We start from the raw sequence: 57,671 nt of genomic DNA, 5'->3' as shown, positions 1-57,671 counted from the left end.
GCTCTGAAGTCCGTTCGCAATCTGAACCGCCGTAAAGACCGGATCGCGTCCGTTATGCGGCAAGGCTGCGTGTGAACCAGTTCCGCGAACCGTGATGCGAAACTCGTTGCTCGAAGCCATGATCGGACCTTCGACCACGCCGAAACTGCCGGCGGGCATGCCGGGCCAGTTGTGAATGCCGAACACGGCGTCGACTGGAAATCGCTTGAAGAGACCATCCTCGATCATTGCCCTCGCGCCCGCACCGCCTTCTTCGGCCGGCTGAAAAATGAAAACGACGGTCCCGTCGAACTTGCCGTGCTCGGCGAGATGTTTCGCGGCGCCAAGCAGCATTGCGGTGTGACCATCGTGACCGCAGGCATGCATGCGGCCGTCGTTCGTCGATCGATGTCCGAATGTATTGAGTTCCTGAATGGGCAACGCATCCATGTCCGCGCGCAGCCCGATCGATGCGCCGCCAGTGCCGCGCTTCAGCACTCCGACGACGCCCGTCTTACCCAATCCCCGATGCACCTCAATTCCCCAGCGTTCGAGGCTGTCGGCTACCAGTTTCGCGGTGCCGACCTCTTCATAACGCAATTCGGGATGGGCATGGATCGTTCGTCGGAGTGTTTTGATTTCGTCGTGTGATGCTTCGATTTCTGGGATCAGATTCATTTGAACCGCTCTCACGTTTGAATTCGGATCGCGCATATTGAACGCGCGTTAGTCGCTCCATTTTACGCCGCCACTATTTGCGGCATCGGACGGTCGATCGCATAGCGGCCGTAATAGAATCCCGTCATCTGCCGCCTTTTGTTCTGATTTACCGGACTTCCAATGAACGCTCCAGCCGAGTTCGCCCGAGCCGTATGCCCACACGATTGCCCCGATACCTGCGCGATGCGCGTAACGGTCAGAGACGGCAAAGCAGTCAAAATTAGCGGCGATCCGGATCATCCTCCGACGCAGGGCGTTCTTTGCACGAAGGTCGCCCGATACGCCGAGCGTACACATCACAAAGATCGGCTTCTGACGCCACTGCGTCGCATCGGTAAGAAGGGCGAGGGCCGCTTTGAGCCGATCACGTGGGATGAGGCCCTGCAATTCGCTGCCGAACGCCTAAAGCCGATCGCGCAGCGTGCGCCCGAAGCCATCGTTCCCTACAGTTACGCTGGAACGATGGGTCTGGTGCAGGGAGAAAGCATCGCCGCTCGATTTTTCAACGTGCTAGGGGCCTCGCGACTCGAGCGCACCATTTGCGCCGCCGCGGGTGCGGCCGGCCTGCGCTACACATACGGCGCCAGCCTCGGCATGCACGCAGAGTTCTACGGAGAGAGCGAACTCATCCTGATCTGGGGAGCGAATCCGATCGCGTCGAGCCTGCATTTCTGGACGCGCGCTCAGGAAGCGAAGCGTCGCGGCGCAAAGCTGATCGCGATCGATCCCTACAAGTCGCTCACGGCGGAAAAGTGCCATCAGCATGTCGCGCTGCGCCCGGGCACCGATGCCGCGCTCGCTCTCGGCATGATCGACGTGCTGATCCGCGAGAATTTCATCGACGATGAATATGTAAGCGCGCATACGGTCGGCTTCGAAGAACTTGCGGCGCGCGCGGCGCAGTATCCGCCTTCGCGGGTTGCGCAGATCTGCGGCATCGAAGAGAACGTCGTCATAGAACTCGCTCGCGCTTTCGGATCGACGAAAAAGGCTGCGATTCGGCTCAATTACGGTATGCAGCGCGTGCGCGGTGGCGGCAACGCGGTCCGCGCAATCGCCTGCTTGCCCTCACTGACAGGCGCGTGGCGCGAGCGCGCAGGAGGCTTGCTGCTTTCTTCGTCAGGTTGGACGCCGGTCAACGGCAGTGCGCTGGAGCGTCCGGACTTGCTGCCCGGTTGGCCTTCGAAATTGCCGCGTGCGGTCAACATGAATGCGATCGGCGATGCGCTGCTGCATCCTGGCGACGAGAATTTCGGCCCCAAGATCGAAGCGCTGATCGTGTACAACTCGAATCCTGTCGCGGTGGCGCCCGATTCGGCGAAGGTCGAGGCGGGCTTCGCGCGCGAGGATTTGTTCACGATCGTGCTCGAACACTTTCAGACCGATACCGCCGATTACGCCGACCTGATCTTCCCCGCGACGACGCAACTCGAACATCTGGACGTCCACAAGTCGTACGGCCACACCCACGTGATGGCCAATCTTCCGGCGATTCAACCCGTCGGCGAAGCGCGTCCGAACACTGAAATTTTCCGCGGCCTCGCGCGCGCGATGGGTCTCATCGAACCCGCGCTTTTCGAAACCGATGAGCAAATCGCGTCGAAGGCTTTCCGCTGGGACGACAGGACGCTCGAAGGCCAGAGCTGGGACAAGCTGAAGGCGTCCGGCTGGCTGAAACTCGACATCGCCGAGGCTCCGCTGGCCGAGGGCGCGTTCCGGACGCCGTCCGGAAAGTGCGAGTTCTACAGCGAACGCCTGAAACTCGAAGGCCTCGATCCTCTGCCGGACTACCTGCCTCCGTACGAATCCGCGGACGGCTCGCCGGAACTGGCCGCGCGTTATCCGCTCGCGATGATCTCTCCGCCCGCCCGCAATTTCCTGAACAGCAGTTTCGTGAACATCGAGAGCCTGCGCGCGGCGGAACGCGAACCTCACTTGGATATTCATCCTGTCGATGCCGAAGCGCGAGGCGTCGCCGATGGCTCCCCGGTGCGCATTTTCAACGATCGCGGCTCGATGCAGGCCCGCGCGCGCGTGACAGACCGCGCGCGCGAAGGCGTAGTCGTCGGGCTGTCGATCTGGTGGAAGAAGTTGTCGCCGGATGGCTGCAACGCCAATCAGGTGACAAGTCAGGCATTGACCGATCTTGGAGGCTCCGCGACCTTTTACGATTGTCTCGTCGAAGTCGAGCAGTTGGATTGACGTGCATCGGACGAGCAAACTCGAACGGGTCTGGTGTATGGCGTCTAACCCAGTTGTCGGAGGCTTGGCGAAAAGTTACGATCTCGCTTCCGCACGACCATTCTAAAATCATATAAAGGAGACGCCGTATGGAGAAACCCTGGTTGCAGTCTTACCCGGCCGGCGTGCCTGCGTCCATCGATGCCTCCGCGTATCGGTCGGTTTCCGAGTTGCTCGAGGATAGTTTTCGCAAGAATCGCGATCGCCGCGCGTTCGTGTGCATGGGTCAGGCGATCACATACGCCGAGCTCGACGCAATGTCGAGAAAGCTGGCTGCCTGGTTCCAGCAGCGGGGAATGAAGCCCGGCGCACGCGTCGCGCTGATGATGCCGAACGTCCTGCAATATCCCGTCGCGATTGCGGCCGTGCTGCGCGCCGGCTACATCGTCGTCAACGTGAATCCGCTTTACACGCCGCGAGAGCTCGAACATCAACTCAAGGATAGCGGCGCGGAAGCGATCGTCATTCTGGAGAACTTCGCCGGCACGCTTCAGGCCGTCGTCAAGAACACGGCGATCAAACATGTTGTCGTCGCGTCGATGGGCGATCTCATGGGCTTGAAGGGGCTGCTGGTCAACTTCGTCGTGCGTCGCGTAAAGAAGATGGTGCCCGAGTGGAGCCTGCCCGGAAGCATTCGCTTCAACGATGCGATCGACCAGGGCGGCCGCATCGCGCTCCAGCCTGTCAGCCAGAGCCCTGATGACGTCGCGTTCCTGCAGTACACAGGCGGCACGACCGGCGTCGCGAAGGGCGCGACACTTACGCATCGCAATATCATCGCGAACACGCTGCAGTCCGAAGTCTGGCTCGATCCGGCCCGCAAGCGCCGCCCCGATATCGACCAGTTTGTTTGCGTGGTCGCGCTGCCGCTGTATCACATCTTCGCGCTGACGGTGTGCGGGATGCTGACGATCCGGACGGGCGGCTTGGGCGTGCTGATTCCGAATCCGCGCGATATCGCCGGGACCATCAAGGAATTGAAGGGCATTCCCATCAACACGTTCCCGGCGGTGAACACGCTTTACAACGCGCTGCTGAATCATCCCGATTTCGGCAAGCTCGATTTCTCCAAACTCATCGCGGCGAACGGCGGAGGCATGGCGGTTCAGGAGGCCGTCGCAAAGCGCTGGTTTGCCGCGACCGGTGTGCCGATCATCGAGGGTTACGGCTTGTCCGAGACTTCGCCGTGCGTGACCTGCAACCCGGTGACCGCGACCGAATATACGGGCACGATCGGCTTGCCGCTTCCATCGACCGAAGTCTCCATCCGCGACGATGACAACCGCGAAGTGCCGCTCGGCCAACCCGGCGAAATTTGCATTCGCGGGCCGCAGGTGATGGCGGGCTACTGGAACCGTCCCGACGAAACGGCCAAGGTGATGACGCACGACGGCTTTTTCCGCTCGGGCGACGTGGGCGTGCTGGACGAGCGCGGCTACGTGAAGATCGTCGATCGCAAGAAGGACATGATCCTCGTGTCGGGCTTCAACGTGTATCCGAACGAAGTCGAGGATGTCGTCGCGATGTTGCCGGGTGTGTTCGAAGTCGCAGCGGTCGGCGTAAAGGATCAGGCGTCCGGCGAGGCGGTGAAGCTATTCATCGTGCGCAAGGATCTCAGCCTGACGGAAGCCGATGTCATCGCCTTCTGCAAGGAGCGACTCACCGGCTACAAACGCCCGCGCATGATCGAATTCCGCGACGAGTTGCCGAAGAGCAATGTCGGCAAGATTCTGCGACGCGAATTGCGCGACGGCCGCGCGTAGCGTTCGAATCATCTGAAGCGAAGAAGCCATCGTGTCGTGAGACGCGATGGCTTTTTTGTTGGGGACGCGCTACGTAATGCCCCGATCGCGAACGAAAAAAAGGCGCCCGAAGGCGCCTTTCAGAGGATACCGCTTTGTTACGACTTATTAGAACTTGTGACGGATACCGACAACAGCGGCAACCTGGTTCGACGTCGACGACGGCGACAGGCCGTTGATGTTCGCAACCGCGGTGCGGTTCGTCGAGTCCGTGCCGCTCGCGTGCTGGTAGATACCGTCGATGTACACGTCCGTACGCTTCGACAGGAAGTAGTCGGCGCCGAGCATGCCTTGATGGTACTTGGCATCGGTCAGGCCGTAACCCTTCGTGTAGTCGTATGCGACGCCGAGCAGCAGGGCCGGGGTCAACTGATACTTGAAGTTGATTTCGGCGTTGTGGAACTTGCCCGAACCGCCCGTGTAGCCAGCCGGGTTCAGGCCAGCGCCTGCTTCGTTGCTGACGTCCTTGAACTGCGTGTTGCTATACGTTGCGCCGATGGTCGCTGCGCCGAACGTGTAAGCACCGCCAGCCGTGATGACTTGCTGCGTCTTGGCCGATGCGAAGCCCGAGTACACGCGGCTCGTCATGTTCGAAGCCGTAGGCGTCGTGGTCGCCGTGCGGCTCGTCGCGTTGTTGCCGAAGAACGAGTAGTTCGGATCCTTGACGTTCAAGTAGCCCGCGCCCAACTGCAGGGGACCTTGCGAGTAGCCGAGACCAACCGACCAGATCTGGTTGCGGTTGAACTGGCCAGCCTGGCCGCCGAGGCTATACAGGCCGCCGAACGTGAAGCCAGCGTAGTTTGCGCTCGTGTACTTGACCGCGTTGTTCACGCGATTCGAGTTGTTCATGTTGTCCAGGTCGCCCGGGTGCGCGCCGAAGTACGACGCCCACTGGCTACCGACTTCGAATGCGCCGGTGTAGTCAACCACGGAGTCGTACTGGCGACCCAGGGTGACCGTGCCGAATTGCGCCGTCGACAGACCGACATAAGCCTGACGGCCGAACATGTCGCCGCCTTGGCCCAGCTGACCGTTGAACACGTTGAAGCCGTTTTCCAACACGAAGATGGCCTTCAGACCGCCACCGAGGTCTTCCGTGCCGCGCAGGCCCCAACGGCTACCTTGCAGGTTGCCGCTGTTCATTGCATACAGCTTTTGACCGTTGCTGTTGTTGTTGTAGGCGAAGCCTGCGTCGATGATGCCGTACAGCGTCACGCTGCTCTGCGCATGTGCGGCGCCAGCGAATGCGCCCAATGCGGCGAGAGCGAGAAGCGACTTTTTCATTGAATAGATCTCCAGGGAGTGTTTGCGACTTTGTGGCAAGGTCACTGTTCTAGCGCCAGTGTGTTGACGGTCCCTGCCGGGCTTCTAAATTGAAGTTGAGACGTAATGTAACAAAGAGACTTTGGCGGACAAAGGAAAAGGGGGTGATCCGCCGGACTAATGTGACGTTTACGCAACAGGCGCTAAAATGTTGGTTTTGCAGGAGTTTTGCGACTCGTGTTTGCCCTAATTACCAAAACTTGTGCGCGCGAAGGGGCGATTTGGGTGCAGTTGCGCGGGCGGAAAGTACTTCGTCAAGATTTGTGGGCACGCTAAACCGCGATGCATTCGCAACGGTTTCCATGGACGAACCTGCACGCTCTCCAGACTGCCGCAAGCCTGTTCTGGCAAGCCTGCGCGGCGTCGCGGCCTGTCGATGTGCGCTAGAATCCGCGTTTTCCCTCGCATGCTCGCTCAGCCATTGGTCGCAGTACCAGATCAGTTCCGACGAGCCTGCGAATACGGTTTGCCGCAACGTGCAAACGCCGTGACCACGGACTATGAAGAGAGGTGACAACATGACGCTCGATGAAGTCATCAGCGAGTTCGATCGAGGCTTGCGCTCCATGACCGGTGTAAGTCGCATGTCGCGGCCGATTCCCGAATCGACGATGTCCGGCTCGGACCTGCAAGGCGAAGATCTTTCCGAGGAATCGCAACTCACCGAGAAAGAGCGCGCTCACTCGGCCGGCTTGATGCGTGTGAATCACGTGGGCGAAGTCTGCGCACAGGCGCTTTATCAGGCGCAAAAGCTCGCGACGAATTCGCCGGAGCTCAAGGCGAGCTTCGAGCGAGCGGCTCGCGAGGAAGAAGATCATCTCGCGTGGACGTCGACGCGGCTGAAAGATCTGGAGTCGCGGCCAAGCTTGCTGAACCCGTTGTGGTACGCGGGCGCGCTCGCGATCGGTTTCGTCGCGGGCCGCTTCGGCGATCGCGCGAGTCTCGGTTTCATGGCTGAAACCGAGCGTCAGGTCGAGCAACATCTCGACGGCCACATGAAGACGCTGCCGGCGAACGATCACGCGTCGCGCGCGATCGTCGAGCAGATGCGTCTCGATGAAAGCGCGCACGCCGCCGCGGCGATCGGCGCGGGTGGAAGCGAAGTACCGTTTCCGGTTCGCGCGCTGATGCGTGCGGCTTCCAAAGTGATGACCGGCACGGCCTATTACATATAGAGCATTGAACGCCTCGACCGATCGCGCAGCCGGTCGGCCCGAGGCGCATCCCGCCGGAACCCAAGAGCAGACCATGAAACGGCCCGAAGAACCGTTACATTTCCCTCATTTCGCCTGCTCATTTCACGTACTACCTTCACATCCCGCACTAGCTCTCTAATTCATAACGGTTTTCTCTTTCATCGCCACTTCAAGCTCCCGCGCTAAGTCCTTGTTCTAGCGAATAAAAAGCACTCGAAAAAAAGTTACGCGTCTTGACCGAGGAAATGCGTTCCTCTAAAGTGGGAGACAGTGTGAGAAAGTGGTCTTTTGTGTGATTCAGAAGCCATTTTCGAGCAAAACTGGGTGGGACGGGCGTCAGGGTGGGCGTCCGAAACGGGGAGAGGGTGAGTGTTCCAAGGGGCGTCGGCGCTGACGCTCGATGCGAAAGGACGGATGTCGGTTCCGTCTCGCTATCGGGAAGCGCTGCAAGGGCAGGCAGAAGGCCGGGTGACGCTCACGAAGAGCCCGGATGGATGCCTGTTGCTCTTTCCTCGCCCGGAGTGGGAAGTCTTTCGCGCCAAGGTCGCCGCGCTTCCAATGGAAGCCATGTGGTGGCGGCGCATCTTTCTCGGTAATGCAATGGATGTCGAACTCGACAGCGCCGGGCGCGTGCTGGTCTCGCCCGAGCTGCGCGCTGCCGCGTCGCTGGAAAAAGAAGTGACCCTGCTCGGCATGGGCGCGCACTTCGAGTTGTGGGATTCGCAGACATACGCGGCGAAGGAAGCAGCGGCGATGGCGCAGGGCATGCCCGACGCGCTGAAGAATTTCACTTTCTGACGCGGCGCTGAAGACCATGGCGAAGTCGGGAAATGAGTTGCAGCACCGGACGGTGTTGCTGAACGAAGCGGTGGATGGGCTGATCAAGCGCACGGACGGCATCTATATAGATGGCACGTTCGGGCGCGGCGGTCATAGTCGGGCGATCTTGCAGCGGTTGGGGGAAGCGGGGCAGCTCATCGCCTTCGACAAGGATCCTCTTGCAATCGCCACGGCGCAACAGATTCAAGACTCGCGTTTTTCGATCGTGCACGACAGCTTCGCGGCGTTGCGCGATGCGGCGAGCGAGCGTGGGATCGGGCGGGTGTCGGGCGTGTTGCTGGATCTTGGCGTGTCGTCGCCGCAGGTGGACGACCCGGAGCGCGGCTTCAGCTTCCGCGCAGAAGGTCCGCTCGACATGAGGATGGATCCGACTCGCGGCGAGTCGGCGGCTGAGTGGCTCGCACGAGCCACGGTGCAGGAAATCACGGAGGTCATCAGAGATTATGGGGAAGAACGGTTTGCTTTTCAGATTGCAAAGGCGCTTGTTGCTCGCCGGGCAGAGTCCGACCGTCTTGGGCCTCTCGACAGCACGAGCGAGCTTGCCGAAATCGTGGGTCACGTCGTCAAAACCCGTGAAAAGGGCAAGGACCCGGCAACTCGCACCTTTCAGGCTATACGGATTCACGTCAATCAAGAGCTTGCGGAGCTGCAGGTAGTACTTGAGTCGGCACTGGCATTGTTGGAGCAAGGGGGGCGGCTGGTCGTGATCAGCTTTCATTCACTCGAAGACCGGATCGTCAAGCGGTTCCTGCAGGCGCACGCGAACGCGCCGGCGGTGGATCGTCGCTTGCCGATCCGCGCGGTCGATCTTCCCAGCCCGCCGCTGCGCGTGGTGGGACGCGTGTTTCCGAGTGATGCCGAAGTCGCCGACAATCCGCGCGCGCGGTCCGCTGTGATGCGTATCGCTGAGCGGATCGCGCCATGAACCGACTCAATATCTTCCTGCTGATCATCGTGCTCGGGTGCGCGCTGTCGGTCGTCAGCTCCACCAATCAGCAGCGGGAAATCTTCATCGACCTGCAGCGCGCGCAGTCGCAGGAGCGTCAGCTTCAGCAGGACTACGCGCAGTTGCAGTATCAGCAGAGCGCGCTTTCGAAGACGTCGCGCATCGAGCAGTTGGCCACTAACTCACTGAAAATGCAGCCCGTGACGACCGGCCGAACGCAATATCTCACCTACGACACGGCGACCGGCAAGGCCGCCGACGCACCCATGCCGCCGCCGCTGCCGGCGTCGGCGCCGCCTGCCCGCGGAGCCAAGCGATGAAAAAATCCGCGAAGCAGAAAGACATCGCTCATACGCCAAACCCGCTTCTCGCCGTGCGCCTGCCGATGTGGCGCTCGAAGTTCGTCGTGTTCCTGCTCTTCATGGCGTTCGTCGCGCTCGCCGCGCGCGCGTTCTGGATTCAGGGTCCGGGCAACGCATTCTTCAAGAAACAGGGCGAGAGCCGCTATCAGCGCACGCTCGAAATGCCGGCGACGCGCGGCCAGATCCGCGACCGCAACGGCCTCGTGCTCGCGACGAGCCTGCCGGTGAAGGCCATCTGGGCGATTCCCGAAGCCGTGCCGAACGATCTCGGCGCGGACAAATTCGCGCAATTGTCCAAGCTGCTCGAAATGCCGGAAAAAGAGCTGCGCGCGAAACTCTCGATGGACAAGACCTTCGTCTACGTGAAGCGACAGGTGTCGCTCGAAGTCGCGCAGAAAGTCGCCGCGCTCGACATTCCCGGCATTTATTCGCGCGGCGAATACAAGCGCTTCTATCCGGAAGGCGAAATCACCGCGCACCTGATCGGCTTTACTAATATTGAAGACAAGGGCCAGGAAGGCGTCGAACTCGGCGACCAGAACGTTCTCGCCGGCACGCCGGGCATGCGTCGCGTCATCAAGGACCGCATGGGCCATATCGTCGAGGACGTCGACGAGCAGGTCGTGCCGCACAACGGCGCGGATGTCGAACTCTCGATCGACAGCAAGATTCAGTACATCGCGTACACGAACCTGAAGGCGGCCGTCGAGAAGTCGAAGGCGAAGGCAGGCGCGGCGATCGTGATCGACGTGAAAACGGGCGAGGTGCTCGCGCTCGTCAACTATCCCACTTACAACCCGAACGACCGCGCGCGCATGACGGGCGAGCAGTTGCGCAACCGCATTCTCACGGACACATTCGAGCCGGGCTCGATCATGAAGCCGTTCACCGTTTCGCTCGCGCTCGATCTGCATCGGGTGACGCCGAATACGCTCGTGGAAACGGGCGGCGGTGTCTTCGTGCTCGACGGCGCGCGCATCACGGACGATTCCGGGTTCGGCACGCTCACCGTTGGCGGCGTGATTCAGAAGTCGAGCAATATCGGCGCGACCAAAATTGCGATGCAATTGCGCCCCGAAGAAATGTGGAACATGTACACGAGCATCGGGCTCGGTCAGGCGCCGAAGGTCGGTTTCCCGGGCGCGGTGACGGGGCGTTTGCGGCCGTGGAAAAGCTGGCGGCGCATCGAGCAGGCGACGATGTCCTACGGCTACGGTTTGTCGGCGTCGTTGTTCCAGCTCGCGCGCGCGTACACGGCGATCGCCAACGACGGCACCATCCTGCCGGTTTCGATTTTCCGCACGCCCGGCGATCAGCCGCCGATCGGTCAGCAGGTTTTCGCGCCCACGACCGCGCGTCAAGTGCGCGCGATGCTCGAAACCGTAACGGCGAAGGGCGGCACGTCGCCGGATGCGGCGGTGCCGGGCTATCGCGTCGGCGGCAAGTCGGGCACGGCGTACAAGCACGGCGGTCACGGCTACGACCATTCGAAGTACCGCGCATCGTTTGTCGGCATGGGGCCGATGCCGAATCCGCGCATCGTCGTGGCGGTGTCGGTCGATGAACCGACGGTCGGTAGCCACTTCGGCGGTCAGGTGTCGGGTCCGGTGTTCTCGGGCATCGTCGGCGATACCTTGCGCGCGCTCAACGTGCCGCCCGACATGCCGGTCAAGCAGATGGTCGTGACGGACGACTCGAACTCCGCCGCACAACCGCTCGCCCAGCAGCCGGCGAACAGAAACAACGCGAACACCGCGAAGAAAGTCGCGGTGTCGAGCAACACGAAGACGCACCCGGGAGTCGTGCGATGAGCGCGCAGGCCCGACAAAGCAAGATGCAAAAGGACGTATCACATGCCGTTCAATGGCTGCGCGCGCACGCGCAGCCCGAGGCGCAACTGCACGCCGACACGCGCTCGCTCAAAAGCGGCGACGTGTTCCTCGCCTATGCGGTCGACGGTGCGGACAGCCGCCCGTATCTCGACGCCGCGCTCGCCGCGGGCGCAGCTGCGGCGCTGTATCAGCCGGAGAAGTTCACCGGCAAGCCCGATGCATCGAAGACGCTCGCCGTGAAGGCGCTGAACGAGCTCGCGGGCCCGATCGCTTCCGCGTGGTACGGCGAGCCGACGGCATCGATGCTGACTGTCGGTGTGACGGGCACGAACGGAAAGACCTCGTGCAGCCAGTGGATCGCCACGGCGTTGACGGCGCTCGGCCGTCCGTGTGCGATCGTCGGAACGCTCGGCATCGGCATGCCGGGCAAGCTCGTGCATAGCGGCTTCACCACGCCCGACGCGCCGCAGTTGCAGCGCAATCTCGCGCAACTGAAGCTTCAAGGCGCGGAAGGCGTCGCGATGGAAGTGTCGTCGCATGCGCTGCATCAGGGCCGCGTGAATGGCGTCGATTTCGACATCGCCATTTTCACGAACCTCACGCAGGATCATCTCGACTATCACGTCACCTTCGACGCCTATGAAGCAGCGAAGGCGCGTCTGTTTTCTTGGCCGTCGCTTAAGACCGCGATCGTCAATCGCGACGATGCTGCGGGCCGGCGTCTGATCGAATCGTTGCGCGGCAACGTGCGCACGATTGCCTACGGCGTCGAAATGCCCGCCGATGCCGTGCCGAGCGCCGACGCGATGCTGCTCGCGACGCAAGTCCGCGCGACCGCGACGGGCACCGCGTTTCATCTGTCGTCCGACTGGGGCGAAGCCGATGTCGAAGTGGGCACGCTCGGCACGTTCAACGTGAGCAATCTGCTTTCCGTGCTCGGGGTGCTGCTCGAAGTCGGTGTGCCGTTCGCCGCCGCCGTCGCGCGCATCGAGAAGCTCGAATCCGTCAACGGCCGCATGGAGCGTCTCGGCGGACGCGTTCAGAGCGATGAGCCGCTCGTCGTGATCGACTACGCACACACGCCCGATGCGCTCGACAAAACGCTCAGCGCGCTGCGCCCGATCGCTCAGGCACGCGGGGGCGAACTCGTCTGCATGTTTGGCTGCGGCGGCGATCGCGATGCGACCAAGCGCCCGTTGATGGGCGCAATCGCGGAGCGCCTCGCTGATCAGGTCGTCATCACGAGCGACAACCCGCGCAGCGAAGACCCGCAAGCCATCATCGATCAGATCGCAATCGGCATGACCGATGCCGCCAAGGCACGCCGTATCGAGGACCGCGCGAGCGCGATCCTGCAGGCGATCCGCTCGGCGGCGCGCGAGGATGTCGTCGTGCTCGCAGGAAAAGGACACGAAGCCACGCAGGAAATCATGGGCAAGAAGCGCGCGTTCTCGGATCAGGATCACGCGAGGCTCGCACTTGCCGCACGCGCCACGCAACAGCGCGGAGGTGGCGAATGACGATGTTCACCTTGCGCGAAGCCGCCGCGATGATTCCCGGCGCCGTCCTGAAGAGCGAAGAAAACGTGGTCATCGAGCGCATCGTCACGGACAGCCGCGGTGTTCAGGCCGGTGACCTGTTCGTCGCAGTGCGGGGCGATCGCTTCGATGCGCGTGATTTCCTGGATCAGGTAGCGAAGAGCGGCGCGGCTGCGGCGCTCGTGTCACGCGACCCGGGCAACATCGATGCCTGGCCGCTTCCTGTCATCAAGGTAAAGGACACGCGCGCCGCGCTCGGTGCGCTGGCGCACGGCTGGCGCAAGCGCTTCACGATGCCGCTCGTCGCTGTCACGGGCAGCAACGGCAAGACGACGGTCAAGGAGATGATCGCGTCGATTTTCGCGGCTGCGGTCGGCGAGGAATCGCGTCTCGCGACGGCTGGCAACTTCAACAACGACATCGGCTTGCCGCTCACGCTGTTCCGTCTGAATGCATCGCACAAGCTCGCGGTGGTCGAACTCGGCATGAATCATCCGGGCGAAACGGAAGCGCTCGGCAAGATCGCCGCGCCGGACGTCGCCGTCGTGAACAATGCGCAACGTGAACATCAGGAGTTCATGGCGACGGTCGAAGCGGTCGCGCTCGAACATGCATCGGTGATTCACGCGCTCGGCGAAACGGGCACCGCCGTGTTCCCCGCCGACGATCAATACGCCGTCTTCTGGCGCACGGCCGCGACGGACAACGCGATCATCGACTTCGCGCTGACGGACGACGCGTCGAAAGCAGCCGTCACCGGCACGCTCGAAGGCACGACGGTACGCATGCAGACACCGCAAGGCGCGCTCGACATCGCGTTGAACGTGCTCGGCGAACACAACGCGCGCAATGCGATGGCCGCGACCGCAGCCGCGCTCGCCGCGGGCATCTCGCTCGATGCGATCAAGCGCGGTCTCGAATCGTTCCAGCCGGTGAAGGGCCGACTGCAGGTGAAGCGCGCGATCCTCGGCGCGCTCGCGGGCGCGACCGTCATCGACGATACGTACAACTCGAATCCCGATTCGATGCGCGCCGCGATCGACGTGCTCGCATCGCAGGCATCGCCCCGCGTGCTCGTGATGGGCGACATGGGCGAGGTCGGCGAAGAAGGTCCGGCGTTTCATCGGGAAGTCGGCGCATATGCGGCCGAGCGCGGCATCGATGCGCTCTTCGCGCTCGGCGCCGCCAGTGTCGATTCGGTGAACGCATTCAACGCGCAGGCATCGAAGCAAACCGCGCAGCATTTCGGTGATGTCACCGAAATGGTCGCGGCGCTCGAACGCGCAGGTTACGGCAACAACGCAACGTATCTCGCCAAAGGCTCGCGCTTCATGAAGATGGAGCGTGTGGTGGACGCCTTGACGACGCCACTCCAACCCGCTGCGGGCAATGCGCCCGCGGCACATTGATTCACTGAAAGAGAAGGACCAGCATGCTACTCGCACTCGCGCAATGGCTTCAGAATGACGCCAGCTTCATGCGCGTGTTTACCTACATCACGTTCCGCGCCGTGGGAGCCACGGCGACGGCGCTTTTGATCGGCCTCGTTTGCGGCCCGTGGGTCATCCGCAAGCTGACCTCGCTCAAGGTCGGCCAGGCCGTGCGCAAGGACGGCCCGCAGACGCACCTCGTCAAGTCCGGCACGCCGACGATGGGCGGCGTGCTGATTCTCATCGGCATCGCGGTATCCACGCTGCTGTGGGCCGATCTCACGAACCGCTTCGTGTGGATCGTGATGCTCGTCACCTTCGGCTACGGCGTGATCGGCTGGGTGGATGACTATCGCAAGGTCGTGCACAAGGATCCGCGCGGCATGTCATCGCGCGAGAAGTATTTCTGGCAGTCGGTGATCGGCATTTTCGCGGCCGTGTATCTCGCGTTCAGCGTCTCGGAGGCGAACAACGCGCGCGTGTTCGATCTCTTCATGGCGTGGGTGAGGAGCGGCCTGTCGATGGGCCTGCCCGCACGCGCGGACCTGATGCTGCCGTTCGTCAAGGCGATCAGCTATCCGTTGGGCGTGTGGGGCTTCATCGCGATGACGTATTTCGTGATCGTCGGTTCGAGCAACGCGGTGAATCTCACCGATGGCCTCGACGGTCTCGTCATCATGCCCGTCGTGCTCGTGGGTGCGTCGCTCGGCGCGTTCGCGTATGTGATGGGCAGCTCGGTCTACTCGAAATATCTGTTGTTCCCGCACATTCCCGGCGCAGGCGAACTTTTGATCTTTTGTTCCGCAATGGGAGGCGCGGGTCTCGCGTTTCTCTGGTACAACACGCACCCCGCGCAAGTCTTCATGGGCGATGTCGGCGCGCTCGCGCTCGGCGGCGCGCTCGGCACGATCGCGGTGATCGTCCGTCAGGAGATCGTGCTCTTCATCATGGGCGGCATCTTCGTCGCGGAAACGCTCTCCGTGATGCTGCAGGTCTTCTGGTTCAAGTTCACGAAGCGCCGCTACGGCGAAGGCCGACGCTTCTTCAAGATGGCGCCGCTGCATCACCACTATGAGTTGTCCGGCTGGACCGAGACACAAGTGGTCGTGCGCTTCTGGATCATCACGTTGATGCTGTGTCTCTTCGGATTGTCGACGCTCAAGTTGCGTTGATCTTTTTGCGTTTTCGCGGTTTCAGGTTTTTGGGAAAGGTAAAGCGATGTTTGGCGAGAAGTTTGTCGGTCGGCAAAGTCCGATGGTGCTCGTGCTGGGACTGGGTGAATCCGGTCTGGCGATGGCGCGCTGGTGCGCCAGGCACGGTTGCCGCCTGAAGATCGCCGACACGCGCGAAACGCCGCCGAATCTTTCCGAGCTCGCGATCCACAAGATCGATGCTGATTTCATCGGCGGCGCATTCACGCCCGCTTTGCTTGATGGCGGCATCGAACTCGTCGCGATCAGCCCGGGGCTTTCGCCGCTCGCGCCCGATCTCGCGCCGTTGATCGCCGCAGCGAACGAGCGCGGCATTCCCGTTTGGGGTGAGCTCGAACTCTTCGCGCAGGCGCTCGCCGGATTGAGCCTGAACGGTTACGCGCCGAAGGTCATCGCGATCACCGGCACGAACGGCAAGACCACGACGACCGCGCTCACCGGCCTTTTGTGCGAGCGTGCTGGCAAGTCGGTCGCGGTTGCGGGCAATATCAGCCCGTCGATGCTCGACAAGCTGACCGAAGCCATCGATCAAACCGCGCTCCCGGATGTCTGGGTGCTCGAACTGTCGAGCTTCCAGCTTGAAACCTCGCATACCTTCGCCCCGCACGCGGCCGCGGTGCTCAACATCACGCAGGATCATCTCGACTGGCACGGCGGCCTGGACGCGTATGCCGCCGCCAAGGGACGCATCTTCGGTCTGCGCACGACGCGCGTGCTGAACCGTGACGACGCCCGCACGATGGCGCTCGCGAAAAACATCGCGCAGGACCGCGTCGTGACGTTCGGGCTGAACGAGCCGTGTCATGTCGGCGATTATGGTTTGCTGCGCGACACCGGCATGACGTGGCTCGTCATCGGCGTCGATCGCGATGCCGCCGACGAACCCGCGCCGTCGCGTCGCCGCAAGCAGGAAATCAGCGAGCCGAACGTCGTTTCGAAGCGGCTGATGCCAGTCGATGCACTGCGCATTCGCGGTCTCCATAACGCGGCGAACGCGCTCGCGGCACTCGCGCTCGCGCGTGCGATCGATCTGCCGCTCGCGGCGCTGTTGCACGGCCTGCGCGAGTATCGCGGCGAGCCGCATCGCGTGGAAGTGATCGCGCAGATCGATGGTGTCGATTACGTCGACGACAGCAAGGGCACCAACGTCGGCGCGACGGTTGCCGCGCTCGATGGCCTCGCGCAACGCATCGTGCTGATCGCCGGCGGCGACGGCAAGGGCCAGGATTTTTCGCCGCTCGAAGCGCCTGTCGCACGCTGGGCGCGCGCGGTCATGCTGATCGGTCGCGACGCGCCGCGCATCCGCGAAACGCTCGCGTCTACAGGTGTCGTGCTCGAAGACCACGCGACGCTCGAAGCCGCGACGAACGCCGCCGCGCGCATCGCGGAAGCCGGCGACGCCGTGCTGCTCTCGCCCGCGTGCGCGAGCCTCGACATGTTCAAGAACTACGCACACCGCGCCGACGTGTTTCGCGGCGCGGTCGAAGAAATCGCCGCCGCGCGGGGAGTGATGCTATGAGCTGGTCGGACCGCTTCGGATCGAAACTCACGGGCCAGCGCAACGCGATGCCGGGCGACTCGCTCGCGGGCCGCTCGAATTCCGGCTCCGGCACGCGCGGCGGCATTTCGAGCGCGGTGAACGGCGTGCGCCCCGCGCGCTCGCGCATGCTCGACTACGACTATTCGCTGCTGTGGGTGATGATCTCGCTGCTCGGCCTCGGCATCGTGATGGTGTATTCGGCGTCCATCGCAATGCCCGATTCTCCGAAGTACGCGAGCTATCGCGACTATCACTTCCTCGTGCGCCACCTGGTCTCGATCACGACGGCGCTCGTCGGCGCAATCATCGCGTTCAAGATTCCGATCAAGACCTGGGAGAAGTACGCGCCGAAGCTGTTCCTCTTCGCGCTCGTGCTGCTCGTCATCGTGCTGATTCCGCACGTCGGCAAAGGCGTGAACGGCGCGCGCCGCTGGATTCCGCTCGGCATCACGAACATGCAGCCGTCGGAAATCATGAAGCTCGCGGTGACGATCTACGCCGCGAACTACACCGTGCGCAAGCAGGAATTCATGCACAGTTTCGGCAAGGGCTTTCTGCCGATGGCGGTCGCGGTCGGCGCGGTCGGCGCGTTGCTGCTGCTCGAACCCGACATGGGCGCGTTCATGGTGATCGCCGCCATCGCGATGGGCGTGCTGTTCCTCGGCGGCGTCAACGGCAAGCTGTTCGGCGGGCTGGTGGCGACGGCGGTCGGCACATTCACGTTGCTCGTGTGGGCATCGCCGTGGCGCCGCGAGCGGATCTTCGCTTACCTCGATCCGTGGGACGACCGTTACGCGCAAGGCAAGGCGTACCAGTTGACGCATTCGCTGATCGCGTTCGGACGCGGCGAGTGGTTCGGCGTTGGTCTCGGCGGCAGCGTCGAAAAGCTCAACTATCTTCCGGAAGCGCATACCGACTTCATTCTCGCGGTGATCGGCGAGGAGCTCGGTTTCGTCGGCGTGATCTGCGTGATCTTGCTGTTCTACTGGATCGTGCGCCGCGCGTTCGAAATCGGCCGTCAGGCGCTCGCGCTCGATCGCACGTTCGCCGGTCTGATGGCGAAGGGCGTCGGCATCTGGTTCGGCGCGCAGACCTTCATCAACATGGGCGTGAATCTCGGCCTCCTGCCGACCAAGGGTCTCACGCTGCCGCTCGTCAGCTATGGCGGCTCGGGCATTCTGCTGAACTGCGTTGCGCTGGCTGTTTTGCTGCGCGTGGATTACGAGAACCGGGTGCTCATGCGCGGAGGAAAAGTATGACCGCGCAACGCGACCGCACCTTGATGGTGATGGCGGGCGGCACCGGGGGCCACGTGTTCCCGGGGCTCGCGGTCGCGCACTGGATGCAGGCGCACGGCTGGCGCGTGGTGTGGCTCGGCAATGCGAACGGCATGGAAGCGACGCTCGTGCCGAAGCATGGCATTCCGATGGAATACGTGCGCTTCGGCGGCGTGCGCGGCAAGGGCATCAAAACGAAGCTGATGTTGCCGGTGAATCTGCTGCGCGCATGCTCGCAGAGTCTCGCCGCGCTGCGTCGCGTGAAACCGGACGTCGTGCTCGGCATGGGCGGCTATATCACGTTCCCGGCGGGCATCATGACGAAGCTCGCGGGCTGCCCGCTCGTGCTGCACGAACAGAATTCGATCGCGGGACTCGCGAACAAGGTGCTCGCGCATCTCGCGAAACGCGTGCTCGTTGCGTTCCCCAATGCTCTGCCGAATGCCGAATGGACCGGCAATCCGATTCGCGCGGAACTAACGAGCGCGTTGCCACCCAAAGTACGCTACGCCGCGCGTTCCGGGCGTCTGAATGTGCTCGTCGTCGGCGGCAGTCTCGGCGCGGCCGCTTTGAACGAAACCGTGCCGAAGGCGCTCGCGATGCTCTCTCCGGAAGAGCGTCCGCGCATCGTTCATCAGGCGGGCGCGAAGCATATCGAAGCACTGGAAGCGAACTACGCAGCGGCGGGTCTCACACGCGGTGAAGACCTGCAACTCGTGCCGTTCATCGAGGACATGGCGGGAGCGTACGCATCGGCGGATCTCGTCATCTGCCGCTCGGGCGCGATGACGGTGTCGGAGATCGCCGCGGTCGGCGTGGCCGCGCTCTTCGTGCCGTTCCCGTTCGCCGTCGACGATCACCAGACGACCAACGGCGCCTTTCTCGCGAAGAACGGCGCGGCTGAATTGATACAACAACGCGATTTGTCGGCGCAGAAGCTCGCCGACTGGCTACGCGCACAGTCGCGTGCATCGCTCGAGCAAATGGCCGAGCGCTCGCGCGCACTCGCGAAACCGGACGCGACCGAGAAGGTCGCGAGCATATGCGCCGACGTGGCCGGCGCGCGTGTGAACGCGCAAGCTCGGGAGGCACATTAAATGAAACATATCGTCAAGCATATTCACTTCGTCGGGATCGGCGGCGCAGGCATGAGCGGCATCGCCGAGGTGCTGCTCAATCTCGGCTATCACGTGAGCGGTTCGGATCTCGCGAACGGCGCCGTGACCGAGCGGCTGCGTGCGCTCGGCGCGCGCGTCGAGATCGGTCATCACGAGCAGAACATCGAAGGCGCGAATGCGGTTGTCGTGTCGACGGCCGTGCGTTCCGACAATCCCGAAGTGCTCGCCGCGCGTCATCGTCGTGTGCCGATCGTGCCGCGCGCCGTGATGCTCGCGGAACTGATGCGTCTGAAGCAAGGCATCGCGATCGCCGGCACGCACGGCAAGACCACGACGACTTCGCTCGTCGCGAGCGTGCTCGCCGCTGGCGGACTCGATCCGACCTTCGTGATCGGCGGCCGCCTGAACAGCGCGGGCGCGAACGCGCGTCTCGGCACGGGCGATTTCATCGTCGCGGAAGCGGATGAATCGGACGCATCGTTCCTGAATCTCTTCCCGGTGATCGAAGTCATCACGAACATCGACGCCGATCACATGGACACCTACGGCCACGACTTCGCGCGGCTGAAGCAGGCGTTCATCGAGTTCACGCATCGTCTGCCGTTCTATGGCATCGCGGTGTTGTGCGTCGACGATCCGAACGTGCGCGAGATCCTGCCGTTCGTATCGAAGCCGATCATCCGCTACGGCCTGGGCGCGGAAGCGGAAGTGCGCGCGGTGAACGTCGAGGCACGCGATGGCCGCATGCATTTCACGACGCTGCGCGCGGATGCGCCGTCGCTCGACATCGTGCTGAACCTTCCGGGCACGCACAACGTGCAGAACGCGCTCGCGGCCATTGCAATCGCGACTGAACTCGAAGTCGCCGATGCCGATATCCAGCGTGCGCTCGCCGAATTCAACGGCGTGGGCCGGCGCTTCCAGCGTTACGGCGAAGTCAACGCGAGCACCGGCGAAGGCGCGTACACGCTGATCGACGACTACGGTCATCACCCGGTCGAAATGGCCGCGACGATCGCGGCGGCGCGCGGCGCATTTCCCGATCGCCGTCTCGTTCTCGCGTTCCAGCCGCATCGCTATACGCGCACGCGCGATTGCTTCGAGGATTTCGTGAGAGTGCTGTCCACCGTCGATGCGCTCGTGCTCACCGATGTCTACGCGGCAGGCGAAGCGCCCATCGTCGCGGCGGACGGCCGGGCATTGGCGCGTGCGATTCGCGTCGCGGGCAAGGTGGAGCCGGTGTTCGTCGAAACGATCGACGAAGTGCCCGACGCGGTGACGACGATCGCGCGCAACGGCGATGTGGTGATCACGATGGGCGCGGGTTCCATCGGCGGTGTGTGCGGAAAGCTGGCGAATGGCCAGAACTGAAATGACAGACGTAACGATCAATCAAGTGAATCAAATCGATCCGGCCGTGTTCGGCAAAGTCGCGGTGCTGCTCGGTGGAAATTCCGCCGAACGCGAGGTTTCGCTCAATTCAGGGCGCCTCGTGCTCGAAGGTCTGCGCGACGCGGGCATCGACGCGCATCCGTTCGATCCGGCCCGGCATCCGCTTTCGGATCTGAAGGCGCAGGGCTTCGTGCGCGCGTTCATCGCGCTGCATGGCGGCTATGGCGAAAACGGGCAACTGCAAGGCGCGCTGGATTTCTACGGCATCCGTTACACGGGCAGCGGCGTGCTCGGCTCGGCGCTCGGCATGGACAAGCTGCGCACGAAGCTCGTGTGGCAGCAGACCGGAATTCCGACGCCGCCGTTCGAAACCGTGTTCCGTGGCGAAGACTACGCCGCGCGTGCGCAGGACATCATCGCGAAGCTCGGGCTGCCGCTCTTCGTGAAGCCGGCGAGCGAAGGATCGAGTGTCGCGGTCATCAAGGTGAAGAGCGCGGAAACGCTCGTGCCCGCGCTCGCCGAAGCGGCGAACTTCGACAAGATCGTGATCGTCGAGAAGAGCATCGAAGGCGGCGGCGAGTTCACGTGCTGCATCGCGGGCGACCTCGATCTGCCGGTCATCAAGATCGTGCCAGCGGGCGAGTTCTACGACTATCACGCGAAGTACGTCGCCGACGACACGCAGTACCTGATTCCGTGCGGCCTGACCGAAGCCGAAGAAGCGCGCATGAAGCAACTGACCAAGCGCGCGTTCGAGATTCTCGGCTGCACCGACTGGGGCCGCGCCGACTTCATGCTCGACTCGGACGGCAACCCGTATTTCCTCGAAGTGAACACGGCGCCCGGCATGACCGACCACTCGCTGCCGCCGAAGGCCGCGCGCGCGGTCGGCATCAGCTACAAGGATCTCGTCGTGAAGGTGCTGTCGCTCACGCTGAAGAATTAGGTCGATCACACACAGGACACGAAGAAGCGAAACCATGTGGAACAACGTTCGCCAACTCAACCTCGCCGCCAATGCGCTGCACGTCGTGCTCGTGCTGCTGCTTCTGGGCGCCGCGGGTTACTGGGCGATCCAGCGTCCCGAGTTTCGCCTGCGCGAAATTCAGATCGACGGAGACACCACGCACGTCAGTTCGCCGGTCGTGCGCGCGAGCGTGGTCGGTCATCTGAAGGGCAACTTCTTTACCGTCGATCTCGATGCGGCGCGCGCCGCGTTCGAGCAGGTGCCGTGGGTGCGCCACGCGAGCGTGCGGCGCGTGTGGCCGAACGCGCTCGCGGTGACGCTGGAGGAATACAAGCCGCTCGGCACGTGGGGCAACGATCAGCTGGTGAGCGTCGACGGCGATCTCTTCACGGCGAATCAGGGCGAACTCGACGACGATCTGCCGGCGTTCGACGGTCCCGAGGGCACGGCGAAGGAAGTGGTCGCGCGGTATCGCGATTTTCAGAAGTGGTTCGCGCCGCTGGACGCGAAGCCGGAGGAAGTGACGCTGTCGCCGCGTTTCGCGTGGACGGTCAAGCTCTCGAACGGCACGCAGATCGAACTCGGCCGCGAGCGCAACCCGGACACGCTGAATGACCGTTGCAAGCGTTTCGTCGCGTCGTGGACGTCCGTTACGGGACGATGGGGGAAAGACATCGAATATGCGGATTTGCGGTACCCGAACGGCTTCGCCATACGAGCCGCGAACATGCGCTTCATCAACGACACCGATAAGGCCAAGAAGTAAGCAGACATCACAGGCATGAGCACGCTATGAGCAAAGACTACAAAGACCTGCTGGTTTCCCTCGACATCGGAACGTCGAAGGTGGTCGCGATCGTCGCCGAATTGAAGGGCGAAGGCCACTACGAGGTGATCGGACTCGGTCAGAGCGACTCGAAGGGGTTGAAGAAGGGCGTCGTGGTCAACATCGAGGCCACGGTGCAGTCCATCCAGCGCGCGCTGGAAGAGGCCGAACTAATGGCCGATTGCAAGATCACGAACGTCTTCACCGGGATCGCGGGCAGCCATATCCGCAGCTTCAATTCGAGCGGCATGGTCGCGATCAAGGACAAGGAAGTCACGCAGGCAGACGTCGCGCGCGTGATCGAGACGGCCAAGGCGATCAACATCCCGACCGATCAGCAGGTGCTGCACATCCTGACGCAGGAATTCATCATCGACGGTCAGGAAGACGTGCGCGAGCCGATCGGCATGAGCGGCATCCGCCTCGAAGTGAAGGTGCACATCGTGACGGGCGCGGTGAGCGCGGCGCAGAACATCGTGAAGTGCGTGCGCCGCTGCGGGCTCGAAGTGAACGACCTGATCCTGCAACCGCTGGCGTCGTCGCTAGCGGTGCTGACCGAGGACGAGAAAGAGCTCGGCGTGGTGCTGGTCGATATCGGCGGCGGCACGACCGACATCGCCATCTTCAGCGAAGGCGCGATCCGTCATACGGCGGTGATTCCGATCGCCGGCGACCAGATCACGAGCGACGTCGCGATGGCGCTGCGCACGCCGACGCCCGACGCGGAAGACATCAAGGTGAGCTACGGCATCGCGAAGCAGGCGCTCGCCGATCCGGACGAAATGATCGAAGTGCCGGGCCTCGGCGAGCGCGGTCCGCGCACGCTGTCGCGCCAGGCGTTGGCGGCGGTCGTGGAGCCGCGCGTCGAAGAGCTGTTCTCGCTGGTGCAGCAGGTCGTGCGCGAGTCGGGCTACGAAGAGCTGCTGTCGAGCGGCGTCGTGCTGACCGGCGGCGCGGCGATGATGCCCGGCATGGTCGAGCTCGGCGAAGACATCTTTTTGAAGCCGGTGCGCATCGGCGTGCCGGAATACGCGGGCGGTCTCGCCGACGTGGTGCGCAATCCGCGCTACTCGACGGCGATGGGCCTGCTCGCCGAAGGACGCTCGCAACGCATGCGCGGCCGCAAGGTCGCAGTGCAAAACGGTTCGATGGGACAAGTGTTCTCGCGGATGAAGGACTGGTTCCTCGGAAACTTTTAAGCAACAGGCAATAAAAAGAATTACGCGCTGGTACCGGCGGCTGGCGCGCGACGAAAGGTTGCCCGATCTTTCATCGAATAACGCCGATCTTCATTCTTGACGGAGGCAACATGGATTTCGAAATGCTGGAAACGGAAACCAACGGAACGATCATCAAGGTCGTGGGCGTTGGTGGTGCTGGCGGCAACGCGGTTCAGCACATGATCAACCGTGGTGTGCAGGGCGTCGACTTCATCGTGATGAACACCGACGCTCAGGCGCTCGCGCGTTCCCGCGCGCCGGCAGTTCTGCAACTCGGCATGACCGGTCTCGGCGCAGGCGCGAAACCGGATAAGGGCAAGGAAGCCGCGGAAGACGCGCGCGAGCGCATCGCCGATGCACTGCGCGGCGCGCACATGGTGTTCATCACCGCGGGCATGGGCGGCGGCACGGGCACGGGCGCGGCGCCGGTGGTCGCGCAGATCGCCAAGGAAATGGGCATTCTGACCGTCGGCGTGGTGAGCAAGCCGTTCGAGTTCGAAGGCGGCCGCCGCATGCGCGTCGCGGAAGCCGGCTCGCAGCAACTGGAGGATCACGTCGACTCGCTGATCGTCGTGCTCAACGACAAGCTGTTCGAGGTGATGGGCGATGACGCCGAGATGGACAAGTGCTTCCAGTGCGCGGACGACGTGCTGAACAACGCAGTGGCCGGGATCGCGGAAATAATCAACGTCGATGGTCTCGTGAACGTCGACTTCGAAGACGTGAAAACGGTGATGGGCGAGCAGGGCAAAGCGATGATGGGCACGGCGACGGTCGCCGGCGTCGATCGTGCGCGTCTCGCCGCCGAGCAGGCTGTCGCAAGCCCGCTGCTGGAAGGCGTGGATCTGTCGGGCGCGCGTGGCGTGCTGGTGAACATCACGTCGAGCCGTTCGCTGCGTCTGTCGGAAACGCGTGAAGTGATGAACACCATCAAGAGCTACGCAGCCGATGACGCAACCGTGATCTTTGGTGCCGTGTACGACGACGCAATGGGCGATGCACTGCGCGTGACGGTGGTGGCGACTGGTCTGGGCCGCGCGGCGAAGAAGCAGCAGCAAGCGCCGATGACCCTCCTGCGCACGGGCACCGACAACCAGCCGATCGCGCACGGCCATCAGGCCGCGCACAACACGTATGGCGCGCAGCATGGGCAATCGACGACGGATTACGGTCAGCTCGACACCCCGGCCGTGTGGCGTTCGACGCGCGAAACTGCGGCATCGCACGTGCAGGCGCTGCAGGAAAAGGGCGTCGACACGTATGACATTCCGGCGTTCCTGCGCAAGCAAGCTGACTGAGCAGGCGCACGTTATTTGCTGCCGAGTGAGGTATGACGACGCGGCACACCGCGTGCACGCGCTGAACATGTCGTGCGGATGATGCAGGCTTCGCGTGGGGCGACTGTCCAAGGCCGCGTCCTGGATGCACAATGGACGCCGGGCCGTGGCCAGCCGACCCCCACGATTCTGCCCCTGACGTCGAGGAAGGCAGATTGAAGCCGAAATCGCCGCAATGATGTTCGGCACGGTTGCGGGACGATGCAATCGCAAGGATGTCCGCGAGCACTGATGAGGGAAGGACCGAGCATGATCAAAGTGGGTGATACGTTGCCCGACGTGCGTCTCTTCGAGTTCATCGAGGAGGCCACCGAGGGCTGCGCCGTGGGACCGAATGCGTTCCCGGTGCGCGAGCGGTGCGCCGGCAAGCGCGTGGTGATCTTCGGATTGCCGGGCGCGTTTACGCCGACATGCTCCGCCAGACACGTGCCTGGCTACGTCGAAGCCGCAGCGGATCTGTCCGCCGCGGGAATCGACGAAATCTGGTGCGTTTCCGTCAACGACGCGTTCGTCATGAGCGCGTGGGGACGCGATCTTCAAGCCTCGGGCAAGGTGAAGATGATCGCAGACGGCAGTGCGCGTTTCACTCAGGCACTCGGACTGGATCAGGATTTGTCCGAGCGTGGCATGGGAATTCGTTCCCAGCGCTACGCGATGGTGGTCGACGACGGCGTGGTCAAGACGTTGTCAGTCGAAGCGCCTGGCAAGTTCGAAGTCAGCGACGCTCAAAGCATCCTGGCGACGTTGCGCTGAGTGCAGCGGCGCGGCGTTGCCTTCGCGCAACGCCTGAAACGCCCTCGCACTGAGTCGCAGCTTGGGGCCGATGACCGGAAATGCCTCCATTCCGGGCATCGGCCCGTTCTACTTCATAATCGGGCCGCCGCGACGTAACACAGGGAAACAGTTGATACCTCCTGGATCAGGACGACGCGCGACGAATGGAGTATACTTGTGGCTATTAGAATTTAACGCACGATTGATTCTCTTTATAGGGAACATAAATCGGAAAGAACATCATGTTGAAGCAGCGAACAATCAAGACCGTCGTCAAAACCGTGGGGATCGGGCTCCATTCCGGTAGCAAGGTCAATCTGACTCTGCGCCCCGCACCCATTGGCACGGGCATCGTATTTTCGCGCGTCGACCTGCCCGAACCCGTCGACATTCCGGCGTCCGCAATGGCGATCGGTGATACCCGTCTCGCGTCCGTGTTGCAGAAGGACGGCGCGCGCGTGTCGACCATCGAGCACTTGATGTCGGCGTGTGCGGGTCTCGGCATCGACAACCTGTACGTCGACGTGACCGCCGAAGAAATCCCGATCATGGACGGCAGCGCGGCTTCGTTCGTGTTTCTCATCCAGTCGGCGGGTATCGAAGAGCAGAACGCGCCGAAGCAGTTCATCAAGGTGACGAAGCCCGTCGAAGTGCGCGACGGCGACAAGTTCGCGCGTCTCGAACCGTATTTCGGTTTCAAGCTGAGCTTTACTATCGATTTCCGCCATCCGGCCGTCGACAAAACCGGCCAGGCGCTGGAAGTGGATTTCGCGACGACTTCCTACGTGCGCGAGATTGCCCGCGCCCGCACGTTCGGCTTCGCGCACGAAGTCGAGATGATGCGCGAACTCGGACTCGCCCGCGGCGGCAGCATGGACAACGCGATCGTGCTGGACGAATACCGCATCCTGAACAATGACGGCCTGCGTTACGACGACGAGTTCGTGAAGCACAAGATGCTCGACGCGATCGGCGACCTTTACGTGGTCGGCCATCCGTTGCTGGCGTCGTACAAGGCGTACAAGGGCGGCCACGCGATGAACAACATGCTGCTGCGTGAATTGCTCGCGCACGAAGATGCGTACGAAATCGTCACGTTCGAGGACACGCAAAAGGCGCCGCGCGGTTTCGGATTCGATACGCAGACGGCATTCGCCTGATTTAACGCAATTATTCGGCAGTCAGAGATGAGCGGCAGCGAAAGCGCCGCTCATTTTTTTTGCGCGCGCCCCTGATGACGCGACGCCATTCGCGCGAGCGCTTCCTGCAGCGGCGACGGTTCCAGCGATTCGGCCAGTTCCTGTAGCGCGGAAGCGCCCGCCGGCGACATGCGCGCCTGCTTGGGCGGCACGGGTTCTTTCATCGATTGAGGTCGCACGCGAATCTTCAGCGCGTTGACGGCCCAGCCGCGCTGCTGAAGATCCGAAAGCAGACGCGGCTCCAGATGCCGCAAACGCGCGGCGAGCGCGTTATGCGCCGCAAAGAGCGCGAGTACGCCGTCCTTGATGAATCCCGGTTCCACGTTCGACGCCAGATAATCCGGCAGGAGCGAGCTCAAATCGCGCTGCAGCGCCGCCACTTGCTCGACGCCGGCACGCAGCGCGCGAAACGCATCGGTGCGATCGAGCACGTCGGCGACGGCTTGCGGCCTGCGTGGATCGAAACGCGACCTTGAATTTGTAGAAAAGCGGCTCATTTTTGCTTAGGCGGACGCCCGATGGAACGTCTCGATTGTACGCGAGGAGAGCCGTAGTTCCTGCTCGTTGGCCGTTTCGGCCGATGTTTGCCGAAAAGCTTTCAACCCGTTGACTGTCGCGTCACGCCGACGCCCGCGCGGGCACGCCAACGCAAGGTCTGCCAAACTCGCGTGCTAAAATTCCCGATTCGAATTTCACCTTATGGACTTAAGTCGCCGAGGTTCTCCGAGCCCGGACGCAGCTTGCACATGCGCCCGTCCGAAGCCGCGACGCAGACACTGATCCGATGACGACCGGTTTCCTTCAGAAGATTTTTGGCAGCCGCAATCAGCGGCTGGTCAAGCAGTATCAAAAGACCGTTGTGGCGATCAATGCCCTTGAGCCGACCGTCGAGAAGTACTCGGACGACCAGCTGCGCGCCAAGACCGACGAGTTCCGCCAACGTGTCGCGGGCGGTGAATCGCTCGACGTGATCCTGCCCGAGGCGTTCGCCGTCTGCCGCGAAGCAAGCAAGCGCATCCTGAAGATGCGCCACTTCGACGTCCAGCTTATCGGCGGCATGGTCCTGCACTACGGCAAGATCGCCGAAATGCGCACCGGCGAGGGCAAGACGCTCGTCGCGACGCTCGCCGCGTATCTGAACGCGCTGTCGGGCCGCGGCGTGCACGTCGTCACGGTGAACGACTACCTCGCCCAGCGCGACGCCGAATGGATGGCGCGTCTCTACAACTTCCTCGGGCTCTCGTGCGGCGTGAATCTGTCGCAGATGGAGCACTCGGAGAAGCAGGAAGCGTACGCGGCGGACATCACCTACGGCACGAACAACGAGTTCGGCTTCGACTATCTGCGCGACAACATGGTCTATGAGACCACCGCGCGCGTGCAGCGGCCGCTCAATTTCGCGATCGTCGACGAAGTGGACTCGATCCTCATCGACGAGGCGCGTACGCCGCTCATCATCTCCGGTCAGGCCGAAGATCACACCGACCTCTACGTGCGCATGAACGCGCTGCCGCCGCTGCTCGAACAGCAGATCGGCGAGGAAAAGGCGGACGGCACGGGCGTCGAGAAGCCGGGCGACTATACGCTCGACGAAAAGGCGCGCCAGGTGTTCCTGACTGAATCGGGCCACGAGAAGGCCGAGCGCCTGCTCGCCGAGTGGGGCCTGATCGGCGAAGGCGAGAGTCTCTACGCGCCGCAGAACATCACGCTGATGCACCACATCTATGCCGCGTTGCGCGCGCATACGCTCTTCCTGCGCGATCAGCACTACGTGGTGCAGAACGGCGAAGTCGTGATCGTCGACGAATTCACGGGCCGCATGATGAACGGCCGGCGCTGGTCGGATGGTCTGCATCAGGCCGTCGAAGCGAAGGAACACGTCCAGATTCAGGCCGAGAACCAGACGCTCGCGTCCATCACGCTGCAGAACTACTTCCGCATGTACGCGAAGCTGTCCGGCATGACCGGCACCGCGGACACGGAAGCGTATGAATTCAACGAGATCTACGGTCTCGAAACGGTCGTGATCCCGACCAACCGTCCGCCGAAGCGCGTCGACAAGCAGGATCAGATCTACAAGACGTCGAAGGAACGCTATGACGCGGTGATTCGCGACATCCGCGATTGCGTCGAGCGCGGTCAGCCGACGCTCGTCGGCACGACGTCGATCGAAGCGTCCGAGCTGCTGTCCAGCCTGCTCGGCCAGGCGGGCGTGAAGCACGAAGTGCTCAACGCGAAGCAGCACGCGCGCGAAGCGGCGATCGTCGCGGAAGCGGGCCGTCCGGGCGTCGTCACGATCGCGACGAACATGGCCGGCCGCGGCACGGACATCGTGCTCGGCGGCAACGTCGAGAAGCAGGCGTCGTTCATCGAGGCGGATCTTTCGATTCCCGAGGACGAGAAAGCCACGCGCATCCAGAAACTGCACGACGAATGGCAGACGCTGCACGATCACGTGAAGGCGGCGGGCGGTCTGCATATCATCGGCACCGAGCGTCACGAGTCGCGCCGTATCGACAACCAGTTGCGCGGCCGCGCGGGCCGTCAGGGCGATCCGGGTTCGTCGCGCTTTTATCTGTCGCTGGATGATCCGCTCCTGCGCATTTTCGCGGGCGACCGCGTGCGCGCGATCATGGATCGCCTGAAGATGCCGGAAGGCGAGCCGATCGAAGCGGGCATGGTCACGCGTTCGATCGAAGGCGCGCAGCGCAAGGTCGAAGCGCGCAACTTCGATATCCGCAAGCAACTGCTCGAATACGACGACGTCGCCAACGATCAGCGCAAGGTGATCTACCAGCAGCGCAACGAACTGCTCGAAGCGAACGACGTGCAGGAGACCATCGCCGCGATGCGCCAGAGCGTGATCAGCGACGTCGTGCGCACGTTCGTGCCCGCGGGCAGCATCGAAGAGCAGTGGGAAGCGCCGGAACTGGAAGAAGTGCTGCGCAACGACTGGTCGCTCGATCTTGCGGTGCAGGAGATGATCAACGAGTCGAACTCAATCGATGCCGAAGAGATCTGCGAAGCCGTGCTCGCCGCCGCCGACGAAGCGTACGAAGCGAAGGTCACGCTCGTGGGCCGCGAGTCGTTCAGCGCGTTCGAACGCTCGATCATGCTGCAGACGCTCGACAGCCGCTGGCGCGAGCACCTCGCCGCGCTTGATCACCTGCGTCAGGGCATCCATCTGCGCGGCTATGCGCAGAAGAACCCGAAGCAGGAATACAAGCGCGAGGCGTTCGAACTCTTCGCCGCGATGCTCGATGCCGTCAAGCAGGAAGTCACGCGCGTCGTGATGAACGTGCAGATTCAGTCGCCCGAACAACTCGAGGAAGCCGCCGAGCAGTACGAAGAGAAGGGCAGCCATCTCGAGAACGTGTCGTTCACGCACGCGGACTTCAACGCGCCGGCCGCCGAACCGACGCCCGCCACCGCCGCGGCGAGCGCCACGGCACAGATGGTCAGTCAGGCGATGGCCGCCGGCGACGATATCAGCGTCGCGACGCGCCCCTCGGACGACGTGCCGAAGGTCGGCCGCAACGATCCGTGCCCGTGCGGCAGCGGCAAGAAGTACAAAAACTGTCACGGCAAGCTGGCTTAATCGGCTAGTGACAGATGAACAGGCGACGCAGCGATGCGTCGTTTGTCTTTGCAGGTCTCACTTTTCACGGCGCCGGTCTCGCTCAGCGAAAGCGGCGTCAGTCTTTCAAAGCGTGCCGGTTCGAAAACCGGCACTCGCCACCTTCAGCGAGACGCGAACATGGCCGTCAACTTCCCTTCGATCGATCCCGCAGCGCTTCATCCCGTCGCCGGCGTCACGCTTGGCTGGGCCGAGGCGAATATCCGCAAGCCCAATCGCAAGGACGTGCTCGTCATTCGCGTCGATGAAGGCGCGAGCGTCGCGGGCGTGTTCACGCAGAATCGCTTCTGCGCCGCGCCCGTCACCGTGTGCCGCGAGCATCTCGCGGCGGTGGGCAAGGGCGGCAAGGGCATTCGCGCGCTCGTCGTGAACACCGGCAACGCGAACGCTGGTACCGGCGAGCCGGGCATGGCGCACGCGCGCGCGACGTGCGCGGAGCTTGCGCGCCTCGAAGGTCTCGATGCGCAACAGATTCTCCCGTTCTCGACGGGCGTGATTCTCGAGCCGCTGCCGATCGATCGTCTGAAGGCCGGCCTGCCCGCCGCGCTCGCGAATCAACAGGCCGCGCACTGGTTCGACGCCGCGCAAGCCATCATGACGACGGACACGCTGCCGAAGGCGTCGTCGCGTCAGGTGACGATCGATGGTCACGTCGTCACGCTGTCGGGCATCAGCAAGGGCGCGGGCATGATCAAGCCGAACATGGCGACGATGCTCGGCTTCCTCGCTTTCGATGCCAAGGTCGCGCAGCCGGTGCTGGACCAGCTCGTGAAGCATGTCGCGGACCGCTCGTTCAACTGCATCACCATCGACGGCGATACGTCCACCAACGATTCGTTCATCCTGATCGCGTCGGGCAAGTCGAGCCTGCCCGCGATCACGTCGACGGATTCGCCCGCGTACGCCGCACTGCGCGACGCGGTGACCGAAGTCGCGCAGGAACTCGCGCAACTCATCGTGCGCGACGGCGAAGGCGCGACCAAGTTCATGACGATCACGGTCGAAGGCGGCAAGGACGCGGCGGAATGCCGCCAGATCGCGTACGCGATCGGCCATTCGCCGCTCGTGAAGACGGCCTTCTACGCATCCGATCCGAACCTCGGCCGTATTCTCGCGGCGATCGGCTATGCGGGCGTGACGGATCTCGACGTCGGCAAGATCGATCTTTATCTCGATGACGTGCTCGTCGCGAAGGCGGGCGGACGCAATCCCGAGTACAAGGAAGAAGACGGCCAGCGTGTGATGAAGAAAAGCGAAATCGCGATTCGCGTGCTGCTCGGACGCGGCAACGCGAACGCGACGATCTGGACCTGCGACCTCTCGCACGACTACGTGAGCATCAACGCCGACTATCGCTCGTAAAGCGGCGCGCATCGATACGAACATGGACAAGCTCGAACAATTTCTCACGCGCGCCGAAGCCGTGCTGGCGCGCATCGAAGGCATGTTGCCGCCGGCGGCGCCCGATATCGACTGGGAATCCGCGGTGGCGTTTCGCTGGCGCAAGCGTCAGGGGCGCGGTTTCCTGCAACCCGTGCCGGCGATTTCGCAAATCTCGCTCGACGACCTTCGGAACATCGACCGTCAAAAAGGCCTGATACAGCAGAACACGCAGCAGTTCGTGAACAAGCTGCCCGCGAACAATGTTCTGCTGACGGGTGCGCGTGGCACGGGCAAGTCGTCGCTGATCAAGGCGTGTCTGAACGCTTATTCGAAGGACGGTCTGCGTCTCATCGAAGTCGACAAGGACGATCTGCACGATCTCGGCGATATCGTCGATCTGATCTCGACGCGGCCCGAGCGCTTCCTCGTGTTCTGCGACGACCTTTCCTTCGAGGAAGGCGAGTCGGGCTACAAGGCGCTGAAGGTTGCGCTCGATGGTTCGGTCGCGGCGCAATCGGACAATGTGCTGATTTACGCGACGTCGAACCGCCGTCATTTGCTGCCCGAATACATGAGCGACAACGAGACGTACAAGCACACGTCCGATGGCGAGATTCACCCCGGCGAAGTGGTCGAGGAAAAGATCTCGCTCTCCGAACGATTCGGCCTCTGGGTCAGCTTCTATCCGTTCAAGCAGGACGACTATCTGTCGATCGTCGGGCATTGGCTGAAGCACTTCGGTTGCGACGATGCGGAAGTCGAAAGCGCACGCGGCGATGCGCTCGTATGGGCGCTGGAACGCGGATCGCGGTCGGGGCGCGTCGCGTGGCAATTCGCGCGCGACTGGTCGGGACGCAAGCAATGACCGAATCGCAGACCGACATCGCGCCCGATGGCCGCAAGGTGACGGAAGTGGCCGTCGGCGTGATGGTGCAGCACGACGGGCGCTATCTGCTCGCGCAGCGGCCCGCCGGCAAACCGTACGAGGGTTACTGGGAGTTTCCCGGCGGCAAGCTCGAGCCGGGCGAGAGCATCGAGGCGGCGCTCGGGCGCGAATTGCACGAGGAACTGGGCATCGACGTCACCGCGTGTCAGCTCTGGCGCACGCTCGAACACGATTACCCGCACGCGTACGTGCGTCTCTTTTTCTGCAAGGTGACAGACTGGAAGGGCACGCCGCTCGGGCGTGAAGGTCAGGCGATTGCCTGGCAGACGCTTCCCGTCGACGTCGCTCCGCTGCTGCCCGCGGCGATTCCGATCCTCGAATGGCTCGAAGAGGAAGAGCGCGAATAAGCGCGAGTGAAGGTCAGTTCAGGCCGCCGTGTGAATCGTCGTCCGGCGGCGTTTCCTGTGAATTACCCGAAATCTTGTACTTCTCGGCCGCCCACGCGCCGAGATCGATTTGCTTGCAGCGTTCGGAGCAGAACGGGCGAAAGCGGTTTTCCGGAACCCAGCGGACATCCTTGCTGCAGGTCGGGCATTTGACGACAGTGGTCATGACGGTAAGACGTGGCGAATCGCGCCGGCGTTGATCAACATCTGATCCATATTGGGCCGGCCGATTCTATTCAAAGGCTGCAAAGCGTCAGATGAAACGGGACGTCCACATCGACGGCGCGCGGCTTCAGATCGCCGTCCTGAACCGTGAAGCGTACCCACAGCATGTACTTGTTCGCGCTCGCTTCGGGAATCACGCGGGTGTCCGGTGAAACGCGCACTTGCATCAGTTGATAGGTGCGGCCGGACAACATCTGCTGATAGCTGCCCTGCATGGCCATCACTTTCGATGCCTGACCCGATTCACGCGCGAGCCGCAACACGATGGCCGCCGCGTCGCGCAACGCGAGCATCGGCATGACCCATTTCGCGATGTCCTGACGCCGTTCTTCCACCGGCAACTGCTGCCAGGCGTAATACGACGGCAGATCGAACTTGCACGTACCGCCGGGGATGATCGTGCGGCTGCGGATGCTCGCGAGCCATTCGTTGTCGGCGAGATGCTGACCGGTCTTGCCGTGCATGTCGGTGAGGCCGCCGAGCGTCTGCTCGATTTCACCGAGCACGGCTTCGAGCGCTTCCTGTTCGATTCCCGGATTGCCACGGAACGGCGCGAGCGTCTGACGCTGCCGCTCCAGTTCCTTCATGAGGTCGGCCTTGAGATCCGTACGGCCTGCGACTTCGGCGATCTCAAAGAGCGTCGTGAGCGCGACGTGATGTTCTCGCGCGTCTTCCTGAGTCAGAAAAAACGTGAAGCGCTCGAACAGGTCTTCGAGGCGCAGCAGCGTCCGGATTCGCTCGTTGAAGGGATACTCGTAAAGGATCAAGCGCGCTCGCCTCGGCGTGGGTCGGTTGCTTCCATGAGCGGAAGTGAGCACATTCTAATGCCGCATCCTCACCCTAGCAAATCGCGGCATAATCGCTCGCCAAACTGCTTGTTTCGGCGCAAATCAGGGAACTTTCCGACGATTTGGGCAACTCAGGCGATCAAGCCTTTTCATGCGGATGACAGCGACAGATAACGCGCGTGCAGCGCGTCGACTTGCTGCGCGAGGGCGTCGTGCGTGGCGGTTTCGTCGTTGATGACGATATCGTCCGCTGCCGCGAGTCGCGCTTCGCGAGCCGCCTGCTTCGCGATGATCGCGAGCACCTGTTCGCGCGTGAAACCGTTGCGCCGCATGACGCGGGCGATCTGCGTTTCGACAGGGCAATCCACCACGAGCACGCGTGACACGCGCGCGGCCCATTCGCCCGACTCGACCAGCAACGGCACGACCACGATGTGATATGCGCCTTGCGCCGCAAGTCTTTGGCGCTCCGTTTCGGCGCGAATCAACGGATGCACGATGCGTTCGAGGCGCGCTTTCGCAGTGTCGTCGGCGAAGACTAGCGCGCGCATCTTCGCGCGATCGAGCGAGCCGTCCGCCGCGATGAAATCGTCGCCGAATTCGCTTGCGATGAGCGGCATCGCGACGCCGCCCGGCGCGGTGATCCGGTGCGCGATCAGATCGGTGTCGATCAGCGGCACGCCGCGCGCCGCGAACAGATCCGCGACCGTGCTTTTGCCGCTGCCGATGCCGCCGGTGAGACCAATGCTGAACATCCGTTGCTCCCTTCGATCATCCCAACAAAGAATAGAGCGGTGTGCCGACGAAGAGCGTGATCGCGCCGCCCGCCGCGAGAAACGGCCCGAACGGCAACGGCTCCTCGAAACGCATGCGCTTGCGCCACGTCGCTACGATACCGAACGCCGCGCCCGCGACGGCCGCGATCAGGACCACTTGCGCGAGCGCGGACCAGCCGAGCCACGCGCCGATCGCGGCGAGCAGTTTGAAGTCGCCGTAGCCCATGCCTTCCACGCCGCGCACGAGCTTGAAGAGCCAGTACACGCACCACAGAAAGAGATAGCCGACGATCGCGCCCGTTACGGCGTCGTGCAACGTCGCGAATCCGCTTTCGCCGAAATTCACGATGAGCCCCGCCCACAGCAGCGGCAGCGTCAGCACATCGGGAAGATAGCGCGTGTCGTAGTCGATGAGACCGGCAGTCAGCAAGGTCGCGCACAATCCGAACGCGGCCAGCGCGGGCCAGGTGGGACCGTAGGCGTACAGCGAGAGCGCCGCGAGCGCGCCGCTCGCGAGTTCCACCAGCGGATAGCGCGGGCTCACGCGCGCGCCGCACGCCGAACATCGCCCGCGCAACGCGAGATAACTGATGACGGGAATGTTTTCCCAGGCGCGCAGCACATGCTTGCAATGCGGACACGCGCTGCGCGGCACGGCGAGATTGAAGCGTTCGGGGTACGGATCGGCGGAAGGTTTCGGCGCTTCGGGCATGGCCGAATCGACTTCCGCGCGCCACGCGCGTTCGAGCATGACAGGCAGGCGATGTACGACGACGGTGAGAAAACTGCCGATCACGAGACCGAACACGACGGCGAACCCGTACTGCACGGCGACGGGAAGCGCGGCGAACGCCGCCAGATAGCGGCTCGCGAAGTGCGCGGCGGACGGATCGAACGAAGGCTGCATGATGGACGAACGGTTGCTTTGGCCCGCGATGCTACACCACGTTGCCGAGCTGAATGATAGGAAGATACATCGCGATGACGAGCCCGCCCACGAGCGCGCCCAGCACCGCGATGACGATCGGCTCGCAGAGGCTCGCGAACACGCCGATGCGCTCGTCCACCTGACGATCGGCCAGTGTGGCGAGATCGAGGAGCATCGCATCGAGCGAGCCCGATTCCTCGGCGACCGCGATCGGCTGCACGACGTCTTGCGGAAAGCAGCCGGCGGCGCGCATGGCGACCGCGAGCCGCTCGCCATTGCGCAGCCGCGCGGCGATGTCGACCGTAGCGCGGTCGAAGACGCGATTGCCCGTCGCGTGCGTGAGCGAGTCGAAGGCATCCGACAGCGACGTGCCTGCCGAGAGCAGCGTGCCGAGCGCGCGGCTCCATCGGGCGACAGCGAGGGAGCGCAGCAGCTTGCCCGCGAGCGGCATGCGCAACGCCGCGCGGTCGGAGGACTCGCGGGCATCGGGCGATCGTTTCATCCAGCGCGACACGACGATCACCGCACACGCGCACGCGATGACGAACGGCACGCCGGCATGCGCGACGCCGTCCGACAGCGCGAGCACGAAGCGCGTCGGCGCGGGCAGCGCGGCGCCGAAACCATCGAAGATCGTCTTGAAGGTCGGCACGACGCCGATCAGCAAACCCGCGGTGATCGCGAGCGAAAGCAGCAGCACCATGACCGGATAGGTGAGGGCGGCGCGCAGTCGGGCACGTTGCGATGCGGCGCGCTCGCGATCGTCGGCGAGGCGGGCTAGCACGGCCGGCAGTGCGCCCGCCACTTCGCCGACCGAGACCAACTGGCAGTACAGCGCACCGAACGCCGCGGGATGTTGCGCGAGCGCGGCTGAAAACGACACGCCGCGCGTGATGTCGCGGGCCAGCGCGCGCACGATGCGCGGCAGTCCGCCGCCGGTCGCGCTGCTAGCCAGCAATTCGAGCGCGCCCGCGAGTGGCAGGCCCGCGCGCAGCAGCCCGGCGAGTTGCCGTGTGAAGACGGTGACATCGGCGGTCTTCGCTTTCGGCGGCGGCGCGGCGCCGAGCATTTCGAGTCCGGTGACGATCACGCCTTCCCGACGCAGCGAGGCGCGGGCCGAAAGCGCATCGGCGGCGATGATCTTTCCCTGCTTCGGCCGGCCTTCGGCGTCCATTCCGCGCCAGGCGAACCGCAATTCGAGCGCGTGACTCATCATTCGATCTCCGTTGCTTCGGCTGCCTCGGCGACGCTCGTCACGCCCTCGCGCACGCGGGCGAAGGCTGCATCGCGCAATGACGGCATGCCGCGCGCCTGCGCCGCTCGCGAGATTGCATGCGTCGCCGCGCGCGATACGATCAGTTCGCGTAGTTCATCCGATACCGGCATCACCTGATGCACGCCGACGCGCCCGCGATAGCCGATGCCATGACATGCCGCACAGCCGCGCGCTTCGAACGGATGAAAGCCGTCCGCGAGCGGCAATGCCGATGGCGCGCGGCAAAACTCGCACAGCTTGCGCACGAGCCGTTGCGCGGTCACGAGCCTCAGCGCGGACGCGAGATTGTAGGGCGCCACGCCGATATCGATGAGCCGCGCGATCGCGGCCGGAGCGTCGTTGGTGTGCAAGGTCGAGAGCACGAGGTGTCCCGTCTGCGCGGCCTTCACCGCGACATCGGCGGTTTCAGCGTCGCGAATTTCGCCAACCATGATGACGTCCGGATCCTGACGCATGAACGCGCGCAGCGCCACGGCGAACGTCAGCCCCGCTTTTTCACGCACGCTCACCTGATTGATGCCCGCGAGCTGAATCTCGACGGGATCTTCGACGGAGCACACGTTGCGCGCTTCGGCATTGAGCATCTGAAGGAAGCAGTAGAGCGAAAGAGTCTTGCCGCTGCCGGTCGGTCCGGTCACGAGGACGAGACCATGCGGCGCGCGGATCGCCGATTCGACCGCGCCGCTTTGCGCATCGTCGAGACCGAGCGCGGCGAGCGACAGATCGGGCGGCAGCGCGTCGAGCCGCCGCAGCACGAGCTTTTCGCCGAAGAGAGTCGGCAGCGAGTTGACGCGATAGTCGCCGATCCGCCCGCCCGGAAGCTTGAGACGCAGCCGGCCGTCCTGCGGCACGCGCCGCTCGGCGATGTCCATGCGCGCAAGCACCTTGATGCGCGTGATGAACGCGTCGCGCAAGTGCGGCGGCGGACGCTTCAACACATGCAGCGCGCCATCGACGCGCAGCCGGATGCGCCAGTCGTGCTCCGACGGCTCGACGTGGATATCGGATGCGCCGCGCTCGGCGGCTTCGCGCAAGGTATCGGCGAGCAGCGCGACGGCGGGCGTTTCGTGATCGGATGCGTTGTCGCGTGCGGCCTCGGACGTGCGGGCAGGGCGCGCGAAGGTGTCGAAGGCGTCGCGGGAGGTGGCGGTCATGGGCGTCGGGACTTCGGAGTCGAGATGATCCGATCATCCCGCCCGCGATCGCTCGCGCCCAGTCGTCCGAATGGCTAACGCAGCGCGCGTTTCGGGGGCCCGAGCGGCTTGAAAATCTTGACGGTGCGGATCGCCTGATCGTCGCTGCGCATGACTTCGACGGTCACGTCCGCGATGCGCACCGACACGTCGCCGTCCGGAATATCTTCGAGCGTTTCGAGAATCAGACCGTTGAGCGTCTTCGGGCCGTCCGTCGGCAGCGTCAGATGCAGCCAGCGGTTCAGTTCACGCAGCGGCATGCTGCCCGCGACGATGCACTCGCCATTCTCATCCCAGCCGCCGCGCGAACCGGCGCCGCGCGGAATCGTCGTCGTGAATTCGCCGATCAGTTCCTCGATGATGTCCTCGGGCGTCACGAGCCCCTGCAACTCGCCGTACTCGTCGACCACGATCGCGATGCGATGGCCGCTTTCCTGGAAGTACTGCAGTTGCTGGAACACCGGTGTGCCGGCCGGCACGAAATAAGGCTCGGTGAGCAGTTCGCGCAGCGTATCGCGCTCGAGCTCCTGGTTATGCAGCGCCGACAGCGTCTTGCGCACATGCAGGATGCCGAGCACGCGGTCGATATCGCCCTGAAAGACGACGAGCTTGTTGTGATAGCACGTCTCGAGCTGATGCAGGATCTGCTCGAAGGGCGCGTCGAAATCGAGCGCTTCGATGCGCCGGCGCGGGATCATCACGTCATCGACGGTGATGTTCTCCAGATCGAACAGATTGAGCAGAATGCTGCGGTGCTTGGTCGGCATGAAGCTGCCGGTCTCCAGCACGATGGTGCGCAGTTCTTCGGGCGAAATCCGCTGATCGCGCTTGTTTTTCGTGTTGATGTGGAGCGCGGCGAGAATCGCGTTGGCGAACAGGTTGACGAACCAGATCAGCGGCCGCCCGATGCGCATGAGCGGCGCGAGCACGAGGCTCGCGGGAAGCGCCACTTTCTCCGGATACGTTGCGCCGACGATCTTCGGCGCGATTTCAGCGAACACGATGATCAGAAACGCGATGACGCCCGTCGTGATCGACAGGACGAGGTTGTTATGGCCGAAGGTGCGCAGCGCGATCGATGTCGTGAGCACCGGGATGATCGTGTTGATCAGGTTGTTGCCGATCAGGATCACGGAGAGAAGCTGATCGGTTTTTGCGAGCAGCCCCTGTGTGGTGCGCGCGCGTAGCGACCCCTGGCTCGCCAGATATTTCAAGCGATGGCGATTGAGCGCCATCATCGACGTTTCGGAAATCGAGAAGAAGCCGGAAAGGAAGAGAAGCAGAAAAATGGCGCAAATTTGCGCCCATAAGGGAAGGTTGTCCACGCGGTGATCGAGTAGGGGCGGAGATGGGAGGCAATATAGCAGACGGGGCAGGAAAGCCCGCTCTGGCCGTTCGGCAAGCGTACGCGGTTTCGTTGCCGGAAATAAAAAACCCGCATGGCGGACCATGCGGGTTTTTGCAATTCTGGTCGGGGTGAGAGGATTCGAACCTCCGGCCTCTACGTCCCGAACGCCAGTTTGCCGCCCTACACGGGTTTCATCAGTATATTCGAGTCCTTAAAAATCAGCCACTTGCGTTTCACTGCGCTCGCCTGCGCACCGCTGCGCGCAGGCGGAAATGGCGGCCATTGCCGCAAGATTGCCGCAAGATTTTGACCGCTCCGGTCCAGCGTATCCCGGGTTCCGGCGGTGGGGATTTCAGAACAAAAGAGCCGCTGCCTTCCAGAGCATGCCAGTGCGTGTCCAGGAGAAGGGGTTGAAGGCGTGGCTGGCGGAATTTCGGCATCCGCTCAAGAATGACACGAACAACAGGCCGGGCGAAAAGACGCGCAAGGGTTTGTGTACCGAAAACGAGACGGTGGCCGCACAACTGGTCGATGAACTTAACGACCTCCTGAGAAACGAGGCGCTGTGGTCGCTGGGCGGCCGGGATGAGACCGCCAAGCCCTATGACACACGCGTTGTCGACATTTTCTATAGCGAAATCGAGCCGCGGGTGACCTCGGCGCGGCAATTCTGCGACCGACTGCTGCCGTTGCCAACGAGCGCGGAAGGCTATGCACGTGTCGTCTTGCCTAAACTGAGCCACCGGCGCCTGCGCGAGTTGCCGCAGCCGGTCTGGCTTGGCGCGTATGCGTTGCGCGCTGCGGGCAGCACGTTCGACAGGAAGATGCGGGTTGAAAGGATGTACGAACGGTGGGTGCCGGTACCGGACGCACGCGGCGATACCATGGCCTTCGAGTTCATGGAGGAGGTCAAGTCGCTCCTGACGGTAGCCACCTCGGATGTCTAGAAGGCGGTCGAGGAAGCCACTCCAGCGGTGTAATGCGGTCGAGGGGGCGGCGGCGGGCGTGTCGTCGCCGCTCCCGGCGCGCCATCGTGACCGGCACTGGCACGACGTCCCGATGCGATGGCTGTGGCAACGCTAACGGGTGCGACCGGCATGCCCGTAGGCAAGCGACTTCAGGCGCGTGTCACGTTCGCGGCGCAGTGCGGCAACCAACGTCTCAAAAATCGCTTTAGAAAGCACCCGTGAGATAAACCGCGCTCGCTGAACTTGCCCGTCACCACTCGACGGAAATCGCAAGATGAGCACCGCTGCATTCATGCCACTGAACAAACAGGATGTCGCCCAGATTCTGGGTGTTTCCATCCGAACCGTGGAAAACTTTGTATCGAGGGGGCGGATGCCCGGGCCTGCGCACATTGGTGCCCGCGTCCTCTGGCACCCGGACGTGTTTTACGCATGGCTTGACCAGACGCTGCGAAGCGGGGGCTGGGACGACGACTGCGACGGGGAGCATCGCGAGGAAAACCCCCCCGCTCTGGATGGGACAGGGTCTCCGGCGGTCACCAAGGTTACGAGGTCCGCCCGTTTGCGCCCGAGCATAGCTTCGCGTCTGCAGGCAAGGCAAGCCCGGCTGCTGTCCACTGGCGCGCAGGAGTAGTTGCGACGTGCGGGCCGCGCCGCGCGAACCGTGTCACATCCGCATCGCATGCTATGGCAGCAGGGGCGCGCGCGACAGAGCACTGCGTTCCAGCCTGTAGCGGGAGCCATAACCTGAGATTTTGGGAAGCGTCCGCCGAGACATCTATCGATGGATGCGCTCTGGTTGTTCACATTACGGCACCCGGCTGACTTCGCCGCCGCACGAGCGACGGCCACAGCGGGAGCTGGCCGTCGTTTTCTCGGTTTGGGCAATAGTCAAATCCGGTCCATCGCCCGGCACAAGCGCTCGAAACGGGCGTCAGAGATGCGCTTACTGGGTGTCGCGCTGATGGGCCGCGGAAGAGCGCCAACCCGGGCGTTGTTCAGCCCGGGCGCACCTTGCCGCTTACTATATGCGGCTGTCATCCCAGTCGTCATCGTCACCGGCCCCCTTGTTCAGGTCGCCGAGCGGCGGTCGAGGTTCTCCGTATTCGTCGAGGTTGCCGTATCGGTCCTCATTGTCGGCGTCGTTCTCAGCATCTACGCCTGGCGCTGCTTCATAGACGTCAGCTTTGACCGCTGAATCGGGCTTGCCGCTCTCTTTAGCGAGCAGCGCCACGGCACGCTCGGCCTCGTCCGACAGGTCTCCGTCGTCCACCAGATGGCCCGTATTGTGCAAATTGCAGATTGCACTCACGCGTTCGCGGTACTGGGCGCTGGCGGCGAATGCCTCCGGTGTCAGCTTGGTAGTTTTTTCATCGCCAGGGGCACCTTCGGGTGTGGGGATTTTTGCATCGTCTGATGGTTCTGCCATTTTCTGCTCCTTCAGATGAATCTTTTGGGGCGTGTTGTCGAACAGCCCTCAGGCTGTCCGACACACGAGAAAAGCGAGAAAACTGCGGGGCAGGGGCGTCAGCCGCCCCCACGCCAAACAGCAGCTAGTCGGATTTGTCCGCGCTGGGGGCGCGCCGAAGGTCCTCTTCGTACGCGCTGCGTACCTGCTCCATCAGTTCCCGAGAAAACTCGAGTTCAACAAGCAGAAGGTCCAGCGGAAGGGAGTAGCGCGCCAAGCTGGCCCGCCACAGCCGCCCCCGCCATACGGCTCGCGCGCTGCAAGGATTGCGCGATGCAATGTCCCACAACAAACCCCAACACGTAATCTTCTTTATAACGCGACATTTCACGTGCGTCAGGTGCCTCACCTGCGTCCAGTCCGACCTGGAAACCGACTTCGACCAGCATTTTGGCCTCATTGGATTGTTGGCTCATGGCTACGCGTCCTCCTTGCCCGCGCCGCCGTCACGGGCAGCGTCCGTTTCCATGCGCGCCTTTTCACAGGCGAGCTTGGCTTCAGCCACGGCCACGGCGAGTTCGCGCTCGGCGTTGGGATACTGTTTGGCGACGCGACGGTAGTGCCGCGCTTTTTCCTTGTCGGGCGCGACCTTATTGGAATAGAACCCCTCAGGGTCGTCGCCTTCGCAAACCTCGGAGGGGTCGGAATAATAGTGAGAGAGGTACAGGGCAGCTTTCCAGTAACCACGGTCGGCAGCGCGTTCCAAGATGCGAATGACCTTGCTGACCTGTTTGGGCGAAGCGTCCGAGCCGGCGAGGGTCGCCGCCGCGTCTGCCAGTTCAGCGTAAATCAAATCCACGCAAGGATTGTCATCAAAATCCTCTTCGCTTGCCTCCATGACGAGGTCCCATGCCTGCAGGCGATTTTTGCGGTTCCAGCCAATGGTCAGGAGTCGGGCAAGCCGGGCCTTCGCGAACGGGTCAAAGAGAGAGACTGCGCGAAGGATGCGAAAGCCAATTTCAGCCTTTTCGTCTTCCTTGAGTCGGGCAATGATGTTGCACGCAAGTTCTCCCGCTCTCATGCGAATTCTCTCGGCCCAGGTCGGCGCCGCCCAGTGAACATTCTCGATGATGAGCCGCACCTCTTCCTCGGTCGGAAGACTTGAGGTCTTGCGGCGGAACCCCATCACGAACTCACAATTCCGCTCACAGCCTGTACCGCCGCGCTTTTGAGCAGCGAAGTAGTTTTGGACGTCCAGGTCGGGATTGCGTGCGGAAGGCTGCCACTCTCGAACGAACTGTGCTACGAGGCCCGCGTTCGCCGGGATACCGCGCTTCGTCAAGAACTGTAGCGCTCGCGCATTTTGCTCTATGCGACCAGCGACGAAGCGTTGCTCGTCATCTTCGTCGAGCTGCGACGGGGGCTCTGCGTTTGCCCAAGACGTTCTCATCTCGCGCCACGAATCGAGCGCGCACAGAACAAAGGCGGTGAAATCCTTCGGCGGGATTTTGCCAACCGCGTCGGGAAAAAATTTGAGGAGGAGTTCGTTGCAGCGCTCGGCGGCCCGAGTGGGAACTCTTGAATGTTTGAAATACATCATAGCGACCTCAACGGACGTCAACAGTTAAGCTCCGGCACTTTCGCGCGGGAACCAGAGGAATTCGAGTCATTGATTCCAGACTCGAGTTGCTCGTAGCTGTTGCGTTGCCCGTAGGGCCGAATGGGACGCACGGCGTTGGAACTCCCTGCTACCTTCCACGCCACCCAAAGAGACCGAACAATCCGACGGGGGTCAATGTCGGACGCTTCCGAGTGTTTGGTCTCGGATGCAAATATACGAGACGAGCGTCCGACGGGTCAACAGGTGTTCATGCCCGATACGGCGACGGCTCCACGGAAAATGAGCAACACACGCTGAAAGCATCAACGCCCAGGCAAGGGGCAGGGCTGTTACCCTGCCCCTGAATTACAGCGGTAGTGTCGCCATACCGCCTATCTGCCCTCCTCTCGGATGGCAAGGAGGCGCAGATGCCGGACTATCGTTCTATAGCTGCCTTTGCCCAGTTCGAGCCGCACATTCATCGGCCCCAGCTTCCTTCGCTGCTTTTTCAGCGACACGCAGGCGCGCACGACGTCTGCGGCCGATATGCCCTTTCTGCCTCTCATTGATGACCTCACATGAATGCTCCGGCCGGTTCTGGCCGGACGCAACACGTGTAGTCACCCCTCGAATTTGGTAATGGAAACTGCGTGCATAACCGCCAACGCTGGTCCATCCTGGGCAAGTCTAATCAACTAGGGAGTCCATCTATATGGATGCCGCATCGCTTGACACGAAATCGCCCGGCGTTCGTACCGTCCTGCATTTATCGCCGGCCGTGATAGTCGCAGCACTTCTTTCGGCGCAGAAGGAGGGACTGAGTTTGCGGGAATGGCTTGACCGCGCGGTTGCCGACCGTATTGCCGACGACCATCCCGAGGGCGCGGCGCCTTGGTCGGTACAGTCGGCTGACCTTTTCGCTCATGTCGCAAGCTGCTCGCCCGAACTGCTGCATGGCCGCTGGTCGCTGCTGTTTGAGCGTGTACTGATGGACCGCTCCCTTTGGCGCGAACCGACGATGACAGTCGGCGAAATCGAAGACGGAGAGCCACTGACGGAGCCGTTCATCGTGCCTGCGAGGCTGAGAAAGGCATGGCCGCGGCTGGTAGCGGAGGTTTTCTGTCTGTAGGGGAGCGAGCGCAACGGCGCGAAGGGGTTCGATTCTTTGGCCATGCTCATCTTGAATGCTATCTACCTGCGCGGTACACGCGGTCGAAAAGGCATTGTTGAATACATGCGGATGACGATTCCGGAATTAGCACAGCGGCTTCACGTGAATGAGCGAGACGTGCACGCGATGGTCGAGCAGTTCACCCTGCATTTCGACGAGTACACGTACGTAGCGCGCGCAACGCCACGCTGATGGAGTCGAAGCGGGTGCGGGCCGCGTTTGATGCACATTTAGAGGCCTGCATTGGGATGAACTCGATGAGGAGCTGAGCGTCGCGACGCTCGTTCGGGTGTACGGCGGCAGTGACGAGTCGCTGCTGGAGTCTCGTTTGAAGTCGGTGAACCGTGCGGTCAAGGCCAATCTCGACGACCTGTGATATGCACGTGCCCCGTGACAGATTTCTCACGACTTTTCGCCGGATTGGAGAACTCTTCACAATATTCTGGCCCCAAATTTACTGTACTTTCTGCGAAAAGTGCAGTACCGCGAAAGCCTCGCCATATAAGGCGCAGCGCGGAGGGCATGTGCACGCATACAGCCTGTTTTTCTATACATACCTAGGCGTTCGACAGGAGCGACAGGATGTAAACCTCGGGCTGCATTACGACCGCCTTGTTGTCTCGACACATCATCAGATAACGCCTCCAAAAGCACACGAATAACCGGTTACGAAATTGGTGACTACACGTCTTGTCACGACCGCTGCTTGGTCGATTCACGGCGAGGTCATCAAGATGAGAGGAAGAAAGGGCATCACGGCGGCAGACGTTGTTCGCGCATGCGTCGCTCTTCAAAAGCAAAGACGAAGTTTAGGTCCGAGAAATATTCGCCTTGAAATGGGAAGAGGTAGCTACCGAACAATTCTCAGGCTTCTAAGGACCGTGGCAATACGCCAGCAGGGAGACCTCTGATGCGAATCCGAATACTGCTTTGCATCGGTACCAACTGGACCGATGCACCGACGCGTTCAATTGAGGAAATACAATGAAGCCGCACATCGTAGAGGGAGTTCTTATCAGCGCAGGACGAGTGATGAGCCCGGAAGAGGTCGGCGAAAGCCTTTCGTCGCGTCTAACGCTCCGGGGCCGGGTTGGTGGTTGGTATCTCTGTGGCGATATCCACCGCGAGATGTACGATAAGCTGGTCGAAACCAACGGCGAATGTCAGATGAGCCTCGGCATAGTCGCGACTGGCGGTGGTGGAACGTACGCAATCTTTGGTGTTGACGCCGCAGTCTTCCGACATTTGTTCATCTTGCCCCTGTATGAACCGTCAGTCATAGGCCTGCTTGAATCTCTGCATAGTCAGCCAATTCAGGTCTCCCTAGGACGACAAGACGAGGAGGCTGCGGTACTGATAGGGGCCAGGGTTCCGTGGGAAACCGTGTCGGAGGTGCTGCGACACCGTCAGCAGGGGCATGAGCTTGGTTTGAAGGATATCTTCGAGGGAGGCAAATACGTTCTCGAGCGAGTAAGGGCAATCGAGGTCAAAAAGCCGCTTGATGGCAGGGCATCGCCCGAACGGGCGAGCGTGACGTTTGTGATGCCTAAAGTCACCTTGGTCTCGCGTGAGCAAGGAGCCTGCGCAAATGTCGGTCGTAACGCCGTTCACTGAGCGCAGCGCCTCATAGTATTGGGGAAAATTGATTGATTTGGGGTTCGCGCATGCGAACCCCTTTTTTCGGTCCGCTTCTCAGGCGTATCCAGTGTGCGCAAGGTTGAACTTGGATATCGACGAGCCAGTTCAATGACCGTCTCGCGGCTACTCTGTCACCTGGACCACCGGAGTTTGAGGACGGATTGGTCGACTACATCAGCCGTCATCGAGACGTCCATATCCTGGACGCAGCCGCGAGCCATGTTTTCGTTGCTAGAAAGAGGCAGCCACTCCGACGGAGTGGCTGAAATCAGTCTTTCTATGCTTCTTTTGCTGCTTCGGCGACAGCAACCGGGGCGGCCGTGGGCTTCGCAATCTTCGCTGCCTCAAACGCGATAACCAATAGCGTTCCCGTGGCCTTGCCGTCGCGTGAGAGGTAAAAGTCTGCCTTCAGCTTGCCGGTGACTTTGACGAAGTCACCTTTTGCTAAGCCCGGGTCTGCGTCCTTCATTACGCGCACCGTGTACCACGTCGGGTCCGCGTCGGTGCCGCGTTGACTTTCGCACATCCGGAACTCGAAATATCCTTTCCCTGTCGACTTCGTTTCCTTCCGAGCCGGCGCCGTCGCCACATTTCCAAATGCTTGCATCGTATGTCCTCAATCGATTGAAGATGGGAGCGACCTCCCATCCCTTTATATAGCGACGCCTACAAAGTGCCCTCCGAGGGCGGTGAGCGCAGCGGCGACTTAGGGCGTGGCCATGGACCGAGCGAGGTTGGTCGGTGGTATGGCAGATAATTTTCGCTAAGCCAGCCGGTCAGAGGATGTCTGTTCTTCGCGTCAAGGCGGACTTTGGGCAGCCATGTCGGAATGAGCTGCACGACGACGTGTCCGACGCGCCGATTTTCAATGCCAATGCGACCGTCAGAATGTTGCTGCTCTAGCTCCGCCCAGACCTCAAAGACGCCTTCTTCAATTTCGCGAAACGTCCTGTCGGTCGGTGCGTGCGGTCGGTCCGATGCTTTCACGTGGTCACGGAGGATGGCGAGAGCTCGCTTTAGAATGCGCTCGTTCTTTGACTGAACAACTACGCGCCTCAGTACGTCACCGGTAACGAGCTTGTTTCCAACGTGTCGCGCGAGCGCGGCGAGCGCTGCCTCCCGGTCCGCGCCACGCTTGCTGCGGTCAATCTCATGCCAGGTCACGCCGTCAGGTTCGTAAGAAATGACGTCGGGGCGGAGAACGCGTTTTTTGCTGCCGGCGAGGACCGTGACGAATCCTTGCCGCACGGCGGCACCTTCCGGGCGGTCGTGGTTTAGGTGCTGGAGCGCTTCCGATTCCGTGCGCGACATCAAGCCACGTGCTTCGCACGCGAGCGTGATGAAGTGCATCCACAGGCTATGCTCCGGATTCGACATGTCAGCAACGCGCCGCACGGACGGAGTGGAGTCGACACCGTTTTCGTCAAGCCATCGCGCGCCGGCGACGGTCAGTCCATAGACGTGTTGGAAGCGGTCGGTGCGATAGCGGAGCAGCAATTTCTCTTTTGTCATAGCGCGCATCGCGCGCTGCGCGGCCGACAACGCGGCCTTGTAGGGACGCTCTGGAAAACACGCGATGGCGACGTCAATCGTGCGTATTACGCGAAACCTGTTCGCGAGCGACAAGGCGCGAAAGCGAATGGCGTAGCGGAGCTCATTGGGCGGCACGAGGGCAACCAAGCCGCGGTCGATTTTTCGAGCCGCGGGATTCCGAGTCACATGTCCCGCGGATGCGGCCGGAAGCATCTCAGGGGCGCCGTCGAGTGTCGCAACGGCTGCCGCGTCATGTGACCCATGGTGTGCGCGCTTGGTAGCGCAGGGTACGTGAGACGATGTCGCGGCGTCGTCAACGACGGTATTCGTGGTGACTGCCGCGTGTGTCTGCGCGATACTCATGCTCGTATCGTCGGAGGCAGCGTTTGGTACTTCGTGTGTCGGGCGCATTTCTGTGCTCCAGAAAGTTGGCGTTTGCGATGCCGCTGTTCTGTCGCCTGTCTCGTCGGCGCACATGGTGGCGGTACCTTCTATAGCGACGCTGCGCAACCAGCTTCCATAACACTGCCCACCATGTGCGCCTAATATCCGTTTGTGCGCTCGGCGATTCGTCGCCCGGCCGGGCGAGGGCAGTGGTCAACTGTCTCTTCCCCTCGACCAGCCTTGCGCGCTTGGGGCGCGCAGCACCGATGTATTCGTCGCGACGTCCGTCAAGGCGACGGTTCTTCCCGACCGGCTGCGCCGGTGCGAACCCCGCCGCCGCCCATACCGTTTTTCCGATGCCACACGCTCTTCATGGTCGGCGACACCAACTGTTCTCTCAGCATGCCGTGCTTTCCCGGCTGCCCCGCGCCGCGTAGTCAACTGTCTCGTCGACGCAGCGCAGGGACCCCGCGCCGATACCGTGCGACGCGCTATTGCGCTTGCACCTGTTCACAAGGCCACACATGCGCTGGGCCGGCGGCGGGGTTCGCCCCGCCTTGCCGGTCCCGGTCGCGAGCAACTTTTCTCCCATAACCCTGCACCCAATGCCGCCGTGACCCATACACGCGGCCGCCACTTTCGTCGATGGCCGCGGCTGCACGCCGCGCCGTCCGCCCGCTCGTTCACCGGAACGCGCATGTCCGGCGCCATCAGGCCGGGCGTTTTTGTAGTTGACGCACGAACCGATGCCGAGGGTTCCCTCGCTACGTGACTCGGAGATACGCGTTTCCATGGGAGGCGATGCCCACCGTGCAGGACCGCCACGCGCGCAGGATGCGTTTTAGGCGCACTCCGTGTTACCAACCGGTTGTCACGCGTCGCTATACCGTGCATCCCTAACCCGTGGAAACACGAAATGCACGCAAAGAAACGCAAGAACCTCTTCTCACTGTACCGCTCGCGATATGTCCGTAAGGGCGCCCAAGGCAATCAACACGGTTACTGCACGCAAGAGTTCGTTGGCAGCTTGCCCACTGACGCCCTCGATATTCCTGCCGACCTAGCCGTCAAGTTGTCGCCACAGGAAATTGCGTACGTTGAAAACAAGGTTGTCTTGCCGGCACGGCAAGCCGCTGACGAATCGCGTCGGCTTGCGGAAGAGGAGCGTCGCGCGCGAGAAGGCCGCGAACGTGACCCGCGGTGGCGGCTAGAAGAGGCGCTGAAATTGCTCACGGACGCAGGCAGCCTCGTTTCCGAGGCAGGCCGCGGCATCGACGCAGCGCAGGCTAACGCGCTCGGTGCAGCGCTCGAGAAATTGGCCGTCGCCGGCAGGGTTCAAGGCGACCCGCTTGACGCGGTAGTCGCCGCTATCGCCTCAGCGACTACCGCGGTGAAGGCCGGACATTACGGATGCGCGCCGAGTGGGAAATTCCGTGACACGCCTGTTTACAAGCGCTGGCAGCGTGTCCGTGAAGTTGTCGATTCGGGCAACGACAGCCTGCTCAAGGCGTTGCAGGCAAAGGGATGGGCCACAGTTCGAGGCCAGTAATGACGCTGGCGCCGAGACGGCGCCTGACGTCCGTTTTCTCCGTCATCCCTCCGAGCGGTCGTGGTTGTCGTTTGGAACCTATGCCGCTGGCTCCCGAGTTGTCGCTCGAATCCTGATGGATGTCGGAGACAGGACCTCGACGACCATCGGCGTCATTTGCGGCAGCGTCTGAAATCGTCCACGCAGCGCGGGACCCCCGAATATCCGCGGTGACCCGTTAGCGGTTGCTGTCCGGTTAATCGTACCGAGGATGGGCTGTGCATCGTCACGGAAGAAAATCTCGATGGTGTCTCCATCAGCGCCGAGCAACGCCGACGAGGCAACGCCGCCATTGAAAAAGCCCTGGTTCCAATACGTTGGCTGCAACGCGAATTGGAACGACGCGGTGGGCTCGGGCTCCGACACGCCGGTTTCTAGCTCATCCGTTGATGGCCCAGTCATTGGTCCCCTGTCCGTTATTTCGCGCAGCCGGGTCAAGTCTTCGGGCAGGCGCTGGCCGTTGAAATTCCATTCCGGCGCGAGTTCCGCGATGATGCTGTCTTCGAGACCTGCGGCGAGGTTGAGGTGGAACGCCCCGTAGCGCATCAGTCCATTGTCGGGCAGGACATAAACGTCGACGGCAACGCCGTTCGCAAGCAGTTCGCGGATACGCTTATTGTTGCGGATGTTGGTCGTACTCGTTGGACCCGGTGACAGATAGCCGGCCATGCGTTTTCTGAAAGTCTGTGTTGATTTGCCGACATATTTCACATCCCCGTCGCAAACGAAAGCATAGAGAATGTTTCGCTGTTCACCGTGTTGCCGGACGGTCATGCGAAGCACTCCGTCATTGAGAAACCAGTGGCCGGCCACCTGGAAGCCGACATCGAGCAGTCTGTTCATTGGACTCTTCCAGTGCAGTGCGTGGGGAGACAGTGTATATGTCCAATGCGCGCGGATGAGCACTTTGCGGTGCGACGCAGGTCATCCCGACGCAATGCACACTTGCTGCAACTTTGACGTTCTTCCCGGGGACTGCGAGTTTTCGTATTGTTAGAAGGTCTGTAGCGTTTTGCCGGTATCCAAACCCTTCCTTGCCAATTAAATTTGTCGGTGGCGGTACCGAAAAATCGGGGGTAAATCGGCTAGAGCCTAATGGTTCAGAGGCAGCGGGAAGAGATGACGCCTTGATTGCCGAAGTCTAAAATCACGGCGGCGCGATAAAAAGGCCGCATCGAAGCGGCCATCGGGGAAGAGCATGCAGACGAGACTACAGGCCATCATCGACGAGGCGCGGCCGCGCCGCGCGATGTTCACGACGTTTACCTTCAGCGCCAACTGGTTTGAGTCCTTCTGCCTGCCCTTGCTTAGGGTCTCTGGTTGCCATAAGGTCGACCTCCTCGTCGACTCTCGTGAGGCATGCAAGTCCACGGACGAGACGTCGAGTCTGTATGCAGGGACCTACTATCGCGTCATCCCGGTCCGACAGGCATCGGGCGGATTCTTCCACCCGAAGATTGCCTACCTCGAGCGCGGCTCAGGCGATGACGTTCTCGTGGTCGGTAGCGGGAATCTGACAACGCGCGGACAGAATTCCAACCTCGAAGTGCTTGACTCCGTGAATGCGCTCGAGCACCCGATGGTGTTCGAAGCCTTCGCGGCGTTCGCTGAGGTGTTTGCGCAGACTTCGGGACTGTCCGCCAAGGCCTCCGCCAGCTTAACGTACTACGCGCGGCGTGCGCGCGAAGTCGCAGCCGCTGCGCCTGCTGTCGCCCGCCAGAGCCCAACCGCCTGGCTCATCCACACCCTTAACGCGCCAGCGGGCAACCAGTTTGCGAAACTGGTTCTTGAACAGCTACCTGCTGCAGCCACGCTGACGGTATACGGCCCGTACCTCGACCCGAAGGGAGAGGCGGTATGCAAGCTGGCCGGGCTATGCGGTGTGCCGGAGATTTCCCTGGGTGCGCAGCTTGTGGACAAGGGGTACGTGATTCGGGTCGACTCCATTCACAACCTGCCCCCGGAGACGCGCTTCGTGGTGCCGGTCCTGCCGGAACCCAAGGACCTGAACCGTTTTCCCCACGCAAAAATCTTCGATGTGCGGGCGCCCTCCGGATGCATGGTGATGACGGGTTCGGTCAACGCCACCCTGCAGAGCCTTTTCGGCCTTGAGAACGTCGAGCTTTCGCTCGTGCGCAAGTTCGAGAAGCCGCCATTCGACTGGAAGGCGCTGGAAGGCGACGACCTCGCGAACACCAACTTCGAGGCTTGCGTGTTTAAGTCGCCCGAGCTCGGCCACGCGGCGCCGGCGCTCGACGCGCAATGGCACTCCGATGGCACCATCATGGGCACAGTGTCGCCGTGCCCGGAGGACCATCTGGCCACCCTCGAAGTATGGCGTGATGATGAACTTGAATGTGGCCCCATTGAAGGGGTGCTCATCCAGGAAGACGGCTCGTTTGTCGCGCCTGTCCAGACGCTCGCCGATGAAGAAGGCGCGCGGCGGCTGCGCCTTCAGGCGGGTGACTTCACTGTGACGGGCTGGCTGAACATCGAGGTTGAACTCGACGCAAACCCGGTGGAAAAGGCACTGTCCCGTGCCGGCAGACGTATCCGCCAGGGAGCTCGACCCGATGACAGGGACCTGCTGCCTATCCTCAATTGGATGGCGAGCGTTCTGCACCGCAAGCCGGAGCCTAAGACGAAGCCTGGCGACGAGACAAAAACTGGGTCGAAGAAGGGCGAAGCAACCAAGTTGCAGCCGTCCGAACAGAAGCGCATCGAGCCGCGCGCCGCCAACGAATGGAGTGCCCGGGACGAGCCCGAGCTTGGCGTGCCTCCCCTCACCGCGGAACAGGCCATGGCAGCCGCGTTCAAAAAGCTGACCACACGCATCCTGTCGAATTCGGCGCTCGCAGGCGGTCCTCGTAGCAAGCTTGTCATTGTGGATTCGCAGAAAAAGGAGAGCGGCAAGGACAAACCGGGAGAACCGGAGGAGCAGAAGGCATGGGATGCGATGCTTGAAAAGCTCCCTAAGACGCTCGAAAAAGATGCCACCGCGCCCATCGTATCGGCGGTGGTGGCGCAAGCCGCCGCCGAAGTCCTTGAGGATTACGTCGATATGATGGCAGCCGGAGGTGCATCGGTGCCCGACCAGAGCGCCGAAGAGCCGGCCTATGTCGCGACGGACCCGTATGGGCTTCGCGACTGGCTGGAGCAGTACACCGCCTATGCTTACGACGATGACAACCGAGAGCGATTGCTCTCGGTTTTCTGCACGTTCGCGTGCTGCGCCCTGGACGTCTCCTCCAGACTCGCGACGGGTGCGCTCAAGGAGATGATGCAGTCATTTGCGCTTCGAGAATTGACGCTCGATGATTGGCATACAGCTATCGCCAAAGCGACCCGTAAAGACGACCCATTCGAGTTTGTGCCGGAGCAGGCACGGGGGCGGCTGCGCGCGCACGCGGCAAAAATCGTCGCTGGACTCACAATGCAGGAGGAGCTGGAACAGATGGTCGGCTCCATTTTCGGCGGTGCCCCGACAGTCTCACCGCCCAATCCTCGCTACCAACGTATCCTTGCGTGTCTGCTGGAATTGAAGGCGAAGCCGCCCCCCAAGGGGAAGATTTTCGGCCTGATTCCGCAGCAGCTGCAGACGTCGAAGAAACCGGGCTGCCCGCACTGCAATGGAGAGTCGATACAGGGGGCCAGTGAAGTGAGAGCGCTCGAGACACACCGGGCGACGATTCACTCGACCTGTGGGAAGCCGGTCTTCGCGGGAATCCGTCACGCGAAGCTTCAAGGATTCAAAGTGTCGCGTGACCTGTACATCGACTGGAACAAGTGACATGCACGTCAGCCCTGTCTTTACGACCCGCGCCAAGACGGCGACCATCATCGACCCGCTCGGCCTGCAAAGCGCGAACATGGCCCTGTACCGGACGATGTTCTTTGGCATCAACAATGTTGCAGATTCCATCCGGGTCTACTCGGCCCTGTGCTGGATGGTTCGGCTGGCACGTGAGCGCGCCCTCGCGATACCGCGGGAGAAGGCCGCGGAACGCCGCGAGCTCTGCGCTGGCGCTTTGGAGAAAATTGACCTGCTGCTGGTGTGGTGCAACCGTTCGAAACGAAGCGGCCTGCCGGGCACCGACCGGGAATGGCCCGAAGGTGGTGAGCCCGTCACGTTGAGGCTCGCGGAAATACTCAGCAAGGAGCAGAAGAGAAAGAAAGACGAGACGGGTGAAGTCAACACGGCGCGCGGCGCCTACCTGATGACTGCACCCCAGTACAGGCCGAGCATCATAAACGGCCTGGGTTTCCTCGCGTACGACGTTGATGAAATCAAAGGGTTCTACAGACTGACTCATCCCGGCGGCGCGCTTGCCGACGCCTTTGCCGCGCACCTTGAGCACGAGATTTCCGAGAGTAACGACCCCGGAAGCACGCGACAGCTGGTCAGATGGCTCGAAAACCCGGAAGACCTTCTGATTATGCCGACCCGCGTGCCAGAGCTGTACCCGCTGCTGCGCCTCGATAAGGTGCATGCGAAGGAGCAGGAAGCATTTCTCGGACAGTACTTTCCGTTGCCCGATGCTCAGCCAAATCTGAGCGCGGAATGGAAGGGGCGTCACCAGGGTATTACGCTCGCTTTGCGAGCCATTATTGCCGCAGAGAAGGATGCTGGCGCCCCCAAGGGTTTCGTTCCGGAAGCCATGGTACGGCATGCTATGGGAAGCGGGCTCGCCCCTGACGGCACCAAGGTTGATACCGTCGAGCTTGAGGACGCACTCGGTGTATGGGCAAGCCTCCAGGTCCGGCAGTATCTCAAGCTGGCGCTCGAGACGCTCCTGCGCTTGACCGAGCTCAAGACCCGCAGCCTTATAGGTTCGGGAGCGCGTCGAATCCAGCAAGTGGCTGAAGCCGTTGCTGCCCTGGCGTGTAACGAGGCAAGTGTGCAAGAACCACTGGGCGCCTGGCTTGAGCGATGGAGCGGTCGGCAGGGCGCCGCCGAGACGCTGTACGAAGCCGGTGCCGCCAAGGGTGCGGCTCCAGGCCTCAAGAGCCTCCCAACGCTCTTCGATGAGCTACAGGCCACCTCGAAGCAGAGGATGGACAAAGCGGGAAAAGCCGCCTATCAGGCGCTCGTCGCGCTGACCTATTGCGCGGTCGAGGCGCGCAACTGGGACGGCAAAAAAGCGTATCGTCTGGCCGACGGACGGGACCGCCTTACACCGCACCGGCTTGCCCAGCTGGCGAATCGATACGCCTCCCGCCCGGCCCAAGAGTTCCTTTCAATGATAGTCCGGGACTTCGTCGTCAACCTGCATTTCAGGGTGGTTCGCGAGCGGGCCGAAGCGGAGCCGACCAATCCTCGGGAGCGCTACATTCTCGTCCCCGGCGAGGAGGGCCTTGAGCTCAACTTCGAACGCCAGACAACGTTCAGGCCGCCCATTCTGACGGACCGATTACGCTGCGCGATGCTGCTTCTGACGCAGGCCGGCCTGCTCGAAAAGAACGAAACGGGCGATGGTGCGCTTGCTTTCAAAGTGACACTCGAAGGCCGCCGGCGCGCGGCCGAGTTCCTCGCATCCAGTGTCGTCCGACTCGCCCTCGAGTGACAATCGCGCGTGCTTGACTAGGAAATGGGTTACGGAGCCTCCAGGTCGACCATGGGGCTCGGACGCCCATAGCGGCGTTCTGGGCGGTTTACAAACACCGTTGAATGGAAAGACTTCGCCCAAATTTGTAGCAATTTTTATTTTCCGGCGGCCTGGAAAAACTATTGAATGTTTGCCAGCCGGTTCTATAGACTCGGCCGCCTCAATCACTGGAGGCGCGCCATGTTTAGAGCTACCTTTCTTGCGGAAGAGTGCCTGCTGACTGCCGAGGATGTCCGCCGGCTCATCATCCTGCGCAATCAGTATGACTACCCGAACGCGCACATGCAATTGTCCGCGAATCCGACGCCCTTTCCGCTTGCAAAGGATGTGTGGGCTGCGCCGGTGCTCCCGAATGGTGCTATCACAGACTTTGCGCTGGATGAGTACCACAGGAAACTGCTGAATGACCCAGAGCCCGTCAACAAACTCCTCGGCACGACATCTAAAATCTTCTGGGGCTTTTTCAGCATGAGCCCAGGCCTCGCGCTCGTGCGCACGGAACGCCATCTGCTTGGTTTCAGGTCGAAGCCGGGCACCAGTCTCTCGGCGATAGAAGATGCATTCACGAGGATGGACGCGACCTCCAACATGGGGCAGAAGCTCGCAGCGCTTGACGGCATATGTCAACTCGGTCGTATGCCCTTCGCCAGCAAGGTCGTCACTGGCCGGTATCCCGAGCAAAGCGGGGTGTTGGACACCCAACTTTACAAAGGGCTCTCGCTCTCCCCATGGTCCAGGGGCGCGTCGTTCTTGCACATAGGCAGTGTCAGAGACACCCGCAACCAAGAAGCGTTCCGAGCCTGGTGCGAGGTGCTCAGCAATGTTTCCGCGCAACTGAATGCGGGCATTGATGCGGGGCTTCCCTGGCTCTGGACCGACGCAGACACGGCGAAGCGTCGGTGGCGGCCGGTAGATGTTGAGCGCGCCATCTTCAAGTTCTGCCAGCTTGGAAAGGCCGACCCGCGTCGGCTTGCTCATCTCCTGAATTGCGCTGACGCCTTGTCGCTTTAGGCAACACTACGCGCGACGACATACGAGTGCTTCCGCGCTGGTGTGCTGCTATGCCTTCGCCGGTTCGGGGTGCTCGCAATGGATGCCGATTGTGGTGCCGCTGAGGATGGCGCGTCGCGCTCGGCATCCCGCTTGGGGCAGCCGATGCATCGTGCTGGGTTAGACATTTTCCAAGATTCGATATAAATGCGCCGCTCTACACGTCCCGTTACGTCATCTCTTGGCACGTAACGGCACGTGTTGGCATCGAACGACCCTCGCGTGTCCCGAGAAACCGGTTCTTTGGGACCAACGTGAAACTACTCGACCTGGACGAACTGGCTGCGCTGCTTGGGCGCAGTCCAGAGACGATTAAAAAAGACCTTCAGCGAAACCCCTTGGCGGTGCCACCGCGGCTACACATTCCGGGCACGCGGCTGCTGCGCTGGCGCGAATGCGATGTTGACGCTTGGCTCGCTGAGCATGTCGTGGGAGGCGTATGACCGGCAAACGATTTGCGCCCCATACCTACGCCGCCGCGCTAGTTGACAGCGGCCAATACGCACACGAAGGCGGTATTTTGTTTCGCTGGTCGGGGACACACTGGTCGCCTGTTGATGAAGAGGATGGGGAGCGACACGCGTACAACTGGCTTGTCCGTCACAACATGGAGCACGCGTCGCCCGATAACGCCCGGAAAGCACACCGTGCCGCGATACTTTGGTCTGGGTAGACAGCGTCAAGCGGCACGGCCGGTCAGCGACAACTATTCTGGCCGGTCGACGGGTGTAATTGTCGCTGGCTAGTTCATAGTTGTCGCTTCTCCATC

The 57,671-nt window shown here is 62.2% G+C and carries 48 protein-coding genes (1 of these 48 cut by a window edge); 32 read left to right on the top strand and 16 right to left on the bottom strand.

Going from position 1 to position 57,671, the window contains the following annotated elements:
- A protein-coding gene (locus tag QCE73_RS12645) for a M20 aminoacylase family protein (RefSeq protein WP_309881484.1) crosses the window boundary here: on the bottom strand, positions 1–657 show its 5' portion. It extends 534 nt beyond the left edge of the window; the window shows 657 of its 1,191 coding nt (coding positions 1–657); the start codon lies at positions 655–657; its stop codon lies beyond the left edge, outside the window.
- 162 nt (positions 658–819) lie between these two features.
- Here QCE73_RS12645 and QCE73_RS12640 point away from each other — a divergent pair, with 162 nt between their 5' ends.
- Together QCE73_RS12640 and QCE73_RS12635 are read left to right on the top strand one after the other, a co-directional pair.
- Entirely contained in the window at positions 820–2,901 is a 2,082-nt protein-coding gene (locus tag QCE73_RS12640; RefSeq protein ID WP_309881483.1) for a molybdopterin oxidoreductase family protein, read from the top strand.
- A 128-nt stretch (positions 2,902–3,029) separates the two neighbouring features.
- Complete coding sequence (locus QCE73_RS12635; RefSeq protein ID WP_309881482.1) at positions 3,030–4,703, top strand: long-chain fatty acid--CoA ligase; 1,674 nt, start codon at positions 3,030–3,032, stop codon at positions 4,701–4,703.
- 147 nt (positions 4,704–4,850) lie between these two features.
- On the opposite strand, the gene QCE73_RS12630 is transcribed toward QCE73_RS12635, so the two are convergent.
- Positions 4,851–6,026 carry a porin gene (locus tag QCE73_RS12630; protein ID WP_309881481.1) on the bottom strand — a complete coding sequence of 392 codons (1,176 nt, stop codon included), beginning with the start codon at positions 6,024–6,026 and terminating at the stop codon, positions 4,851–4,853.
- Positions 6,027–6,583: 557 nt separating this feature from the next.
- Between QCE73_RS12630 and coq7 the strand changes: the two genes are divergently transcribed.
- From coq7 to lpxC, 18 genes are all read left to right on the top strand, one after another.
- Positions 6,584–7,240: a 2-polyprenyl-3-methyl-6-methoxy-1,4-benzoquinone monooxygenase gene (gene coq7 / locus QCE73_RS12625; RefSeq protein ID WP_309881480.1), complete on the top strand. Its 657-nt coding sequence runs from the start codon at positions 6,584–6,586 to the stop codon at positions 7,238–7,240.
- A gap of 390 nt (positions 7,241–7,630) precedes the next feature.
- The gene (gene mraZ / locus QCE73_RS12620; RefSeq protein WP_035510172.1) at positions 7,631–8,059 is read left to right on the top strand and encodes a division/cell wall cluster transcriptional repressor MraZ; all 429 of its coding nucleotides are present in this window, start codon (positions 7,631–7,633) and stop codon (positions 8,057–8,059) included.
- Between the two features lie 16 nt (positions 8,060–8,075).
- Positions 8,076–9,026: a 16S rRNA (cytosine(1402)-N(4))-methyltransferase RsmH gene (gene rsmH, locus QCE73_RS12615; protein WP_309881478.1), complete on the top strand. Its 951-nt coding sequence runs from the start codon at positions 8,076–8,078 to the stop codon at positions 9,024–9,026.
- On the top strand, positions 9,023–9,367 hold the full coding sequence (gene ftsL, locus QCE73_RS12610; RefSeq protein WP_035510177.1) for a cell division protein FtsL: 345 nt from the start codon (positions 9,023–9,025) through the stop codon (positions 9,365–9,367). Before rsmH ends, ftsL begins: the two co-directional genes overlap by 4 nt.
- Positions 9,364–11,220 carry a penicillin-binding protein 2 gene (locus QCE73_RS12605; protein ID WP_309881477.1) on the top strand — a complete coding sequence of 619 codons (1,857 nt, stop codon included), beginning with the start codon at positions 9,364–9,366 and terminating at the stop codon, positions 11,218–11,220. The genes ftsL and QCE73_RS12605 overlap by 4 nt, the downstream gene beginning before the upstream one ends.
- Complete coding sequence (locus QCE73_RS12600; RefSeq protein ID WP_309881476.1) at positions 11,217–12,761, top strand: UDP-N-acetylmuramoyl-L-alanyl-D-glutamate--2,6-diaminopimelate ligase; 1,545 nt, start codon at positions 11,217–11,219, stop codon at positions 12,759–12,761. The genes QCE73_RS12605 and QCE73_RS12600 overlap by 4 nt, the downstream gene beginning before the upstream one ends.
- Positions 12,758–14,188: a UDP-N-acetylmuramoyl-tripeptide--D-alanyl-D-alanine ligase gene (murF, locus tag QCE73_RS12595; RefSeq protein WP_309881474.1), complete on the top strand. Its 1,431-nt coding sequence runs from the start codon at positions 12,758–12,760 to the stop codon at positions 14,186–14,188. The genes QCE73_RS12600 and murF overlap by 4 nt, the downstream gene beginning before the upstream one ends.
- A 23-nt stretch (positions 14,189–14,211) precedes the next feature.
- Positions 14,212–15,381, top strand: a complete 1,170-nt coding sequence (gene mraY, locus QCE73_RS12590) for a phospho-N-acetylmuramoyl-pentapeptide-transferase (protein WP_035510189.1) — start codon at positions 14,212–14,214, stop codon at positions 15,379–15,381.
- A 46-nt stretch (positions 15,382–15,427) separates the two neighbouring features.
- Positions 15,428–16,939 carry a UDP-N-acetylmuramoyl-L-alanine--D-glutamate ligase gene (murD, locus tag QCE73_RS12585; protein ID WP_309881472.1) on the top strand — a complete coding sequence of 504 codons (1,512 nt, stop codon included), beginning with the start codon at positions 15,428–15,430 and terminating at the stop codon, positions 16,937–16,939.
- Entirely contained in the window at positions 16,936–18,219 is a 1,284-nt protein-coding gene (ftsW, locus tag QCE73_RS12580) for a putative lipid II flippase FtsW (RefSeq protein WP_035510194.1), read from the top strand. Before murD ends, ftsW begins: the two co-directional genes overlap by 4 nt.
- Positions 18,216–19,334, top strand: a complete 1,119-nt coding sequence (murG, locus tag QCE73_RS12575) for an undecaprenyldiphospho-muramoylpentapeptide beta-N-acetylglucosaminyltransferase (RefSeq protein WP_035510196.1) — start codon at positions 18,216–18,218, stop codon at positions 19,332–19,334. The genes ftsW and murG overlap by 4 nt, the downstream gene beginning before the upstream one ends.
- Complete coding sequence (murC, locus tag QCE73_RS12570) at positions 19,335–20,726, top strand: UDP-N-acetylmuramate--L-alanine ligase (protein ID WP_309881470.1); 1,392 nt, start codon at positions 19,335–19,337, stop codon at positions 20,724–20,726.
- A gap of 25 nt (positions 20,727–20,751) precedes the next feature.
- Entirely contained in the window at positions 20,752–21,693 is a 942-nt protein-coding gene (locus QCE73_RS12565; protein ID WP_035510201.1) for a D-alanine--D-alanine ligase, read from the top strand.
- Between the two features lie 34 nt (positions 21,694–21,727).
- Positions 21,728–22,480 (top strand): cell division protein FtsQ/DivIB, encoded by a 753-nt coding sequence (locus QCE73_RS12560; RefSeq protein WP_035510203.1) that lies wholly within the window; start codon positions 21,728–21,730, stop codon positions 22,478–22,480.
- Positions 22,481–22,506: 26 nt separating this feature from the next.
- On the top strand, positions 22,507–23,739 hold the full coding sequence (gene ftsA, locus QCE73_RS12555) for a cell division protein FtsA (RefSeq protein ID WP_008342980.1): 1,233 nt from the start codon (positions 22,507–22,509) through the stop codon (positions 23,737–23,739).
- Between the two features lie 110 nt (positions 23,740–23,849).
- Positions 23,850–25,058, top strand: coding sequence for a cell division protein FtsZ (gene ftsZ, locus QCE73_RS12550; protein WP_309881467.1), 1,209 nt, complete (start codon positions 23,850–23,852; stop codon positions 25,056–25,058).
- A gap of 288 nt (positions 25,059–25,346) precedes the next feature.
- Positions 25,347–25,850, top strand: coding sequence for a peroxiredoxin (locus tag QCE73_RS12545; RefSeq protein ID WP_035510237.1), 504 nt, complete (start codon positions 25,347–25,349; stop codon positions 25,848–25,850).
- 263 nt (positions 25,851–26,113) lie between these two features.
- Complete coding sequence (gene lpxC, locus QCE73_RS12540) at positions 26,114–27,031, top strand: UDP-3-O-acyl-N-acetylglucosamine deacetylase (protein ID WP_035510209.1); 918 nt, start codon at positions 26,114–26,116, stop codon at positions 27,029–27,031.
- A 50-nt stretch (positions 27,032–27,081) separates the two neighbouring features.
- Here the strand turns inward: lpxC and QCE73_RS12535 are convergent, their stop codons facing one another.
- On the bottom strand, positions 27,082–27,567 hold the full coding sequence (locus QCE73_RS12535; protein WP_035510211.1) for a DUF721 domain-containing protein: 486 nt from the start codon (positions 27,565–27,567) through the stop codon (positions 27,082–27,084).
- 287 nt (positions 27,568–27,854) lie between these two features.
- Between QCE73_RS12535 and secA the strand changes: the two genes are divergently transcribed.
- The 4 genes from secA to QCE73_RS12515 all read left to right on the top strand — a co-directional run bounded on the left by secA (position 27,855) and on the right by QCE73_RS12515 (position 33,383).
- On the top strand, positions 27,855–30,668 hold the full coding sequence (gene secA / locus QCE73_RS12530; RefSeq protein WP_309881465.1) for a preprotein translocase subunit SecA: 2,814 nt from the start codon (positions 27,855–27,857) through the stop codon (positions 30,666–30,668).
- A 159-nt stretch (positions 30,669–30,827) separates the two neighbouring features.
- Positions 30,828–32,069, top strand: coding sequence for a bifunctional glutamate N-acetyltransferase/amino-acid acetyltransferase ArgJ (gene argJ / locus QCE73_RS12525; protein ID WP_309881464.1), 1,242 nt, complete (start codon positions 30,828–30,830; stop codon positions 32,067–32,069).
- A gap of 22 nt (positions 32,070–32,091) precedes the next feature.
- Positions 32,092–32,955 carry an ATP-binding protein gene (locus QCE73_RS12520; RefSeq protein WP_309881463.1) on the top strand — a complete coding sequence of 288 codons (864 nt, stop codon included), beginning with the start codon at positions 32,092–32,094 and terminating at the stop codon, positions 32,953–32,955.
- Positions 32,952–33,383 (top strand): NUDIX domain-containing protein, encoded by a 432-nt coding sequence (locus QCE73_RS12515; RefSeq protein ID WP_187606094.1) that lies wholly within the window; start codon positions 32,952–32,954, stop codon positions 33,381–33,383. The genes QCE73_RS12520 and QCE73_RS12515 overlap by 4 nt, the downstream gene beginning before the upstream one ends.
- A 13-nt stretch (positions 33,384–33,396) precedes the next feature.
- Here the strand turns inward: QCE73_RS12515 and yacG are convergent, their stop codons facing one another.
- The 7 genes from yacG to QCE73_RS12480 form a co-directional block, all read right to left on the bottom strand.
- Entirely contained in the window at positions 33,397–33,588 is a 192-nt protein-coding gene (yacG, locus tag QCE73_RS12510; protein WP_035510224.1) for a DNA gyrase inhibitor YacG, read from the bottom strand.
- 70 nt (positions 33,589–33,658) lie between these two features.
- A complete protein-coding gene (zapD, locus tag QCE73_RS12505) occupies positions 33,659–34,414 on the bottom strand; it encodes a cell division protein ZapD (protein ID WP_035510226.1) in 756 nt (251 codons plus the stop codon).
- A gap of 170 nt (positions 34,415–34,584) precedes the next feature.
- Positions 34,585–35,190 (bottom strand): dephospho-CoA kinase, encoded by a 606-nt coding sequence (gene coaE / locus QCE73_RS12500; protein WP_309881461.1) that lies wholly within the window; start codon positions 35,188–35,190, stop codon positions 34,585–34,587.
- Between the two features lie 16 nt (positions 35,191–35,206).
- Positions 35,207–36,118: an A24 family peptidase gene (locus QCE73_RS12495; protein WP_309881460.1), complete on the bottom strand. Its 912-nt coding sequence runs from the start codon at positions 36,116–36,118 to the stop codon at positions 35,207–35,209.
- Between the two features lie 31 nt (positions 36,119–36,149).
- Positions 36,150–37,355: a type II secretion system F family protein gene (locus QCE73_RS12490; protein WP_404989750.1), complete on the bottom strand. Its 1,206-nt coding sequence runs from the start codon at positions 37,353–37,355 to the stop codon at positions 36,150–36,152.
- A complete protein-coding gene (locus tag QCE73_RS12485; protein ID WP_309881459.1) occupies positions 37,352–38,569 on the bottom strand; it encodes a GspE/PulE family protein in 1,218 nt (405 codons plus the stop codon). The genes QCE73_RS12490 and QCE73_RS12485 overlap by 4 nt, the downstream gene beginning before the upstream one ends.
- A gap of 74 nt (positions 38,570–38,643) precedes the next feature.
- Positions 38,644–39,933, bottom strand: a complete 1,290-nt coding sequence (locus QCE73_RS12480; protein ID WP_035511302.1) for an HlyC/CorC family transporter — start codon at positions 39,931–39,933, stop codon at positions 38,644–38,646.
- 433 nt (positions 39,934–40,366) lie between these two features.
- On the opposite strand from QCE73_RS12480, the gene QCE73_RS12475 reads away from it, so the two are divergent.
- Positions 40,367–40,903, top strand: coding sequence for a hypothetical protein (locus QCE73_RS12475; protein WP_309881457.1), 537 nt, complete (start codon positions 40,367–40,369; stop codon positions 40,901–40,903).
- Between the two features lie 1,045 nt (positions 40,904–41,948).
- On the opposite strand, the gene QCE73_RS12470 is transcribed toward QCE73_RS12475, so the two are convergent.
- The 3 genes from QCE73_RS12470 to QCE73_RS12460 all read right to left on the bottom strand — a co-directional run bounded on the left by QCE73_RS12470 (position 41,949) and on the right by QCE73_RS12460 (position 43,932).
- Positions 41,949–42,353 carry a hypothetical protein gene (locus tag QCE73_RS12470; protein WP_309881455.1) on the bottom strand — a complete coding sequence of 135 codons (405 nt, stop codon included), beginning with the start codon at positions 42,351–42,353 and terminating at the stop codon, positions 41,949–41,951.
- A gap of 215 nt (positions 42,354–42,568) precedes the next feature.
- On the bottom strand, positions 42,569–42,808 hold the full coding sequence (locus QCE73_RS12465; RefSeq protein ID WP_309881453.1) for a hypothetical protein: 240 nt from the start codon (positions 42,806–42,808) through the stop codon (positions 42,569–42,571).
- 2 nt (positions 42,809–42,810) lie between these two features.
- Complete coding sequence (locus QCE73_RS12460; RefSeq protein ID WP_309881451.1) at positions 42,811–43,932, bottom strand: hypothetical protein; 1,122 nt, start codon at positions 43,930–43,932, stop codon at positions 42,811–42,813.
- 712 nt (positions 43,933–44,644) lie between these two features.
- Between QCE73_RS12460 and QCE73_RS12455 the strand changes: the two genes are divergently transcribed.
- The 3 genes from QCE73_RS12455 to QCE73_RS12445 all read left to right on the top strand — a co-directional run bounded on the left by QCE73_RS12455 (position 44,645) and on the right by QCE73_RS12445 (position 46,717).
- Positions 44,645–45,061, top strand: coding sequence for a hypothetical protein (locus QCE73_RS12455; RefSeq protein WP_309881449.1), 417 nt, complete (start codon positions 44,645–44,647; stop codon positions 45,059–45,061).
- A gap of 42 nt (positions 45,062–45,103) precedes the next feature.
- Positions 45,104–45,295 carry a hypothetical protein gene (locus QCE73_RS12450; RefSeq protein WP_309881447.1) on the top strand — a complete coding sequence of 64 codons (192 nt, stop codon included), beginning with the start codon at positions 45,104–45,106 and terminating at the stop codon, positions 45,293–45,295.
- A 792-nt stretch (positions 45,296–46,087) separates the two neighbouring features.
- Positions 46,088–46,717, top strand: coding sequence for a hypothetical protein (locus QCE73_RS12445; protein ID WP_309881446.1), 630 nt, complete (start codon positions 46,088–46,090; stop codon positions 46,715–46,717).
- A 301-nt stretch (positions 46,718–47,018) separates the two neighbouring features.
- On the opposite strand, the gene QCE73_RS12440 is transcribed toward QCE73_RS12445, so the two are convergent.
- Together QCE73_RS12440 and QCE73_RS12435 are read right to left on the bottom strand one after the other, a co-directional pair.
- On the bottom strand, positions 47,019–47,348 hold the full coding sequence (locus tag QCE73_RS12440; protein WP_309881444.1) for a single-strand-binding protein/primosomal replication protein n: 330 nt from the start codon (positions 47,346–47,348) through the stop codon (positions 47,019–47,021).
- A 59-nt stretch (positions 47,349–47,407) separates the two neighbouring features.
- Positions 47,408–48,637 (bottom strand): replication-relaxation family protein, encoded by a 1,230-nt coding sequence (locus QCE73_RS12435; RefSeq protein WP_309881443.1) that lies wholly within the window; start codon positions 48,635–48,637, stop codon positions 47,408–47,410.
- Positions 48,638–49,574: 937 nt separating this feature from the next.
- Between QCE73_RS12435 and QCE73_RS12430 the strand changes: the two genes are divergently transcribed.
- On the top strand, positions 49,575–50,207 hold the full coding sequence (locus QCE73_RS12430) for a hypothetical protein (RefSeq protein ID WP_309881441.1): 633 nt from the start codon (positions 49,575–49,577) through the stop codon (positions 50,205–50,207).
- A gap of 78 nt (positions 50,208–50,285) precedes the next feature.
- On the opposite strand, the gene QCE73_RS12425 is transcribed toward QCE73_RS12430, so the two are convergent.
- Entirely contained in the window at positions 50,286–51,089 is an 804-nt protein-coding gene (locus tag QCE73_RS12425; protein ID WP_309881439.1) for a GIY-YIG nuclease family protein, read from the bottom strand.
- A 355-nt stretch (positions 51,090–51,444) separates the two neighbouring features.
- On the opposite strand from QCE73_RS12425, the gene QCE73_RS12420 reads away from it, so the two are divergent.
- From QCE73_RS12420 to QCE73_RS12410, 3 genes are all read left to right on the top strand, one after another.
- Positions 51,445–54,036 (top strand): hypothetical protein, encoded by a 2,592-nt coding sequence (locus QCE73_RS12420; RefSeq protein ID WP_309881437.1) that lies wholly within the window; start codon positions 51,445–51,447, stop codon positions 54,034–54,036.
- Between the two features lies 1 nt (position 54,037).
- Complete coding sequence (locus QCE73_RS12415) at positions 54,038–55,810, top strand: hypothetical protein (RefSeq protein WP_309881435.1); 1,773 nt, start codon at positions 54,038–54,040, stop codon at positions 55,808–55,810.
- Positions 55,811–56,032: 222 nt separating this feature from the next.
- Positions 56,033–56,863: a hypothetical protein gene (locus QCE73_RS12410; protein ID WP_309881433.1), complete on the top strand. Its 831-nt coding sequence runs from the start codon at positions 56,033–56,035 to the stop codon at positions 56,861–56,863.
- Positions 56,864–57,671 lie beyond the last annotated feature (808 nt).

Origin of the sequence: Caballeronia sp. LZ029, from assembly GCF_031451275.1 — a bacterium.
Classification (GTDB): Bacteria; Pseudomonadota; Gammaproteobacteria; order Burkholderiales; family Burkholderiaceae; genus Caballeronia; species Caballeronia jiangsuensis.
Note: the sequence above shows the minus strand (reverse complement) of the source record. Positions and strands in the feature narration are given on the sequence as shown.

Coding starts and splice junctions, on each gene's coding strand:
- QCE73_RS12640 (WP_309881483.1), top strand. CDS start 820: ATGAACGCTCCAGCCGAGTTCGCCCGAGCCGTATGCCCACACGATTGC.
- QCE73_RS12635 (WP_309881482.1), top strand. CDS start 3,030: ATGGAGAAACCCTGGTTGCAGTCTTACCCGGCCGGCGTGCCTGCGTCC.
- QCE73_RS12630 (WP_309881481.1), bottom strand. CDS start 6,026: ATGAAAAAGTCGCTTCTCGCTCTCGCCGCATTGGGCGCATTCGCTGGC.
- coq7 (WP_309881480.1), top strand. CDS start 6,584: ATGACGCTCGATGAAGTCATCAGCGAGTTCGATCGAGGCTTGCGCTCC.
- rsmH (WP_309881478.1), top strand. CDS start 8,076: ATGGCGAAGTCGGGAAATGAGTTGCAGCACCGGACGGTGTTGCTGAAC.
- ftsL (WP_035510177.1), top strand. CDS start 9,023: ATGAACCGACTCAATATCTTCCTGCTGATCATCGTGCTCGGGTGCGCG.
- QCE73_RS12605 (WP_309881477.1), top strand. CDS start 9,364: ATGAAAAAATCCGCGAAGCAGAAAGACATCGCTCATACGCCAAACCCG.
- QCE73_RS12600 (WP_309881476.1), top strand. CDS start 11,217: ATGAGCGCGCAGGCCCGACAAAGCAAGATGCAAAAGGACGTATCACAT.
- murF (WP_309881474.1), top strand. CDS start 12,758: ATGACGATGTTCACCTTGCGCGAAGCCGCCGCGATGATTCCCGGCGCC.
- mraY (WP_035510189.1), top strand. CDS start 14,212: ATGCTACTCGCACTCGCGCAATGGCTTCAGAATGACGCCAGCTTCATG.
- murD (WP_309881472.1), top strand. CDS start 15,428: ATGTTTGGCGAGAAGTTTGTCGGTCGGCAAAGTCCGATGGTGCTCGTG.
- ftsW (WP_035510194.1), top strand. CDS start 16,936: ATGAGCTGGTCGGACCGCTTCGGATCGAAACTCACGGGCCAGCGCAAC.
- murG (WP_035510196.1), top strand. CDS start 18,216: ATGACCGCGCAACGCGACCGCACCTTGATGGTGATGGCGGGCGGCACC.
- murC (WP_309881470.1), top strand. CDS start 19,335: ATGAAACATATCGTCAAGCATATTCACTTCGTCGGGATCGGCGGCGCA.
- QCE73_RS12560 (WP_035510203.1), top strand. CDS start 21,728: ATGTGGAACAACGTTCGCCAACTCAACCTCGCCGCCAATGCGCTGCAC.
- ftsA (WP_008342980.1), top strand. CDS start 22,507: ATGAGCAAAGACTACAAAGACCTGCTGGTTTCCCTCGACATCGGAACG.
- ftsZ (WP_309881467.1), top strand. CDS start 23,850: ATGGATTTCGAAATGCTGGAAACGGAAACCAACGGAACGATCATCAAG.
- QCE73_RS12545 (WP_035510237.1), top strand. CDS start 25,347: ATGATCAAAGTGGGTGATACGTTGCCCGACGTGCGTCTCTTCGAGTTC.
- lpxC (WP_035510209.1), top strand. CDS start 26,114: ATGTTGAAGCAGCGAACAATCAAGACCGTCGTCAAAACCGTGGGGATC.
- QCE73_RS12535 (WP_035510211.1), bottom strand. CDS start 27,567: ATGAGCCGCTTTTCTACAAATTCAAGGTCGCGTTTCGATCCACGCAGG.
- secA (WP_309881465.1), top strand. CDS start 27,855: ATGACGACCGGTTTCCTTCAGAAGATTTTTGGCAGCCGCAATCAGCGG.
- argJ (WP_309881464.1), top strand. CDS start 30,828: ATGGCCGTCAACTTCCCTTCGATCGATCCCGCAGCGCTTCATCCCGTC.
- QCE73_RS12520 (WP_309881463.1), top strand. CDS start 32,092: ATGGACAAGCTCGAACAATTTCTCACGCGCGCCGAAGCCGTGCTGGCG.
- QCE73_RS12515 (WP_187606094.1), top strand. CDS start 32,952: ATGACCGAATCGCAGACCGACATCGCGCCCGATGGCCGCAAGGTGACG.
- yacG (WP_035510224.1), bottom strand. CDS start 33,588: ATGACCACTGTCGTCAAATGCCCGACCTGCAGCAAGGATGTCCGCTGG.
- coaE (WP_309881461.1), bottom strand. CDS start 35,190: ATGTTCAGCATTGGTCTCACCGGCGGCATCGGCAGCGGCAAAAGCACG.
- QCE73_RS12495 (WP_309881460.1), bottom strand. CDS start 36,118: ATGCAGCCTTCGTTCGATCCGTCCGCCGCGCACTTCGCGAGCCGCTAT.
- QCE73_RS12490 (WP_404989750.1), bottom strand. CDS start 37,355: ATGATGAGTCACGCGCTCGAATTGCGGTTCGCCTGGCGCGGAATGGAC.
- QCE73_RS12485 (WP_309881459.1), bottom strand. CDS start 38,569: ATGACCGCCACCTCCCGCGACGCCTTCGACACCTTCGCGCGCCCTGCC.
- QCE73_RS12470 (WP_309881455.1), bottom strand. CDS start 42,353: ATGGCAGAACCATCAGACGATGCAAAAATCCCCACACCCGAAGGTGCC.
- QCE73_RS12465 (WP_309881453.1), bottom strand. CDS start 42,808: ATGAGCCAACAATCCAATGAGGCCAAAATGCTGGTCGAAGTCGGTTTC.
- QCE73_RS12460 (WP_309881451.1), bottom strand. CDS start 43,932: ATGATGTATTTCAAACATTCAAGAGTTCCCACTCGGGCCGCCGAGCGC.
- QCE73_RS12455 (WP_309881449.1), top strand. CDS start 44,645: ATGGATGCCGCATCGCTTGACACGAAATCGCCCGGCGTTCGTACCGTC.
- QCE73_RS12450 (WP_309881447.1), top strand. CDS start 45,104: ATGCTCATCTTGAATGCTATCTACCTGCGCGGTACACGCGGTCGAAAA.
- QCE73_RS12445 (WP_309881446.1), top strand. CDS start 46,088: ATGAAGCCGCACATCGTAGAGGGAGTTCTTATCAGCGCAGGACGAGTG.
- QCE73_RS12440 (WP_309881444.1), bottom strand. CDS start 47,348: ATGCAAGCATTTGGAAATGTGGCGACGGCGCCGGCTCGGAAGGAAACG.
- QCE73_RS12435 (WP_309881443.1), bottom strand. CDS start 48,637: ATGAGTATCGCGCAGACACACGCGGCAGTCACCACGAATACCGTCGTT.
- QCE73_RS12430 (WP_309881441.1), top strand. CDS start 49,575: ATGCACGCAAAGAAACGCAAGAACCTCTTCTCACTGTACCGCTCGCGA.
- QCE73_RS12425 (WP_309881439.1), bottom strand. CDS start 51,089: ATGAACAGACTGCTCGATGTCGGCTTCCAGGTGGCCGGCCACTGGTTT.
- QCE73_RS12420 (WP_309881437.1), top strand. CDS start 51,445: ATGCAGACGAGACTACAGGCCATCATCGACGAGGCGCGGCCGCGCCGC.
- QCE73_RS12415 (WP_309881435.1), top strand. CDS start 54,038: ATGCACGTCAGCCCTGTCTTTACGACCCGCGCCAAGACGGCGACCATC.
- QCE73_RS12410 (WP_309881433.1), top strand. CDS start 56,033: ATGTTTAGAGCTACCTTTCTTGCGGAAGAGTGCCTGCTGACTGCCGAG.